General features: G+C 72.3%; 37 protein-coding genes (1 of these 37 cut by a window edge). 25 read left to right on the top strand and 12 right to left on the bottom strand.

Annotated features, from left to right (window positions below):
- Both FXF60_RS16640 and FXF60_RS01550 read left to right on the top strand, forming a co-directional pair.
- Nucleotides 1-900: tetratricopeptide repeat protein (locus FXF60_RS16640; protein ID WP_202879513.1), on the top strand; the 900-nt coding region annotated here is incomplete at its 5' end.
- A gap of 206 nt (nucleotides 901-1,106) precedes the next feature.
- Nucleotides 1,107-2,309, top strand: coding sequence for an HNH endonuclease signature motif containing protein (locus tag FXF60_RS01550; protein ID WP_238335634.1), 1,203 nt, complete (start codon nucleotides 1,107-1,109; stop codon nucleotides 2,307-2,309).
- A 69-nt stretch (nucleotides 2,310-2,378) separates the two neighbouring features.
- Here FXF60_RS01550 and FXF60_RS01545 read toward each other — a convergent pair whose 3' ends face one another.
- Complete coding sequence (locus tag FXF60_RS01545; RefSeq protein ID WP_151523475.1) at nucleotides 2,379-2,891, bottom strand: NUDIX hydrolase; 513 nt, start codon at nucleotides 2,889-2,891, stop codon at nucleotides 2,379-2,381.
- Between the two features lie 119 nt (nucleotides 2,892-3,010).
- Here FXF60_RS01545 and thrS point away from each other — a divergent pair, with 119 nt between their 5' ends.
- Genes thrS through FXF60_RS16635 form a run of 4 tightly spaced genes read left to right on the top strand, consistent with a single transcriptional unit; the run spans nucleotide 3,011 to nucleotide 9,505 of the window.
- Nucleotides 3,011-4,996, top strand: a complete 1,986-nt coding sequence (thrS, locus tag FXF60_RS01540; RefSeq protein WP_151523474.1) for a threonine--tRNA ligase — start codon at nucleotides 3,011-3,013, stop codon at nucleotides 4,994-4,996.
- Nucleotides 4,997-5,017: 21 nt separating this feature from the next.
- A complete protein-coding gene (locus FXF60_RS01535; RefSeq protein WP_151523473.1) occupies nucleotides 5,018-6,610 on the top strand; it encodes a phenylacetate--CoA ligase family protein in 1,593 nt (530 codons plus the stop codon).
- Complete coding sequence (locus tag FXF60_RS01530) at nucleotides 6,610-6,942, top strand: monooxygenase family protein (protein WP_151523472.1); 333 nt, start codon at nucleotides 6,610-6,612, stop codon at nucleotides 6,940-6,942. Before FXF60_RS01535 ends, FXF60_RS01530 begins: the two co-directional genes overlap by 1 nt.
- Nucleotides 6,929-9,505 carry a nitroreductase family protein gene (locus FXF60_RS16635; protein WP_202879512.1) on the top strand — a complete coding sequence of 859 codons (2,577 nt, stop codon included), beginning with the start codon at nucleotides 6,929-6,931 and terminating at the stop codon, nucleotides 9,503-9,505. The genes FXF60_RS01530 and FXF60_RS16635 overlap by 14 nt, the downstream gene beginning before the upstream one ends.
- Here FXF60_RS16635 and FXF60_RS01520 read toward each other — a convergent pair.
- Both FXF60_RS01520 and FXF60_RS01515 read right to left on the bottom strand, forming a co-directional pair.
- Entirely contained in the window at nucleotides 9,465-9,953 is a 489-nt protein-coding gene (locus FXF60_RS01520; protein WP_151523608.1) for a nitroreductase family deazaflavin-dependent oxidoreductase, read from the bottom strand. The genes FXF60_RS16635 and FXF60_RS01520 overlap by 41 nt on opposite strands.
- Nucleotides 9,954-9,999: 46 nt before the next feature.
- Entirely contained in the window at nucleotides 10,000-10,815 is an 816-nt protein-coding gene (locus FXF60_RS01515; protein ID WP_151523471.1) for an ATP-grasp domain-containing protein, read from the bottom strand.
- A 77-nt stretch (nucleotides 10,816-10,892) separates the two neighbouring features.
- Between FXF60_RS01515 and FXF60_RS01510 the strand changes: the two genes are divergently transcribed.
- The gene (locus tag FXF60_RS01510; protein WP_151523470.1) at nucleotides 10,893-11,441 is read left to right on the top strand and encodes an HIT family protein; all 549 of its coding nucleotides are present in this window, start codon (nucleotides 10,893-10,895) and stop codon (nucleotides 11,439-11,441) included.
- Nucleotides 11,442-11,447: 6 nt separating this feature from the next.
- On the opposite strand, the gene FXF60_RS01505 is transcribed toward FXF60_RS01510, so the two are convergent.
- Nucleotides 11,448-13,211: an ABC transporter ATP-binding protein gene (locus FXF60_RS01505; RefSeq protein ID WP_151523469.1), complete on the bottom strand. Its 1,764-nt coding sequence runs from the start codon at nucleotides 13,209-13,211 to the stop codon at nucleotides 11,448-11,450.
- Complete coding sequence (locus FXF60_RS01500; RefSeq protein WP_151523468.1) at nucleotides 13,208-14,890, bottom strand: ABC transporter transmembrane domain-containing protein; 1,683 nt, start codon at nucleotides 14,888-14,890, stop codon at nucleotides 13,208-13,210. The genes FXF60_RS01505 and FXF60_RS01500 overlap by 4 nt, the downstream gene beginning before the upstream one ends.
- Nucleotides 14,891-15,079: 189 nt before the next feature.
- Here FXF60_RS01500 and pdxS point away from each other — a divergent pair, with 189 nt between their 5' ends.
- A complete protein-coding gene (gene pdxS / locus FXF60_RS01495) occupies nucleotides 15,080-15,979 on the top strand; it encodes a pyridoxal 5'-phosphate synthase lyase subunit PdxS (RefSeq protein WP_151523467.1) in 900 nt (299 codons plus the stop codon).
- 12 nt (nucleotides 15,980-15,991) lie between these two features.
- Here the strand turns inward: pdxS and FXF60_RS01490 are convergent, their stop codons facing one another.
- Nucleotides 15,992-17,332: a hypothetical protein gene (locus FXF60_RS01490; RefSeq protein WP_151523466.1), complete on the bottom strand. Its 1,341-nt coding sequence runs from the start codon at nucleotides 17,330-17,332 to the stop codon at nucleotides 15,992-15,994.
- On the bottom strand, nucleotides 17,319-17,831 hold the full coding sequence (locus FXF60_RS01485; RefSeq protein WP_151523465.1) for an RNA polymerase sigma factor: 513 nt from the start codon (nucleotides 17,829-17,831) through the stop codon (nucleotides 17,319-17,321). The genes FXF60_RS01490 and FXF60_RS01485 overlap by 14 nt, the downstream gene beginning before the upstream one ends.
- Before the next feature lie 104 nt (nucleotides 17,832-17,935).
- On the opposite strand from FXF60_RS01485, the gene pdxT reads away from it, so the two are divergent.
- Nucleotides 17,936-18,526, top strand: a complete 591-nt coding sequence (gene pdxT / locus FXF60_RS01480) for a pyridoxal 5'-phosphate synthase glutaminase subunit PdxT (protein ID WP_151523607.1) — start codon at nucleotides 17,936-17,938, stop codon at nucleotides 18,524-18,526.
- Here the strand turns inward: pdxT and FXF60_RS01475 are convergent.
- The gene (locus tag FXF60_RS01475) at nucleotides 18,514-20,865 is read right to left on the bottom strand and encodes a cell wall-binding repeat-containing protein (protein WP_192796547.1); all 2,352 of its coding nucleotides are present in this window, start codon (nucleotides 20,863-20,865) and stop codon (nucleotides 18,514-18,516) included. The genes pdxT and FXF60_RS01475 overlap by 13 nt on opposite strands.
- Before the next feature lie 243 nt (nucleotides 20,866-21,108).
- Here FXF60_RS01475 and FXF60_RS01470 point away from each other — a divergent pair, with 243 nt between their 5' ends.
- From FXF60_RS01470 to FXF60_RS01430, 9 genes are all read left to right on the top strand, one after another.
- On the top strand, nucleotides 21,109-21,879 hold the full coding sequence (locus FXF60_RS01470; protein ID WP_151523463.1) for a YebC/PmpR family DNA-binding transcriptional regulator: 771 nt from the start codon (nucleotides 21,109-21,111) through the stop codon (nucleotides 21,877-21,879).
- Nucleotides 21,880-21,980: 101 nt separating this feature from the next.
- Nucleotides 21,981-22,637, top strand: a complete 657-nt coding sequence (ruvC, locus tag FXF60_RS01465) for a crossover junction endodeoxyribonuclease RuvC (protein WP_151523462.1) — start codon at nucleotides 21,981-21,983, stop codon at nucleotides 22,635-22,637.
- Nucleotides 22,634-23,239 carry a Holliday junction branch migration protein RuvA gene (gene ruvA / locus FXF60_RS01460; RefSeq protein WP_151523461.1) on the top strand — a complete coding sequence of 202 codons (606 nt, stop codon included), beginning with the start codon at nucleotides 22,634-22,636 and terminating at the stop codon, nucleotides 23,237-23,239. Before ruvC ends, ruvA begins: the two co-directional genes overlap by 4 nt.
- Nucleotides 23,240-23,304: 65 nt before the next feature.
- Nucleotides 23,305-24,384: a Holliday junction branch migration DNA helicase RuvB gene (ruvB, locus tag FXF60_RS01455; RefSeq protein ID WP_238335653.1), complete on the top strand. Its 1,080-nt coding sequence runs from the start codon at nucleotides 23,305-23,307 to the stop codon at nucleotides 24,382-24,384.
- A gap of 209 nt (nucleotides 24,385-24,593) precedes the next feature.
- Nucleotides 24,594-24,977, top strand: coding sequence for a preprotein translocase subunit YajC (locus FXF60_RS01450; RefSeq protein WP_151523459.1), 384 nt, complete (start codon nucleotides 24,594-24,596; stop codon nucleotides 24,975-24,977).
- Nucleotides 24,974-26,971, top strand: a complete 1,998-nt coding sequence (gene secD / locus FXF60_RS01445) for a protein translocase subunit SecD (protein WP_238335633.1) — start codon at nucleotides 24,974-24,976, stop codon at nucleotides 26,969-26,971. The genes FXF60_RS01450 and secD overlap by 4 nt, the downstream gene beginning before the upstream one ends.
- A complete protein-coding gene (secF, locus tag FXF60_RS01440) occupies nucleotides 26,971-28,194 on the top strand; it encodes a protein translocase subunit SecF (RefSeq protein WP_151523458.1) in 1,224 nt (407 codons plus the stop codon). The genes secD and secF overlap by 1 nt, the downstream gene beginning before the upstream one ends.
- A 16-nt stretch (nucleotides 28,195-28,210) precedes the next feature.
- Nucleotides 28,211-28,747: an adenine phosphoribosyltransferase gene (locus FXF60_RS01435; RefSeq protein ID WP_151523457.1), complete on the top strand. Its 537-nt coding sequence runs from the start codon at nucleotides 28,211-28,213 to the stop codon at nucleotides 28,745-28,747.
- 61 nt (nucleotides 28,748-28,808) lie between these two features.
- The gene (locus tag FXF60_RS01430; protein ID WP_151523456.1) at nucleotides 28,809-31,145 is read left to right on the top strand and encodes a RelA/SpoT family protein; all 2,337 of its coding nucleotides are present in this window, start codon (nucleotides 28,809-28,811) and stop codon (nucleotides 31,143-31,145) included.
- Nucleotides 31,146-31,364: 219 nt separating this feature from the next.
- Here FXF60_RS01430 and FXF60_RS01425 read toward each other — a convergent pair whose 3' ends face one another.
- Nucleotides 31,365-32,696 carry a M18 family aminopeptidase gene (locus FXF60_RS01425; protein ID WP_151523455.1) on the bottom strand — a complete coding sequence of 444 codons (1,332 nt, stop codon included), beginning with the start codon at nucleotides 32,694-32,696 and terminating at the stop codon, nucleotides 31,365-31,367.
- Complete coding sequence (locus tag FXF60_RS01420) at nucleotides 32,693-34,564, bottom strand: DUF349 domain-containing protein (protein ID WP_151523454.1); 1,872 nt, start codon at nucleotides 34,562-34,564, stop codon at nucleotides 32,693-32,695. Before FXF60_RS01420 ends, FXF60_RS01425 begins: the two co-directional genes overlap by 4 nt.
- A 100-nt stretch (nucleotides 34,565-34,664) precedes the next feature.
- Between FXF60_RS01420 and FXF60_RS01415 the strand changes: the two genes are divergently transcribed.
- A complete protein-coding gene (locus FXF60_RS01415) occupies nucleotides 34,665-35,363 on the top strand; it encodes an MBL fold metallo-hydrolase (RefSeq protein ID WP_151523453.1) in 699 nt (232 codons plus the stop codon).
- A 1-nt stretch (nucleotide 35,364) separates the two neighbouring features.
- On the opposite strand, the gene FXF60_RS01410 is transcribed toward FXF60_RS01415, so the two are convergent.
- Nucleotides 35,365-36,063 carry a GTP pyrophosphokinase gene (locus FXF60_RS01410; RefSeq protein WP_151523452.1) on the bottom strand — a complete coding sequence of 233 codons (699 nt, stop codon included), beginning with the start codon at nucleotides 36,061-36,063 and terminating at the stop codon, nucleotides 35,365-35,367.
- Nucleotides 36,064-36,136: 73 nt separating this feature from the next.
- Here FXF60_RS01410 and hisS point away from each other — a divergent pair, with 73 nt between their 5' ends.
- Nucleotides 36,137-37,537, top strand: a complete 1,401-nt coding sequence (hisS, locus tag FXF60_RS01405) for a histidine--tRNA ligase (protein ID WP_151523451.1) — start codon at nucleotides 36,137-36,139, stop codon at nucleotides 37,535-37,537.
- Between the two features lie 434 nt (nucleotides 37,538-37,971).
- Here the strand turns inward: hisS and FXF60_RS01400 are convergent, their stop codons facing one another.
- The gene (locus FXF60_RS01400) at nucleotides 37,972-38,652 is read right to left on the bottom strand and encodes a peptidylprolyl isomerase (protein ID WP_151523450.1); all 681 of its coding nucleotides are present in this window, start codon (nucleotides 38,650-38,652) and stop codon (nucleotides 37,972-37,974) included.
- A gap of 145 nt (nucleotides 38,653-38,797) precedes the next feature.
- On the opposite strand from FXF60_RS01400, the gene FXF60_RS01395 reads away from it, so the two are divergent.
- The 5 genes in view from FXF60_RS01395 to hisB are tightly spaced (at most 59 nt apart) and all read left to right on the top strand, a layout consistent with a single transcriptional unit that may run on beyond the window.
- Nucleotides 38,798-39,118 carry a YerC/YecD family TrpR-related protein gene (locus FXF60_RS01395; protein WP_151523449.1) on the top strand — a complete coding sequence of 107 codons (321 nt, stop codon included), beginning with the start codon at nucleotides 38,798-38,800 and terminating at the stop codon, nucleotides 39,116-39,118.
- A 59-nt stretch (nucleotides 39,119-39,177) separates the two neighbouring features.
- A complete protein-coding gene (gene hisG / locus FXF60_RS01390) occupies nucleotides 39,178-40,086 on the top strand; it encodes an ATP phosphoribosyltransferase (RefSeq protein ID WP_151523448.1) in 909 nt (302 codons plus the stop codon).
- Nucleotides 40,083-41,390, top strand: coding sequence for a histidinol dehydrogenase (gene hisD, locus FXF60_RS01385; protein WP_151523447.1), 1,308 nt, complete (start codon nucleotides 40,083-40,085; stop codon nucleotides 41,388-41,390). The genes hisG and hisD overlap by 4 nt, the downstream gene beginning before the upstream one ends.
- Nucleotides 41,387-42,514, top strand: a complete 1,128-nt coding sequence (gene hisC, locus FXF60_RS01380; RefSeq protein WP_151523446.1) for a histidinol-phosphate transaminase — start codon at nucleotides 41,387-41,389, stop codon at nucleotides 42,512-42,514. The genes hisD and hisC overlap by 4 nt, the downstream gene beginning before the upstream one ends.
- A protein-coding gene (hisB, locus tag FXF60_RS01375; RefSeq protein WP_151523445.1) for a bifunctional histidinol-phosphatase/imidazoleglycerol-phosphate dehydratase HisB crosses the window boundary here: on the top strand, nucleotides 42,511-42,895 show its 5' end (the start). 710 nt of this gene lie beyond the right edge of the window; only the first 385 of its 1,095 coding nucleotides appear in the window; it begins with the start codon at nucleotides 42,511-42,513; its stop codon lies off the right edge, out of view. The genes hisC and hisB overlap by 4 nt, the downstream gene beginning before the upstream one ends.

Genomic DNA, 42,895 nt, shown 5'->3' with positions numbered 1-42,895 from the left:
CAGGCGGGTCGGGTGGGAGAGGCGGTTGTGCAGTTCGAGCAGTTGCTGGTCGACCGCACTCGCGTCCTGGGTTCGGACCACCCGGACACGCTGACCACCCGGAACAATGTGGCGTATTGGCTTCAGCAGGCGGGTCGGGTGGGAGAGGCGGTTGTGCAGTTCGAGCAGTTGCTGGTCGACCGCACTCGCGTCCTGGGTTCGGACCACCCAGACACGCTGACTACGCGCAACAATCTGGCGTTCGGGCTCTCAGAGGCGGGTCGGGCAAGCGAGGCAGTCGCGGAGCTCGAGCAGTTGCTGATCGACCGCACTCGCTCCCTGGGCTCGGACCACCCGGACACACTCAATACCCGAAGCAACCTCGCGTCGGTGCTTGACGAGGCGGGTCGGGGGGGCGAGGCAATCACCCAGCTCGAGCAGCTGCTGAACCATGGTGCTCCGACCCTAGGTCCGGATCATCCCGGCATCCTGACGACGCGGAAGGACCTGGCGTCCGTGCTCGGTCGTGCTGGGCGGGTACGTGAGGCTGTTACCCAGTACGAGCAGCTACTTGTAGACCTCACCCGAATTCTGGGTCCGGACCATGCCGGGGTCTTGACCACCCGCCTGGAACTGGCGTCCTTGCTGGCGCGCGCGGGGTGCATGCAGGGGGCTGTCACCCAGTTCGAGCAGCTGCTCAACGACCAGGATCGGGTGCTGGGCGCGAGCCACCCGGACACCCTGACCACTCGGAGCAACCTTGCCTACTGCCTTGGTCGCGCCGGAAGGATGGAAAAGGCGATCACCCAGCTCGAGCAGCTGCTGAAGGACCAGACCCAGGTGCTAGGGGCGAACCACCCGGACACCCTGACCACCCGGAACAACCTCGCGTCGTGGCTCGGCGAGGTGGGTCAGACGTAGGAGGTGGATGACTCGCGTGACGACGCCGAAGGCAGGGTGTGTCAGAGGGCAGTCGTACATTTGTTCGCATGAAGGGGAGCGGGGGCACGGAGGCAGTCGGCGGCGGTGCCGAGAGCGCGGCGGCTGCGGTCGTCGGCGACTTGGCCCGTGCCCTGGAGCGTTCTGTGACGGCGCTTTCGTCGCCTGCGCTCCTCCAGGAGCCCGAGGTGAGCGCCGTGCTCGGGGCCCTGGACCAGGTGGCGGCTCGGACCCACGCGCTGCTCGTGGCCGTGGCTCGGGAGGGCCTGGCCCGAGGGTTGCACCAGGAGGCCGGCTTCTCCCACGTGGACTGGGTCCGCCTCGTCTGCCCGGGGCTGGCGTCGCGGACCGTGGTCGAGATCGCGATGGTGGCCCGCGCGGCTCAGCAGGGCGTGCATGAGCCGTTGGTGGACGCGGTGCAGTCCGGGTCGGTCCCCGTGCACCGTGCGGCCTCGGTGCTGCGGGCGCTCACGAGGATCCGACCGGCACTGGGGGAGAGCGAGTATGCCGAGGCGTCCCAGCTCCTCACCGCGGCGGCGTCGAACGAGAAGTTCGACGACAGAGACCTGGCCCGGATCACCGGCAAGCTGGTCGCGACGTGTCTGTCCGAGAAGGAGCAGAAGGACCGTGCCCGAGCGCGACACGAGCTCCGGGACGTGCACGAGTCGTCCCTGGCGGACGGGTCGGTGCGCCGCTTCGTGCTGACCGTGGGCAGTGACGCGGACTACGAGGCGATCCGGGCGGTGCTCAGGTCGCCGCTGGCGGCCCCCGCGCGGCGCGAGGACAGCACACCGGGAGAAAGCGCCCGGCAAGGTGGGAACGGGCACCCGGGCGAGGGCGGTCCGCAGACAGGTGCTCCGACCCTGGCGGAGCTGGACACGCGGACCGGGGGGCAGCGGTGCTACGACGCCTTCATGTCCGTCTTCCGGCGAGGTGTGGCTGGCACGCAGGGTCAGCCCACGACACCCAAGGCGCAGGTCATGGTGACCATCGGCCTGCAGGAGCTGCGTGACGCCGTGGGTGGTGTCGGGCACACCGTCCACGAGGGCGCCGTGCCGGCTCACGAGGTGCGACAGCTGGCCTGCGACGCGGACATCATCCCGGCGGTGCTGGGCGAGCGTGGGGAGATCCTGGACCTCGGCCGGGCCCGTCGCCTGGTCACCCCGGGTCAACGGCGGGCGTTGGCCCACCGGGATCGCGGATGCAGCTTCCCCGGGTGCAGTGTCCCCGCGACGTGGTGCGACGCCCACCACGTCGTGCACTGGGCGCACGGGGGCCACTCGGACCTGGGCAACTACGCCCTGCTGTGCGCCCGTCACCACACCTGGGTCCACCAGCACGATGCCATGGCCGACGTCGATGCCGCAGGTGTGCGATGGAAACTGCGATGACCCCGCCCCGCACCCGGCTCCCGGCGAGCCGGGCCGGTGGTCTGCGCCGCGTCGGCCGCTGCGTCTGCCTCAGGGTGCCGCGCGCAGCCGGTCGGGCACCGTGCGGAGCGCGAGGTCCACCCAGTCCCGCACCTCCTGGGTCACGGGGTGCGCGGCGACGCCGTCACGGTCCAGCCAGACCATGCCTTCCGCGGCGTTGACGGCAGGCATGCCGTCCGGGTCCGACGACCAGCCCGACGCGGGCACGGCGAAGTAGATGAGGTCGATGTGCTGGTGGCCGGCGGTGATGTCCTCCACCTGGACGCCCTCGGGGCGGAGCAGCTGGCGCGGTGAGCCGGGTGCGTCGTGCTCGATGCCGGGGGAGCCGACGAGGTATACCTCGAGCCCGGTCTCCTCCTGTGTCTCCCTGCGAGCGGCGTCGTCCGGCAGCTCGTGCGGCTCGATGTGGCCACCGGGCGGCAGCCAGAGACCGACCTTGGGGTGCGGGTGCAGCAGGACATGCCCCTCGTGGACGACGAAGACCGCCACAGTGAAGTGCTTGGTGATCCCGTCCGGCGGCTCCCGGTCCTGCACGACACCCATGACCCGACACCCTAGGACCCGGCCGAAAACCGGTGCAGCAGCGCCGCGACCGGCGGGTAGGCTTGCGGTGCGCGCGCGAGGCTCGCCGCGCATACCTCTCACCCGAAGGAGCACCCAGCGTGTCCAGCCCGATCACCGTGAACGTCGCAGGCAGCGAGCGAGCGGTCGATCAGGGCACGACCGCAGGCGACCTCTTCGCCGACGACAAGCAGGTGGTGGTCGCGCGGGTCGACGGGGAGCTCCGCGACCTGGCGCACGTGCTGGCGGACGGCGACGTCGTCGAGCCGGTACTGGTCAGCGAGTCGGACGGCCTCGACGTGCTGCGCCACTCGTGCGCCCACGTGCTGGCCCAGGCCGTGCAGCAGACCTTCCCGGAGGCCAGGCTCGGCATCGGCCCACCCGTGCGGGACGGCTTCTACTACGACTTCGACGTCGCCGAGCCGTTCACCCCGGACGACCTCAAGCGCCTCGAGAGGGCGATGCAGAAGATCATCAACACCGGGCAGACCTACGCCCGGCGCGAGGTGGCGGACGACGCCGCGCGCGAGGAGCTCGCCGACGAGCCCTACAAGCTCGAGCTCATCGGGTTGAAGGGCGGCTCGGCAGACGATGCCGCAGAGGGCGCGAGCGTCGAGGTGGGCGGCAACCAGCTCACCGTCTACGACAACCTCGACCGCACCGGCGAGGTCGTCTGGGGCGACCTGTGCCGCGGGCCGCACCTGCCCAGCACCAAGATCATCGGCAACGCCTTCAAGCTGATGCGCAGCGCCGCCGCCTATTGGCGCGGGAGCGAGAAGAACCCTCAGCTGCAGCGCATCTACGGCACCGCCTGGCCCAGCAAGGACGAGCTGAAGGCCTACCTCGACCGGCTCGCCGAGGCCGAGAAGCGCGACCACCGCAAGCTCGGGGCGGAGATGGACCTCTACTCCTTCCCGGAGGAGATCGGGGCCGGCCTGCCTGTCTTCCACCCCAAGGGGGCCATCCTGCGCCGCACCATGGAGGACTACGTCTGGCAGCGGCACGTCGACGCGGGCTTCTCCTACGTCACCACCCCGCACCTGGCCAAGGAGGGACTGTTCCACACCTCCGGGCACCTGCCGTACTACGCGGAGGGGATGATGCCCGAGCTCGACGACGACGGGCAGGCATACCGCATCAAGGCGATGAACTGCCCGATGCATAACCTGATCTACCGTTCCCAGCAGCGGTCCTACCGTGACCTGCCGCTGCGCTACTTCGAGTTCGGCACCGTCTACCGCAACGAGAAGTCCGGTGTGTTGCAGGGCCTGACCCGGGTCCGGATGATCACCCAGGACGACAGCCACTCCTACGTCACCCAGGAGCAGGCGCCGGGCGAGATCAAGCACCTCCTGGACTTCGTCCTCGGGCTGCTGCGCGACTTCGGCCTCGACGACTTCTACCTCGAGCTGTCGACCCCGGACTGGACCGGTGACAAGCGGGAGAAGTTCCAGGGCACCGACGAGCAGTGGGCGCAGGGGATCGCGGTGCTCGAGCAGGTGGCGACCGAGTCGGGGCTGGAGCTGGTGCCGGACCTCGGTGGGGCGGCGTTCTACGGCCCGAAGATCTCGGTCCAGGCGCGGGACGCGATCGGCCGCACCTGGCAGATGTCGACCATCCAGTACGACTTCAACCAGCCCGAGGGGTTCGAGCTTGAGTACCAGGCCGCCGACGGGTCGCGGGAGCGGCCGGTGATGATCCACTCGGCCAAGTTCGGGTCCATCGAAAGGTTCATCGGGGTGCTCGTGGAACACTACGCCGGCCAGTTCCCGCCGTGGCTCGCGCCGGTGCAGGTCGTCGGTGTGCCCGTGGCGGAGGACTTCTACGGCTACCTCGACGAGGTCGCCGGGAGGCTCCGGGAGCACGGCATCCGGGTCGAGGTCGACCACGGGGACGACCGCTTCCCCAAGAAGATCCGCAACGCCAGCAGGTCCAAGGCGCCGTTCATCCTCATCGCCGGCGGCGAGGACCGGGACGCCGGTGCCGTCTCCTTCCGCTTCCGCGACGGGTCGCAGGAGAATGCCGTGCCCGTCGACGAGGCGGTGCAGCGGATCGTCACCGCGGTGCGGGACCGGGTCCAGGTCTGAGGCTCCGGCTACAGTCCGACCATGGGTTGGCGGGACGCGGGTGAGAAGGTCTGGATGAGCGCGCCGCTCACCCTGGCGCGCCGGGGTGCGCTGCGGGCGGGCACGGCGGCGTTGACGCAGGTCTACAGCCTCTACAAGGTGCACCCGCGGACGTGGCAGCTCACCGCGACGCACTACCAGCCGTGGATGGGCGACTTCGCGCGGCGGCACGCCTGGATGACCTGCCAGCTCGCCTCGTTGAACGTGCCGGCATACCGGCAGCACCTCGCCGAGCACGGCTGGAGCTTCCGCTGGTGGGACCTGGAGAACTACCCGCCGACGGACAAGTCGTCCTACGTCACCCGCTACGACGAGGCCGCCCGCACCCGGACCGGCCGGCTCGAGCTGCGCGGCACCATCGTGGACGAGAGCTCGGGCAGCTCCGGCACCCCCTTCAACTGGGTGCGGGGGCGGGACGAGCTGGAGGACATCCACCGCAACGTCGCGGGCTTCACCTCGCTGATGATGCGCGACGAGGAGCGGCTCTTCGTCATCAACGCCTACTCGATGGGCGCCTGGGCCACCGGCACCAACACCGGCATCGCGATGGCCAAGATCGCCATGGTCAAGAACACCGGCCCTGACCTGGACAAGATCGTCGACACGCTGCGCCACTTCGGCCCGGGCTTCACCTACCTGGTCGCGGCATACCCTCCCTTCCTCAAGGACCTGCGCGACCGGCTGGACGCCGAGGGCTGGGACTGGCCCGCCTGGCGGATGCACGGGCTCGTCGGCGGCGAGGGGATGACCGAGGCGCTGCGGGACTACTGCGAGGAGCGATTCCTCACCCTGCGGTCCGGCTACGGCGCCTCCGACCTCACCATCGGGATCGGTGGCGAGACCGACCTCACGGTCTGGCTCCGGCGGGCGCTGCTCGAGGACCACGACCTGCGCGAGGCGGTGCTCGGGCCGGGGGAGACGCGGACGCCGATGATCTTCCAGTACAACCCGCTGGAGACCTACCTGGAGACGACCGAGGACGGCGAGCTGCTCTGCACCCTGACGTCCACCTCGGTGCTCTCGCCCAAGCTGCGCTACAACATCGGCGACGAGGCGCGGCTGATGGACTGGCACGACCTGGCCGCCGTGCTGCGCAGCCAGCCGGAGTGGCAGCGTCCGGCGCGGGAGGCCTTCGCCAAGCAGGGGATGAAGCTGCCGCTGCTCCTGCTCTTCGGCCGGGCCGACGCCACGATCTCGTTCATGGGCGCCAACATCTATCCCCAGGACGTTGAGAACGGTCTCTACACCGACGCCGGCCGTGCGGCTCAGATCGGCTCGTTCACCCTGACCCTGGAGGACCGTGACGGCGACGCGACGAGCCAGCAGCCCACCATCCACCTGGAGCTGCGCCAGGGGGTGTGCCTGGACGACGCGCAGCGTGCGGCTCTCTCGGCCGACGTCCGGGAGGGCGTCGTGGCCTACCTCGCGCGCACCAGCCGCGACTTCGCCCAGTCGCTGGAGGAGAGCGACCGCAGCGACGACATCGACGTCCGGGTGCACGACGCCGGGACCGGACCGTTCGAGGGGATGTCGGACAAGCTCAAGCGCGTCTACCTGCGGCACGAGGACGGCTGATGCAGGGCGCCGGGGCCGTCTTCGTCGGCGCGACGCGGTATGCCTCGCCCGCCGCGTGGGTGCGGCTCGGGCCGCGGTGGCGCCGCATGGTGGCCCAGATGCGACGGATGCCGGGCTATGTGCACCACCAGGTGTACTACGACCCCCCGTTCACCCTCGGGACGGTCGGCTACTTCGCCACCCGGGAGGACCTGATGCGCTTCGCCCGCAGCGGGGTCCACCGGGAGCTGATGCAGTGGGTGACCGACGGCACGGACAACGCGACCGGCGGCTACATCCGGGTGTACGAGCTGGGCGACCCCGCCGACGGGAGCGTGGATGCGCACGCGTGACTTCTCGGCCGCGCCCCCGCTCGCCCGTGCCTCGGTGATGCTCACGGTCCAGCCGCCGTCCGGTGCGGCATCGGATGACTGGTTGCGGTCGGTCGCCGCTGCCGTCGGTGGACCCGGCCTGGTGCGGCGCGAGTGGCTGCGGCAGGGAGCGCGTCGGTCCGGGGTGATCGGCTGGTATGCCTCCCGCGACGACGGCGACCGCGCCCTCACCGCGGTGCGCCGTGCCGTGGGCGCCGACAGGGTGGATTCGCAGGTCCACCACGCCCGCCCCGACGGCTACAGCAACGGCGTCTGGCGCGCCGAGGACGGGACGATGCGGCACATCGAGCGGTTCACAGCGGTGGGCAGGGAGGAGGTCGGACCGACCGTGGTGCGCGCCCGGCCGACGGGAGACCTGAGGGTCAAGCCGGTCCGGTCCCGGGCGGACCTGAGGACCTTCCTCGACCTCCCGCTGTGGGACCGCAGCACGCCGACCCACGGCGTCCCGCTCTGGCACAGCACGGTGCGGCGTTGGTTCACCGGCGACGGCCCGCACCGGGAGCACGGCCCCGTCGAGCTCTACCTCGTCCGGGACGCCCAGGGGGACGTCCGGGGGCGGACCACGCTGCACACGGATGCCCGCATGGACGACAAGCTCGGGGAGCCGACGCTGCTGATGGGAGCCACCGAGTTCGCCGACGCCGACGCGCTCTCCGCGCTCGTGGGGCACGCGGAGGAGCAGGCGCGCCAGCGCGGCCGGACCCGCCTGCTCGGCCCGGTCAGCCTGCTGCCGAACCAGGTCGGCGGCGTCGTCACCTCGGGCTTCGACGAGCCCGGCTTCCTCGACGGTCCGTGGAACCCGGAGCACTACCCGGCCGCCTGGGAGGCGGCCGGCTTCGACCGGCTCTGGAGCGGCGCGACCTGGCGCTGCGACGACCTCGCCGCACTGGACGTCGACGGCATCTTCGGTCCCGGTGACCTGCCGCTCGGTGTCGAGCTCAGGCACGCGGACCGGCGCCGGCTCGGCGAGCAGCTCCCGCTGCTGCGCCAGATGCTCAACGCCTCGTTCGCGGAGCTGGGTTACTACACCCCCATCACCGCCGACGAGCTCGCCGCCGCGACCGACGGGTTGTCGCACCTGCTGGACGAGCGGCTGCTGCTGTGGCTCGAGCAGCAGGGCCGGCCGGTGGCCTTCGTGCTGACCGTGCCCGACCTGACCGACTTCGTCCGCTCCACCGGCGGCCGGCCGGGGCCGGTGGAGATGGCCCGGCTGCTGCTGACCCGTGCTCGCTACCGCCAGGACGCCGTGCTCATCATCAAGGGCACCGTGCCCGGCGCCCGTGGTCAGGGTCTGATGCGCGTGCTCTCCCGTGAGCTGCTGCAGGGCTTGCAGGCCGGCGGCTACCGCAGCCTGCGGGTGACCTTCGTCGAGGACGACAACGCCGGCTCGCAGGCGCAGTTCGTCGCGATGGGCGGGCGGCCCCTGCACGGCACCTGCTTCTACACCAAGCCGGTCCACGGGGGAGCAGGCGGCGGCCGGGCCCGGACCGCCCACGCGGCTGCCGGCACTCCCTCGGCCGCGGTCCTCGCCCGCGCCGCCGACTGGGGCCGCGCCCCCAGCGCGCACAACACCCAGCCCTGGCAGCTGACGGCGGCCGACGGCACCACCCTGCGGCTGGGCTGGCACCCCGACCGCGAGCTCACCGAGAGCGACCCCACCCGCCGCGACCTGCTGCTGAGCCTGGGTGCGCTGACGCACGCGGTGCAGGTGGTGGCCGCCGACGAGGGCCTGAACGCCCAGGTCGACTGGGCCGTCGACACGAGCACCCATCAGGCTGCGCACATCACCCTCTCCGCGAGCGGGCCGACCCCAGACCCTGGCCGCCCCGACTGGACGGTCGCCGAGCTGCACCGGCGGCGGACGGTGCGAGCGGCATACCCCGAGTGCCCGGACATCGCCGAGGTCGCCGATCTGGCGCGAGCGGCGGACCTGCCGCAGGGCGCGGAGCTGGTGGTCCTGCCCGAGGAGCTCGTCGGCCGGCTCCTGCCACGCGCGACGGCGCACACGCTGACCGGGCCGGCGGCCGGCGAGCTGGCCACCTGGGTCCGCCCCACACGTCGCCACGCCCGGCACGACCTCGACGGCCTCAGCGCCAAGGCCCTCGGCCTGTCGGCGTGGGAGGCGCGCGCCATCGGTGCCCTGGCCCGCTCCGGCGCCGCGCGTGCGGCGCTGTCCCGCACCCGGCTCGACCGGCTGGTCGCGCGCCTGAGCGGGGTGCGCCCGCGCGGCACCGTCGTGGCGCTGTCAGCCGCGCCCGGGCACACGCTGGAGCAGGTCGGGGCGCTCGGGCAGGCGTTGCACGCAGCCTGGCTGGCGGGGGAGCGGCAGGGGTGGTCGGCCCACCCGCTCAGCGAGCTGCTCGACCACGAGGGGGCTGCCGGGCAGGTGCACGCCCACGTCGGCAAGGTGCTCGGCCGCCCGGCCCAGGCCTATGCCGTGTGGCGCTGGGGACGACCCGCGGCGAGCGAGGGCCGCGGACCGGTCAGCCCGCGGCTGGCTTCTCCAGCACGAAGACCGGGATGAGCCGGTCGGTCTTGGTCTGGTAGTCCGCGTAGGACGGGAAGGCCTCGACCGCGCGGTTCCACCAGGCGTCCCGCTCCTCCCCCTCCTCGAGCATCCGGGCACGCAACGGCTGCTGGCTGGTGCCGTCCTGCACCAGGACGTCCGGGTTCTTGACGATGTTGTGGAACCAGGCGGGGTTCTCCGGCGCGCCGCCCTTGCTCGCCACCGCGAGGTAGGCGCCGTCGTGCTCGACCCGCATCAGGGGGACCCGGCGCAGCATGCCGCTCCGCGCACCGCGCATGGTGATCACGACGACGCTCCTGTCCTGGATGCTGGCCGCCCTGGTGTCCCCGGCGGCGTCGATCGCCCTGAGCTGGTCGGCCACCCAGTCGCTCTTCTCCGGCAGGTATGCCGTGGGGTCGCCGATCGCGGCGTCGGCCAGGTCGTGCGCAGGCGTCTTGTCGTCCATGAACAGGCCAACCCCGATCACCGTCCGCCTGTTCCCGCCGGCGGCGTCACCGGACACCGACCCGCGCCGCCACGAGGTCCGCCACCGCCTCCGCCGCGCCCGGGACCCCGCGGTATCCGGGGAAGGCGTTGACGTCCACGAGGACCGGGCCGGTCGGACCGAGCACGGCGTCGACGCCCGCCAGGTCCAGCCGGCACGCCCGCCTCGCGGCCAGCGCCAGCTCGGCCAGCTGCGGCGTGACCGGGAGCGGTGCACCGGACTCGACGTGGCCGGCCCGCAGCGGCGAGGGCTTGAGCAGACCGAGCACGACGTCCCCGACGACGTAGAGCTTGCGGTCGAGCCCATCATTGGGGACGAACGGCTGGGTGACGTAGGGACCGGGGAAGGGCGCCGCCTCCGGCAGCTGGTCCGCCCGGCCGACGAGCACCTCCGCGCCGCGGCCGCGACCCCGGGAGCGCCGCTTCACCACCCGGGGCGTGGACCGGGCATCGGCCCGGACGCCTGCCCAGGTGTCGATGACCGTGGACGGCGGCACCGGCAGGCCGGCGGCAGCGAGCCGCTGCTCGAGGCGGTGGTGCCGCCGCAGCAGGCGCACCCCGGGCAAGGGGTTCAGGCAGGGTAGGCCCGTGCCGGCGAGGTCGGCGACCAGTCCCTCCGAGCCGGCGCGCAGACCGCGGTGCACCAGCAACCTCGCCCGCCCCGCTGCCCGAGGTGACTCACCGTCGTGCGGCAGGCATACCTCCACCTCGATCCCGCGACCGCGCAGCAAGGTGAAGACGGCCGGGAAGATGCTCGACCGGCCGGGTGGCTTGCCGAGCAGGAACAGCACCAGGGGGTGCGGGGTGGAGCGGCGGGTGCCCATGCGTCCTCCTCGACGGCTGGACGCCCAGCGTGCCGTGCGCAGGTGAGGGGTCGATGAGAGATCCCTAGACTGCGCGTATGACGCTCGAACCCCGGCCCGAGGACGCCGCCGCCTTCGCCGGGAGCCAGGACGGCTTCGAGCGTCTCTGGACGCCGCACCGGATGGCCTACGTCCGCGGCGAGCGGCCCGGTCCGGACGCGGGCGACGGGTGCCCGTTCTGCGCCGCCCCGGGCCAGGAAGACGCGGAGAGCCTGGTCGTGCACCGCGGCGAGCAGTGCTACGTCGTGCTCAACCTCTTCCCCTACAACCCCGGCCACCTGCTCATCTGCCCCTACCGGCACGTCTCGCTCTACGTCGACATGACGCCGGAGGAGACAGCTGAGTTCACCGAGCTGACCCGGCAGGCGATCGGGGCGATCACCGCCGCGAGCAACCCGGCGGGCTACAACATCGGGATGAACCAGGGCGAGGTCGCCGGAGCCGGGGTCGCCGCACACCTGCACCAGCACGTGGTGCCCCGGTGGATGGGTGACGCGAACTTCCTGCCCATCGTGGCGCAGACCAAGGCGGTGCCCCAGCTGCTGCAGGACGTGCGCGAGCAGCTGGTGGAACACTGGCCGCGCTGAGCGGTCTCAGCGGGCGGCGTTCCAGGCCCGCCACAGCGCGGCGTAGGGTCCGTCGCCGGCGGCGAGCTCCTGCGGGGTCCCCTCCTCGACGACCCGACCCTGCTCCAGCACCACCACCCGGTCGGCCGTGGCCGCGGTCGTCAGCCGGTGCGCCACGAGCAACGCGGTGCGTCCCGCCAGCACCCGCGTCATCGACCGCTCCAGCAGGCGGGCACCGGCGCTGCCCGCCTCGGCGGACGCCTCGTCCAGGATGGCCACCGCCGGGTCGCGCAGGGCCAGCCGGGCCAGGGCGACCTGCTGGGCCTGCACGGCCGTGACCTCGTGGCCGCCCTCGCCGACCACCGTCGACAGGCCGTCGGGGAGCTGGTCCACCCAGGGGAGTGCGCCGGCCAGGTCCAGGGCGGTCCGGAGCTCGGCGTCGGCCGCGTCCGGCCGGGCCAGCCGGAGGTCCTGGGCGAGGGTGCCGGCGAAGACGTGCACCTCCTGCGTGACGAGGGTGACGTGACGACGCAGCTCGTCGCGGTCCATCGAGACCACGGGGACGCCACCGATCCGCACCACTCCCTCGCGCGGATCGTGGATGCCCGCGGCCACGGCGGCCAGCGTCGTCTTCCCGGCCCCGCTCGAGCCGACCAGGGCGACCTGCTCCCCGGGGCGCAGCACCAGGCTCACGCCGTGGAGGACGTCGGGGCCGTCGGCATACCCGAACCGGAGACCCTCGATGGTGAGCTCGGTCGTCGCGGGGGCGGCCGTCCCGGCACGCGACTCGACCGGCACGTCCAGGATCCCGGCCAGGCGCCGCAGGGAGGCCGTGGCGCTCTGTGCCTCGTCGAGCAGGTTGACCAGGGCGCCGATGGGGTCGTAGAGCCGGATGAAGTAGAGGGCAGCGGCCGTCGCCTCGCCCAGCGACGCCGACCCCTCACCGACGAGCAGAGCACCTACCAGCAGGACGGCCCCGGTGCCGGAGAGCTCGCCGAGGTGGATGCGGCTGAAGAACCAGGCGGTCGTGTCGGCCGTGCGGATGCGGGTGCGTCGGGCCACCTCGGACGCCCGGTCGGTCCGTCGCAGGTGCCGGGGGCCGAGCGTCAGCGCCTGGATGGTGCGCACGCCGCCGAGGCTCTCCACCAGCGACTGGGAGCGCGTCCCCTCGGCCTGCCGTTCGGTGGCGTAGAGGGGTGGGGCCACCACCGTGTAGCCACGCGCCGCCCACAGGTAGAAGGGCATGGAGACCAGCCCGGCCAGGGCGAACCGCCAGTCCAGCGCGGCCAGCCCGACCAGCGTGAGCACCACGGTGAAGCTCGCCCACAGCAGCTGCGGCACCGCCTCCCGCAGCGCCTCGCTCACCTGGTCGACGTCGTTGCTGACGCGCGAGACGAGGTCTCCCGTGCCGGACCTCTCCACGTCCGCCTGCGGCAGCCGGAGCGCCCTGGTGAGGACCCGCTCGCGGAGCGCGGCGAGGACCTTCTCTCCCACGCGGATGACGAGATACCAGCCGCCGCTGCCGGCGATGCCCTGGACCACGGTCGCCGTGGTCACGACCACCAACGGTCCGACCAGGTCCGCGGGAGTGCCCCCCTGCTCGGCGACGTCGACGATGCGTCCCAGCGCCGGGGGGATGAACAGCCCGGCACTCACGGTGAGGATGAGCACGAGGAAGGCCAGGGCCACTCCGGTCCGCTCCGGTCGGAGGGCACGCCACAGGATGCGCCGCGCCTCCCGCGGGCTCGCGACGGGGAGGGTCCGGTGCTCCGGCGCCGGGGGAGGGGTCACGTCAGTACCGCCGCGGCATACCTGTCGTCGGCGCAGCACTCGACGTGCGTGCCGCGCAGCACGACCCGACCCTCCCGGATCAGCACCACCTGGTCCGCGACGGACAGGAGGGTGGGACTCGCTGTCAGCAGCACCGTGCTCCCACGACCCGACCTCAGCCGGCGCAGGCCCGTGGCGACCGCCGTCTCGGTGACCGGGTCCAGCGCACTGGTGGGGTCGTCGAGGACCAGCACCGGCGGGTCGGCCGCCAGCGCGCGGGCGAGGCAGAGCCGCTGCCGCTGACCGCCGGACAGGTTCTGACCACCGTGCAGCAACCCGTCGTCCGCGACCCGCCCGGCGACCGGCCCGGCCTGGGCCGCCGCCAGGGCGGCCTCCCCGTCCGTGCCCACCAGATCGGTGAGCGACTCGGTGAACAGGGATGCCTCGTGCGGCGGCACGACCAGGTGCGCCATGAGCTCGGCCAGCGAGAGCTCGCCGGCCGGCCGACCACCCACGACGAGCTGGCCGGCGCCGGGCACCCGCCGACGGGCCAGGACGTCGAGCAGCTCGGTGCGGGCACCCAGGTCCTCCACCACGACGCCCACCAGCTGACCCGGACCCACCTGGAGATCCAGGCCGTCCAGGTGCTCGCCGCGCAGGTCGACCGCCTCCACGGTGGCCGGCAGCCGGTGGGGGCGGCTCCCGTCCGCGTGGACGGTGTCGGTGACGGCGAACGGCGTGTTGAGCACCTCGGCGATGCGCCCGGCGGATGCCCGGACGGAGGCGATCAGCGCGCCGGTGGCGGCGAGCCGCTGCACCGGCCCGACCAGGAACTGCGCCAGCCCCACCCCTGCCACCAGCTGGCCAGGGGTGAGCTCGCCGCGCAGCGCGAGCAGGGCGCCCACCGCCGCGACGGCGACGAGCAGGAAGCCGCCGATGGTGCGGGTGATCCCGTCGAAGACCGACTCCGCGGCGCCCGCGCGCACCCGGGCGCGGCGGGAGGCCTGGCTGACCTCGCGGTAGCGATCGGCCGCGTGACCCTGCGCACCCAGACCGCCGAGGACGCGCAGACCGGACACCATGTCGACGGCCACCGCGGCGGACCGGGCGGCCGCCTCCTGCTGGAGGGCGCTGCGGGCCTGCAGCGGCCGGGCCAGCAGAGGTGCGAGGAAGACGACGACGGCCACGGACGCCACGGCCACCAGGCCCAGGGTGGGCGAGGTGAGGAAGAGTGCCGCGGTGGCCACGACGAGGGCCACGGCACCGCTCGTCCCCACCGCGAGGGTGTCCACCGCTCGGCCCACCTGCGCGGCGTCCGAGCTGGCGATGCTGAGCCGCTCGCCGGTCGACCGGTGGTGACGTGCCCCGCGGGGATCCAGGACCCGCGCGACGACCGCCTGGCGCACGTCGTGCTCGGCCCGGGTCGCGGCACGCACCCCGACCGGCCCGGCGCCGTTGCCGCAGAGCGAGAGCACGACATAGACCCCCGCGAGGAGAGCCAGCCAGGCCCACGTCCGTGAGACCGAGCCTGCGGCGACGGCATCGTCCAGCGCCAGCCCCACGATGACCGGTGTGCTGGCCTCGCAGATCTGGTGCACGCTGACCAGCACGGCGGTGAGGATCGCGCCCCGGCGGGACCGCGAGAACGCCAGCCGGACCACCGACCCGGCCGTGTGCGGAGAGGCCGGGGTGCGCGGCATGACCTGGACATCCTTCCGTGACCGGGGTGGGGCGCCGGTGCCCGTGGACGGACGCCAGCCCACGGATTTTAGGCATACTTGTGTTCTTTAAAAAAGTGGGCCGTAGACTTTGCCGCAGCCGACGGCGCACCGACCCTGAGACCGCGCCGGGCCCTGCACACCGCGAGCACCACGAGAGGCACCACAGGCATGTCCGAGCCCACCCAGCACACCACCGGCACCACCCGCGTCAAGCGCGGCATGGCCGACATGCTCAAGGGCGGCGTCATCATGGACGTCGTCACCGCGGAGCAGGCCAAGATCGCCGAGGACGCCGGGGCCGTGGCGGTGATGGCCCTGGAGCGCGTGCCCGCCGACATCCGCGCCCAGGGCGGGGTGTCCCGGATGAGCGACCCGGACATGATCGACGGCATCATCGAGGCGGTCTCCATCCCGGTCATGGCCAAGGCGCGGATCGGGCACTTCGTCGAGGCGCAGGTGCTGCAGAGCCTCGGGGTGGACTACGTCGACGAGTCCGAGGTGCTGACCCCGGCCGACTACACCAACCACATCGACAAGTGGGCCTTCACCGTCCCGTTCGTGTGCGGTGCGACCAACCTGGGGGAGGCGCTGCGACGCATCACCGAGGGCGCCGCGATGATCCGCTCCAAGGGCGAGGCCGGCACCGGTGACGTGTCCAACGCCACCACCCACATGCGGTCCATCCGCGCCGAGATCAACCGGTTGACGTCCATGTCGACCGACGAGCTCTACGTCGCCGCCAAGGAGCTGCAGGCGCCCTACGACCTGGTCCGGGAGGTGGCGCAGGCGGGCCGGCTGCCGGTCGTGCTCTTCACCGCCGGTGGCATCGCCACCCCCGCCGACGCGGCGATGATGATGCAGCTCGGCGCCGAGGGCGTCTTCGTCGGGTCCGGCATCTTCAAGTCCGGCAACCCCGGGCAGCGGGCGGCGGCGATCGTCAAGGCCACCACCTTCCACGACGACCCGGACACCATCGCCGAGGTCTCCCGGGGCCTGGGCGAGGCCATGGTGGGCATCAACGTCGACGACATCCCGCAGCCGCACCGGCTCGCCGAGCGCGGCTGGTGACGGGCGGCGAGGTCACCGATCTCGCCGAAGCCGTGCTGCCACCAGCCTGAGGCCGAGCACCAGGCAGACGGCCAGCGCGAGGACCATCCCGATCCGGAGCAGCACCAGGTCTGATCCACGGTCGGATCGTCCGACGTCCGCCACCTCGGCGCCGACCAGCCGGTCGGCGGCGACCGAGATGTCGAAGATCCCCGCTCCCGTCCAGCCCGGCTGGGCCACGAGGAGCTCCTCCGCCTCTCCGGTGACGGGCAGGGCGAAGAGGTGAAGGCGGGAGGCACTGGTGGCGTCGTCGTAGGCCGCGACGAGCAGCCGGTCGTCGCCGAGCCACCCGAGCACCTCCGGGGCGCTGCCGAGGTCGCTCAGGTCGTGCGACCGGTCGGTCCCGGCCACACCGTCGTCCAGATCGACCACGGCGAAGCGGCCCGATCGTCCTGGCGACTCGACGACGGCTCGTCTCCCGTCCGGACTCACCGAAGTGGCCTGAAGACCGGGCGGCACCCCGGTGTCCTCCCTCAGCAGCCGTGTCGCGTCCGCGTTGTGGAGCTCGGTATGCCCGTCGCGGGCGACGAGCAGCCCCGCGGCGTCGGGGAGTGCGGCGACGGCGTCGGCGCCGGCCAGGGCGGGTAGGTCGCGCGTGGCGGCCTCCGGCGGTGCGTCCAGGTCGACGAGCGAGACGTCGTAGTCCGGTCGCGGCGGAGTTCCGGACAACGAGGCATACCGGTCGATCTGGCCGGTGACGGTGCCGACGTAGAGCAGGCGGCTGTCCGTCGACCAGGCCAACGGGACCGTGGAGCGGCCCTCGCCCAGCGCGACCTCGCTTCGCAGTCCGCTGCGGAGGTCCACGGTCGTGAGCGTGCCCGTCCCGCCTCGGGACCCCACCGCCACGGTCAGACCGTCGGGGGAGACCAGAGTGGGGCCGGGGTCGCCCTGATCGACGCGTGCGCCGGCACGGTCGGCGGTCCGCAGACTGCGGTAGGTCGCTCCGTCGGCGCCGAGCGCCACGGCCTTCGGGCTGTCGAGGAGCTCGGTCCCGGATCCATGGGTGAAGACCATCATCGCCGCCCCGGCGGGATCGTCCTCGACCGTGCTGGCCAGGTGGGAGTAGGCAGGGAAGGGGTCGGGGAGCACCCCGGGCTCCTCACCGCCCGCGGGTGAGGGGTCGGCGACCTGACCGACCGTCTGGAGCAGGATCAGGAGCAGGGTGACGACCGCCGCCACGAGCAACGCACCCGTCGAGCGACGACGGGTCTGCTCGAGCCGAGGTTCGGGCGCGAGCGGCACCGTCGGAAGGTCGGTGAGCAGGTCGCGCAACGCACGGACCGCCCGGTCCTCGCGGGGGTCAGTCGTCTGCATCGACGGCCTCCTTCATCCGGGCCAGTCCACGGTGCAGCCGCGACTTGACCGTGCCCTCCGCGACCCCGAGCGTCGAGGCGATCTGCGGGACGCTCAGGTCGTCGTAGAAGCGGAGGACGAGCACCGCACGGTGCTGTGCGGACAGACGCGACAAGGCCTCCCTGACCGCCAGCTGGTCGGCCAGGTCGGCGCCACCGAGCTGGTCCGCCCGCTCCAGCCGCCACCGTTCCCACCGAGACAGGTAGCTGCGGTGCCGGGACTGCCGCCGCACCCACGAGCGCGCCTGGTTCACGACCACCCGACGCAGCCACGCCTCGGGGTCCCGCACGTCGTCACGCCGCGCGAGAGCGAGGTAGGCCTCCTGTGCCAGGTCGCGGCCGGTCTCCAGGTCGCCCGTCACCGCGGCGCCGAGGCGCACCAGTGAGGGACGGAGCGCCTCCGCCTGCGCGGCAGGATCCTCCGGGGCGTCCGTCACGTGGATCTGGCTCGGTCGGTCCACACCACACAGTCGCCGGAGGTCCGGCGATCGTTCCTTCCGATCGGGACACCAGTATGTCGTCAGGCCGGCGACGCGTGGTCCTAGACTGCGGGGCCGTGACCGCGATGACGATCGGCGTGCTCGCCGTGCAGGGCGACGTGCGCGAGCACGTCGCGGCGCTCCAGCGCTCCGGCGCCGCCGCCCGGCTGGTGCGGCGTCCGGCCGAGCTGGACGGGTTGGACGGGCTGGTCGTCCCGGGCGGCGAGTCGACGACGATCGACCGGCTGTGCCGCATCTTCGGCCTGCACGACCCGATCCGTGCCCTCATCGCCGACGGTCTGCCGGTCTACGGCTCCTGCGCCGGCATGATCCAGCTGGCCGAGGAGATCCTCGACGGCCACCGGGAGCAGCAGAGCTTCGGGGGCATCGACATGACCGTGCGGCGCAACGCCTTCGGCCGCCAGGTCGACAGCTTCGAGGTCGCCCTGGACATCGCCGGGCTGGCCACGCCCGACCGCCCCTTCCCGGCGGTCTTCATCCGTGCCCCGTGGGTGGAGCGGCTGGGTGAGGACGTCGAGGTCCTCGCCGAGGCCGACGGTCACCCGGTGGCCGTGCGCCAGGGCTCGCTGCTGGCGACCAGCTTCCACCCCGAGGTGACCGGCGACCACCGGGTGCACGAGCTCTTCGTGCAGCTGGTCGGCGCTCAGCGCAGGTAGCGACCCAGCCTGGTCACGTTCGGGTTGGTCACCACGCCGTCCCCGCCGAGGACATACATCGACTCGGGCCGCAGGTGGGTCAACGCCCGGTCGGTGCCACTGGCGATCCAGTCCTTCGGCGTGAGCACGAGGGGCGTGCCCTCCCGTCCGGCCAGGGCCGCCGCGACCAGGGCGTCGGGGAAATCCGCGCCGAGGGCGACGAAGGCGGGGTCGGTGCCGCGGGGGAAGGTCTCTGCAATCCGTGCCGCGGTGCCGTAGCGGTCGGAGCCGGACCAGCGCACCGTGCCCTCGGAGGCATACTGTCGCGCCTGACGACGCACGGTCTCGGTGATCGCGGCGTCACCGCCGAGGATGACGATCTGCCGGGGCCGGAGCCGGGTCAGCGCGTCCCGCGTGCTCTGCGGGAGCTCACCCGGACGGGTCAGCAGCAGCGGTGCCTCCTGACCGTTGGCGACGGCCGCTCCGGCCAGGGCGTCCGGGAAGGTCTCGCCGCTGGCGAGCATCACCCGGTCGACCCCGGCGGGGTAGTAGCCGGCCAGCGCCGCTGCGGTGCCGTAGCGGTTCGTCCCGGAGACGCGCTCGACGCGTCCGGTCCGCGCATACGGCTCGAGCCGGCGGAGCACGGTGTTGCTGACCGCCTCCGTGCCGCCGATGACGACCAGTCGCGCCGGGCGCAGACGCGTCAGCGCCTGCGCCGTCTCGGGCGGGATCGACCCCTTCTTGGTCAGCAGCAGGGGGGCGTCGTAGACCCCGGCACGCGCGGATGCCGCCAGCGCGTCGGGGTAGTCCTGCCCGGAGACGATGTAGGTGACGCTGACACCGGGGCTCCAGTGGTCGGCGACCGCGGCGGCGGTGCCGTAGCGGTTCTCCCCGCTCACCCGGACCGGACCGGTGGGCGTGGGTCCGGGGTTGTTGAAGGTGAAGTAGTCCGTGGACAGGCCGTCGGACCAGGTGGGCCAGTAGCGGGCCAGCATCAGCCCGTTGCCGGTGGCGTGCGCGTAGGTGTAGTTGCCGGAGGACGTGAAGCCCTCGACCCGCGCGGTGAGGATGCGCCCGCCCCACGAGCCCACGCCGTCGCGGGTGAGCACCTGCACCCGCGCCACCTCGTGGATGCCGTAGCGCTGCTCCAGGGAGCTGCCGGGAAGCGAGGCGTTCCACCGGTGCCTCGGGTTGGCCGGCGTCGCGTCGTAGGGGTCCGGCTGCGCCGTCAGGTAGTCGTGGCCGTTGCCCGCGGCGATCGTCTGCCCGCCGGTCGAGGCGGAGTACATCGTGGTCGCCAGGCGCCGACCGTTCGGGAAGGCGAAGGTCAGCACCTCTCCCGCCGTGGCGTTCACCGCCTCGTTGTTGGCGGTGAACTCGTAGGTGCTGATGGACCCGTCGCCGCGGCGCTCGCCCCGTCCGCGGTAGGCCTGGCAGTAGGTCGTGTCGCAGATGTCGTAGTAGTCCGTGCTCGCGCTGCGGCGGGCGTAGGTGCGCGCGGCGACCGACTGCGCCCGCAGCGCCTGCGGGTGGAAGGACGGGCCCATCTCGGCCGCCACCACCGACCGGAGGTAGTGCTGCTCGGGCAGGTGGTTGACCGTGGCCAGTGCGGCACCGCCGTGGTGGGTCGCGGTCAGGGCACCGCGATAGATCCGCAGGCTCCCGTTCGGGAGGTAGAGGTCCACCGTGCCCTCGGAGGGGGAGGAGAAGGTCACCGGGCAGCGGCGGCTCATGCCGGACGGCCACCAGGACGTCCAGGAGGAGCCGTTGTAGCCCTCGAGGACGCAGGACGTCGCCGACGAGCCGGTCGCGCGCACCCGCCACTGGGAGCGTCCCCCGGGCAGTGCCCAGGTGGTGCCGCCCGGGGCGGCGCCGACGCGCATACCGCTGCGGTGTGCCACCCGGGTCACGCCGTCGTTGTCGATGGTGATGCCGACGGCGATGTCGGTCGCGGCCCAGGTCTCCAGCCGGGTGCCGGGGTAGTAGAAGTCGACGATCTCCTCGTGCGAGAGCCCCTGCAGCCCCGCGCCGTGGGCGCCCCACTGGGACATCCCGATGCGGTGACCGAAGCCGCCGCCGGTGATGTCGTAGGTGCCGTCCGCGGGCAGGGGGTAGACCTCGGCTCCCGGCACGGGTGCCGGGAGCACGTCGTCGGTGGTGACCACGGTGGTCTCCCCGAGCTCGTCGGGGCTCTCGGGCGGGGTGACGGCCTCCGCCTGCTGGGAGTAGGGGCGGCCCGAGTCCGGTGCCGGGTCCACCGGATCGGCATCGGGGGCGGAAGGGCTTGCGGCGGAGGACAGGCTCGTCGTCAGGGACACTACGAGGGCGAGCGTGAGCCCCACGATGGACGGTCGTCGCACGTTGACTCCAGTCGAGTGGGTTGGCCTGAGCAGGGACATTGCTCCGACCGTGCCCACTATGGTGCACGAGGTATGCCTGGGGCAAGGGTGGGCGATGGTGCGCGTGGTGCCGTTCTGCCTGGCCATGGCACCTCCCGGCGTGGGGGCAGGAGCTGCCACGGCAGGTAGCCTGGGCGGTCGATCCTGCGAGCGCCCTGCGCCGCAGCGGACCCGGGCACCGAGACGAAGGACGAGGACACGTCGATGAGTGGTCACTCCAAGTGGGCGACGACCAAGCACAAGAAGGCGGCGATCGACGCCAAGCGCGGCAAGCTCTTCGCCAAGCTGATCAAGAACATCGAGGTCGCGGCGCGCATGGGCGGGGGAGACCCCGCGGGCAACCCGACGCTCTACGACGCCATCCAGAAGGCGAAGAAGAGCTCGGTGCCCAACGACAACATCGACCGCGCGGTCAAGCGCGGATCGGGCGCGGAGGCGGGTGGCGCGAGCTACGAGGCGCTGGTCTACGAGGGGTATGCCCCCGGCGGCGTGGCGCTCTACATCGAGTGCCTCACCGACAACAAGAACCGCGCCGTGATGGAGGTCCGCACCGCGCTCACCCGCAACGGCGGGTCGATGGCGGACAGCGGGTCGGTGGCCTACCTCTTCGACCGCAAGGGTCAGGTCGTCGTCCCGAAGGAGCAGGAGAGCGGCGACACGGACGAGGACTCGCTGCTGGAGATCGTGCTCGAGGCCGGCGCCGAGGAGGTCGAGGATGTCGGGGAGTCCTTCGAGGTGATCTCCGAGGCCAGCGACGTGGTCGCCGTGCGGACCGCGCTGCAGGACGCCGGTCTGGACTACGACTCGGCCGAGGTGACCTTCGTGCCGAGCATGGAGGTGCCGCTGGACGTCGACGGGGCGAAGAAGGTCATCCGGGTGGTCGACGCCCTGGAGGACTGCGACGACGTGCAGAACGTCTACTCCAACGCGGACATCTCGGACGAGGTGCTGGCCGAGCTCGACGCCGACGACTGACCGGCGGCACTGCGCTGCACGCGTGTCGCGCGAGGGCAGGGTCGGTCCGGGCTTGTAGCGTGGAGTGCGAACATCTGTCCACACCACCGAACGGGAGCGGTATGCGCGTGCTCGGCGTCGACCCCGGCCTGACCCGCTGCGGTCTGGGGGTGGTCGAGGGGCTGCCGGGACGGCGGCTGCGGCTGGTGGAGGTCGGTGTGGTGCGCACCCCGCCGTCGGACGACCCGGCCGAGCGACTGCTGTCCCTGCAGACCGAGCTGGACGAGTGGATCGCCCGGACCCGTCCGGGGGCGGTGGCGGTGGAGCGGGTCTTCGCCAGCACCCGCAACAGCAGCATCATGGGCGTGGCCCAGGCCTCGGCGGTGCCGATGCTGGCCGCCGCCCGGCTGGGGCTCCCGCTGGCGCTGCACACGCCGTCGGAGGTGAAGGCCGCCGTCACGGGCAACGGCCGCGCGGACAAGGCCCAGGTGGGCCACATGGTCACCCGCATCCTGTCGCTGGAGAGCAGGCCGCGTCCCGCCGACGCGGCCGACGCCCTGGCCCTGGCGATCTGTCACCTGTGGCGGGGCGCGGTGCCGCACCGCCCGGAGGCGACCTCCACCCGGTTCGAGGAGGCCGAGCGCCAGGCGGCGCAGGCCCCAGCCAACCGGCTCGCCCAGCTGCACGCGGAGCACCGCACCGCCGCGCGCTCCGCGGCGGCGCGCGCGTCCGCGCGGGCGGGCAGCCCCACCACCACGACCCGGAGGAGGACCCGGTGATCGCCTCGGTCCACGGTGCCGTCCGACACGTCGGCCTCGACCACCTGGTCGTGGAGGTGGGCGGTGTCGGCCTGCTGGTGCACACCACCCCGGACACCGCGGCGGGGGCGGCCACGGGTCGGGAGATCACGCTGGAGACGACCCTGGTGGTGCGCGAGGAGTCGCTCACACTCTTCGGCTTCGACACGGCGGACGCGAAGGCGATCTTCGAGCAGGTCCAGACGGTCAGCGGCGTCGGGCCCCGGCTGGCCCTGGCGATGCTGTCGGTGCACTCGCCCGACGACGTGCGCTCCGCCCTCGCGCAGGGCGACCTGGTCGCGCTCACCAAGGTGCCGGGGATCGGCAGGAAGTCGGCCGAGCGGCTGGTGCTGGAGCTCAAGGACAAGATCCTGGCCGTCGGGGTCGGGTCGGGGTCGACCTCGCCCGCGGCGACCAGCGGTGCCGAGGACGCGGTGCACGGCCAGGTGCGGGAGGCGCTGCAGGGTCTGGGGTGGAGCGCCAAGCAGGCAGACACCGCCATGTCCGCGGCGACCTCGGGTGAGGCGCCGCCCGCCGACGTGGCCGCGCTGCTGCGGGCGGCGCTGCGGGAGCTGGGCCGGTGACCGGCGCGCCCGAACCGCACGACGACGGTTCCTACGAGGTGGAGGTGGGGGAGGACCTGGCCGGCATGGAGCGCGTCGTCGACCCCGCCGGGAGCGACGAGGAGCGGCGCATCGAGGCGGCGCTGCGTCCCCGCCGGCTCGCCGACTTCCCCGGGCAGCAGCGGGTGCGGGACCAGCTCGGGCTGGTCCTCGAGGCCGCCCGGCGCCGGGGGAGCCCGCCCGACCACGTCCTGCTCTCCGGCCCGCCCGGCCTGGGCAAGACCACGCTGGCGATGATCATCGCCGGCGAGCTGGAGCAGCCGATCCGGATCACCAGCGGCCCGGCCATCCAGCACGCCGGCGACCTGGCGGCGGTGCTCTCCTCCCTGGTCGAGGGCGAGGTGCTCTTCCTGGACGAGATCCACCGGATGTCGCGCCCCGCCGAGGAGATGCTCTACCTCGCCATGGAGGACTTCCGGGTGGACGTCATCGTGGGCAAGGGGCCGGGCGCCACCGCCATCCCGCTGGAGCTGCCGCCGTTCACCGTGGTGGGTGCCACCACCCGGGCCGGGTTGCTGCCCGCGCCGCTGCGCGACCGGTTCGGCTTCACCGGGCACCTGGACTACTACGCCACCGAGGACCTGGTGGAGATCCTGCACCGCAACGCCGCGCTGCTGGAGATCGAGGCCGACGACGCGGGGATCGCCCAGATCGCCTCCCGGTCCCGGGGCACCCCGCGGATCGCCAACCGGCTGCTGCGCCGGGTGCGGGACTGGGCGCAGGTGCACGGTCAGGACGTCGTGGACGAGCCGGCCGCGCAGCAGGCGCTGGCCCTCTTCGACGTGGACGAGCTGGGTCTGGACCGGCTGGACCGTGCCGTGCTGGACGCGCTGTGCCTCCGCTTCGGCGGTGGCCCGGTCGGCCTGTCCACCCTCGCCGTGGCCGTGGGCGAGGAGCCGGACACGGTGGAGACGGTCGCCGAGCCCTACCTGGTGCGGGAGGGCTTCATGCTGCGTACCCCTCGTGGCCGGGCGGCCAGCCCCACCGCGTGGCAGCATCTCGGTCTGACGCCGCCACCGGAGGCTGGTGGCGCGGTGCCCGGCGCGGCCGGTGGCCGGTTCGGCCGCGACGGCGAGGAGCCGGCGACCCTGCCGCTGGGCGAGTGAGACCGCCGAGGGGGACGAGCCGCCCGCCCGGGGCGGCCTCGACCTCACGCCGCACGCGACGGGGACGGACACGGCACACCCACCTCTTTGGTGGCCCCAGCCCTCTCACCTAGACTGCCCCGGGTGCCCGCCGCGCTCGACAGGAGCGCGCGTCGGGACGACGGCGTCGCAACTGGCGCCTCACGAGACACGCTTCGAAGGGTCACTCCATGACACTGGCGACCGGCGCCGCTGCGGGCGCGGGGGGCAGCGGCATCACGCTCCTCATCCTGGCACTGCCGATCCTCTTCCTGCTCTTCCTGATGTTCAGCCAGCGCCGGCGGGCGCGGGCCGTGACGAGTGCTCAGAGCGAGCTGCAGCCGGGCCAGGAGGTGATGACGACCTCCGGGATGTATGGCGTCATCCGCGCCGTCGAGGCCGACGTCGTGCACCTGGAGGCCGGTGGCGTGGTGCTGCTCTTCCAGCGACGGGCCATCCTGCCGCTGTCGATGACCGGCGGCACCGGTGCTGTCGGGACCACCCGCGACGACACGGCCGATGACCAGGGCGAGGATGCGGACGGCGCCGACGGCGCCGACGGGCAGCCCCGATGACGACCTCCACCCCGGCGCCCCGTCGTGACGAGGACCTGCCCGGGGCCGGCGAGGGCAGCGGGCGCAGACAGCGTCGGTCGGGGGGCCGGCGTGGTCCTGGGGGCCAGCGCAGCGCCCGGATGCGGGGCCCGTTGCGCACGCTGCTCAGCCTGCTCGTGGTCACCGTGCTGCTCTTCGGTGGCATCGGTGTGGCGCGGCTGTGGGCCGAGCCCGCGGCATCCCTGACCCCGCAGCTCGGCCTGGACCTGGCGGGCGGGCGGCAGATCGTCATGGCGCCCCTCACCGAGGAGGGCGACGCGGCGTCCGCCGACCAGCTGGAGCAGGCGATCGACATCATCCGTCGCCGGGTCGACGGCGGCGGGGTCGCCGAGGCGGAGGTCACCCGGATGGGGCAGAACGTCTCGGTCGCCATCCCGGGCAACCCCACGGCCGACCAGGTGGAGGCCCTGAGCCGGTCCTCGCAGCTCAGCTTCCGTCCCGTCCTGGTGGCCCAGCCGACCGGGCCGCAGGCGGAGCTGCCCGAGCAGCGGACCCTGCCGCTGCCGCCCAGCCTCATCCAGGAGCAGCTCGAGGAGCTCGAGCAGCAGCAGGAGGGGTCGGGGACGGGTGACGAGACCGGCGACTCCGTCGAGGAGGGCACGACCGACGACGGCACGACCGACGAGGCCGAGCAGACCGAGGAGAACCGCGGTGGCACCCGGCTCCCGATGACCGAGGACGGCACCGAGGCCACCCAGGCCCCCGGTGTGCCCGCCGACGACGACAGCAGCACCGCCCCTCCCGCCGAGGAGGAGACGGCCCCGCCGGCCGACCCCTCGAGCCTGGCGCAGATCACCCCCGAGCTGCAGGAGGAGTTCACCGCGCTCGACTGCGCCGCCGACGGCGTCGCGACCGAGGTCGCGAGCGCACCCTCCGCCGAGCCGACGGTGGCCTGCAGCGTCGAGGCCGACGAGAAGTTCATCCTCGGCCCGGTGGAGCTGACCGGCAGCAGCGTCACCGACGCCAACGCCGGCCCGGAGACGGTGCAGGGTGGCACGGTGACCGGGCGCTGGCAGGTCAACCTCACCTTCGACGGTGAGGGCGGTCAGACCTTCGCCGAGATCACCTCCCGTCTCTACGGCTACCAGCAGGGCGAGGCGCAGAACCGCTTCGCCACGGTGCTGGACGGCGAGGTCATCACCGCCCCGACGGTCAACGGCGTGATCTCCGGCGGGACCGCGACCATCAGCGGTGACTTCACCCCGGAGGAGTCGCAGAACCTGGCCAACCAGCTCAAGTTCGGTGCCCTGCCGCTCAGCTTCGAGGTCCAGACCTCCGAGCAGATCAGCCCGACGCTGGGCGGTGAGCAGCTGCGCTACGGCGTGATCGCCGGGATCATCGGCCTGCTGCTCGTCTTCGCCTACATGCTGGTGCAGTACCACGCCCTCGGGCTGGTCGCCATCGGCTCCCTGGTCGTCGCGGCGCTGCTCGCCTACGGGTCGGTCACCCTGCTCGGCTGGGCCAACAACTTCCGGCTCACCATGGCCGGGGTCACCGGACTCATCGTGGCGATCGGCATCACCGCCGACAGCTTCATCGTCTACTTCGAGCGGATCCGGGACGAGGTGCGAGCCGGCAGACCGCTGCGGTATGCCGTGGACACCGGGTGGGAGCGGGCGCGCCGGACGCTGATCATCTCCGACGTGGTCAACCTCATCGCCGCCTCCGTGCTCTACCTGCTCTCCGAGTCGGGGGTCAAGGCGTTCGCCTTCGCGCTGGGTCTGACCACCGTCATCGACCTCCTCGTGGTCTTCATGTTCACCCACCCGCTGGTGAGCATCCTGGCCAACACCCGCTACTTCGGCGAGGGCAAGAAGTGGTCCGGGATGGAGCCGGAGCGTCTCGGCGCCAAGCGCTCGGCCTACCTGGGCCGGGGCCGGGTGCGCGAACCGGACGTGATCGCGCCCGGACGGAGACGGCATACCCGCGAGGAACTGGAAGGCGGTGTGGTCTGATGTCGCGCTTCTCCCGCCTCGGCAACGACCTCTACTCGGGCGCGCGGTCCTACAACATCGTCGGCCGCCGCACGTTCTGGTACCTCCTCTCCGCGGTGCTGATCGCCGTCTCGCTCGTCGGCCTGTTCGGCCGCGGGCTCAACTTCGGGATCGAGTTCAGCGGTGGCTCCGAGCTGCGCGTCAGCCAGGTGAGCGCCACCCAGATGGAGGACTACGAGCAGCGCGCCGGCGACGTCATCGAGGCGGTGAACCCGGAGGGCACCACGACCATCACCCAGATCGGTGACGACACCGTCCGGGTGCAGACCGGGCAGCTGCCGAACGCGGACGCCGAGGCGGCCCGAGCCGACCTGGCGGACGAGTTCGGCGTCGACACCGAGGACGTGACCAGCTCCTTCGTCGGTCCGTCCTGGGGGGAGACGGTCACCCAGCGCGCGCTGATCGCCCTCGCGGTCTTCCTCGCCCTCGTGACCCTGGTGCTGACGTTCTACTTCCACACCTGGAAGATGGCCGTCGCCGCCCTGGTCGCCCTCATCCACGACGTGCTCTTCACGGTCGGGATCTACGCCCTCCTCGGCATCGAGGTCTCCCCGGCGTCGGTCATCGGCTTCCTGACGATCCTGGGCTACTCGATCTACGACACCATCGTCGTCTTCGACAAGGTGCGGGAGAACACCGAGCACGCCTTCGACACCAAGCGGCAGACCTACGGCGAGGCGGCCAACCAGGCGGTCAACCAGACGTTCGTCCGGTCCGTCAACACCTCGGTCGTGGCACTGCTGCCGGTCGCGGTGATCCTGGTCGTGGGCATCTCGCTCATCGGCCCCGGGACCCTGGTGGACCTGGCGTGGGCGCTCTTCATCGGCATCGCGGTCGGGACCTTCTCCTCGATCTTCATCGCGACCCCGCTGCTGGTCCACCTGCGTGAGCGCGAGCTCTTCATCCGCAAGCACGACGCCCAGGTCACCAGGCGCCGGGCCCGGCACGACGCGCGCGAGGCGGCCCGTGACCAGGAGGCGGACGCCGACGGTATGCCCGGCGACGGCGAGGACGAGCTGGTCGGCGTGGGCGCGGGGCAGGACGGCGAGACCTCCGGTGGCGCCGGTGCGACGGCGGACACCGGCGGCGGCCTGCGCGGCGGGCAGACGCAGGGGCGCCAGCTGCACCCCTACGCGCAGCGCGGCCCGCGCAACCAGCCCAAGCGCAAGAAGCGCGGCCGCTGAGCCCTAGGATCAGGCCATGGCAACCCCTGATGCCCAGCTCGCCGCCGACGTGCTCGCCGGGATGCGTGACATCCCGGACTTCCCGGAGGAGGGCGTGGTCTTCAAGGACTTCACGCCGGTCCTGCTCGACCGGGAGCTGCGCGACCGGATCGTCGCCGACACGGTGCAGCGGCGCCGCGGGACGGTGGACGTCGTCGCCGGCATCGAGGCCCGCGGCTTCATCCTCGGGGCGATGATCGCGCACGAGCTCGGGGTGGGCTTCGTCCCGGTGCGCAAGGCGGGCAAGCTGCCGGCCGCCGTGCACAGCACCTCCTACACGCTGGAGTACGGCACGGCGACCCTGGAGATCCACCAGGACGCCGTCTCGCACCGCGAGCGGGTCCTGGTCGTGGACGACGTGCTGGCCACCGGCGGGACCCTCGCCGCGACCTGCGACCTGATCGAGCGGTGCGGCGCCAGCGTCGCGGCGATCGAGCTGGTCCTGGAGATCGGGGAGCTGGCCGGCCGGGACAAGCTCACCGGCTACGACCTGCACTGCCTGACCAGCGTCTGAGGGCCCGCGACGCCCGTCACCGGCGTGCGGAGGCGTCCCCCCGACGACCTATGATCTGTGCATGAGCGAGCCGGCCGCGACGACACCCCCCGCGAGGGTGGGTGGCGGTCTGCGGCCACGCTGGGCGCGGCTCGGCGGCACGAGGACCTCGACCAACCCGGCGCTGGAGCCGCTCCTCCGCTCGGTCCGGGCCACCCACCCCAAGGCCGACCTCGGCCTGATCGAGCGGGCATACTCCGTCGCCGACGAGATGCACAAGGGTCAGCTGCGCAAGTCCGGCGACGCCTACATCACCCACCCCCTCGCGGTGGCGACGATCCTCGCCGAGCTCGGCATGACCCCCTCCACCATCGCGGCGGCGCTGCTGCACGACACGGTGGAGGACACGCCATACTCCCTCCGGCAGCTGCGCTCCGACTTCGGCGACGAGATCGCGATGATGGTCGACGGCGTCACCAAGCTGGACAAGGTGACCTACGGCGACGCCGCCCAGGCGGAGACCGTGCGCAAGATGGTCGTGGCCATGGCCCGCGACATCCGGGTGCTGGTCATCAAGCTCGCCGACCGCCTGCACAACGCCCGCACCTGGCGCTACGTGTCGGCGGAGAGCGCGGCGCGCAAGGCGGGGGAGACGCTGGAGATCTACGCCCCGCTGGCCCACCGGCTGGGGATGAACACCATCAAGTGGGAGCTGGAGGACCTCTCCTTCGCCCAGCTCTACCCCAAGGTCTACGACGAGATCGTGCGGATGGTGGCCGACCGGGCACCGGCGCGCGAGGAGATGCTCTCCCGGATCCGGACCGAGATCGGCGACGAGCTGCGCGCCGCGAAGATCCGGGCGACGGTGACCGGACGACCCAAGCACTACTACTCGGTCTACCAGAAGATGATCGTGCGGGGGCACGACTTCGACAAGATCTACGACCTGGTCGGCGTGCGCGTGCTGGTCGACTCGATCCAGGACTGCTACGCGGTGCTCGGCGCCCTGCACAACCGGTGGAACCCGGTGCCGGGGCGGTTCAAGGACTACATCGCGATGCCCAAGTTCAACATGTACCAGTCGCTGCACACGACGGTGATGGGGCCGAGCGGGAAGCCGGTCGAGATCCAGATCCGGACCAACCAGATGCACCGGCGCGCGGAGTACGGCGTGGCCGCCCACTGGAAGTACAAGGAGCACGGCCCCGACGGCACCAAGGCGGTCGCCGGTCCCGACGGCGCCCCGGGCGCGCTGGAGGGTATGCAGTGGCTCCGGCAGCTCATCGACTGGCAGCAGGAGACGTCGGACCCGGGGGAGTTCCTGGACTCGCTGCGGTTCGAGATGGGCGCCGCCGAGGTCTACGTCTTCACCCCCGACGGCGACGTGATGGCGTTGCCCGCGGGCGCCACCCCCGTGGACTTCGCCTACGCCGTGCACACCGAGGTCGGCCACCGGTGCGTCGGCGGACGGGTCAACGGCAAGCTGGCGCCGCTGGACTCCGAGCTCAGCAACGGCGACGTCTGCGAGATCATCACGAGCAAGGCGCAGGACGCAGGACCCAGCCGGGACTGGCTCAGCTTCGTCAAGAGCCCGCGGGCGCGCAACAAGATCCGGCAGTGGTTCACCCGGGAGCGGCGCGAGGAGATGGTCGAGTCCGGCAAGGACGAGATCGCCAAGGTGCTGCGCAAGCAGAACGCCCCGCTGCAGCGGCTGATGCGCCACGACACCCTCACCGCCGTGGCCCAGGGGCTCAACTACAAGGACATCGACGGCCTGTTCGCGGCCGTGGGGGAGGGGCACGTCTCCGCCCAGCACGTCGTCAAGCAGCTGCAGGCCACCCTCGGCGGCGAGGACGGCACCGAGGAGGACCTCGCCGAGGCGGTGCGGCCCCGCCGAGGGCGTGTGGCGCACAGCGACCCCGGCGTCACCGTCGTCGGGGCCGACGACATCTGGGTCAAGCTCGCCCGGTGCTGCACCCCCGTGCCCGGCGACCCGATCCTCGGCTTCGTCACGCACGGCAAGGGCGTGTCGGTGCACCGCACCGACTGCACCAACGCGGTCGAGCTGCAGGGCAAGTCGCCCGAGCGGATCCTCCGGGTGGCGTGGGCCCCGACCGAGCGCAGCCTCTTCTTGGTGAACATGCAGGTGGAGGCGCTGGACAGGTCCGCCCTGCTGTCCGACATCACGCGCGTCCTCTCCGAGCAGCACGTCAACATCCTGTCCGCGTCGGTGCAGACCAGCCGTGACCGGGTCGCGCTGTCCAAGTTCACCTTCGAGATGGCCGACCCCTCGCACCTGGAGTCGGTGCTGCGGGCGGTCCGGCGGATCCCCGCGGTCCTCGACGCCTACCGGGTCACCGGCACGACCAGCACCGACCCGCACCGCCGGGAGGCGGCCCAGCCCTCCGACGCCTCCTGACCCGGTCCGGCACGGGCCGCCCTGCGAGGCCGCTCCCCAGCGACGCTGCTACCCCGGCGCGGCTGTCACCCCGGCGCGGCGGACTGCCGGAATTCGACTGTGCTTCTGCTTGCCATGGCGACGTTTCGAGTAGTCGAATTCCGGCGATCAGGGAGCCGACCGGATTTCGACTGTGCTTCTGCTCGCCATGGCGACGTTTCGAGTAGTCGAATTCGGGGGTCAGGCGGGGGCGAGGAAGGCGGCCAGCGCCGCGGCATACCCCGCCTGGTCCACCGTCCCGCAGATCTCCCGGGTCGAATGCATCGACAGCACCGGGGCCCCGAAGTCCACCGTCGTGGCACCGGTCAGGGCCGAGGTCACCGGCCCGACGGTGGAGCCGCAGGGCAGGTCGGAGCGCGTGACGAAGGTCTGCATGGGCACGCCCGCCTGCTCGCAGGCGAGCGCGAAGGTCGCCGCCCCGAGGGAGTCGGTGGCGTAGCGCAGGTTGGTGTTCACCTTGAGCACCGGACCACCGTTCATGACGATCGGGTGCCCCGGCTCGTGCCGCTCCGCGTAGTTCGGGTGGGTCGCGTGCGCCATGTCGCCGGAGGCGATGACGGTCCCCGCGAGCGAGCGCCAGTAGTCCTCCCGCCCGCCGCCGGCCGCGAGCACGATCCGCTCCAGCCAGGACGGCAGGAAGGTCGACTGCGCTCCCCGCTCGGAGGTGCTGCCCACCTCCTCGTGGTCGAAGAGGACGATCAGCGGCATCGACGCCGCCTCGCCGGGCGTCGCCACCGCCTGCAGCAGGGCGCGGACGGCGGCATACGACGTGGCGAGGTTGTCCAGCCGTGCCGACGCGATCAGCTCGCCCTCCCCACCGGTGCGCCGGGCGGGGCTGAGGTCGTGGGTCATGGCGTCGAAGCCGAGCAGGTCGTCCGGGGAGACGTCCACCTGCCCCGCCAGCCAGTCGCGGAAGCGAGCCGGCTCCGCTCCGGTGCTCCAGTGCGGCGCGAGGTGCTCCTGGTCGTTCAGGCGCAGGCCCTCGGAGCGGACCGTGCGGTCCAGGTGGATCGCGAGCTGGGAGACGCGCAGCAGCGGGTCGTCGCAGCGCCACAGCAGCTGGCTGACGCCGTCCGGCGCGGTGGTGTCGCGGACGGCCACCCGGCCGGAGAGGCCCAGGTCGCGGTCCAGCCAGGAGTTGGTCAGGGCGCCGCCGTAGACCTCGACGCCGAGCATCTGCCACCCGGCCCGGGACCAGTCGGGCTGCGGCTTGATCCGCAGGTTGGGTGAGTCGGTGTGCGCCCCGACCACCCGGTATGCCGTGTGCGCCGGCCGGTCGGCCGGCAGGTGCGCCGTCGACCAGGCGATGAGCGAGCCACCCCGCCGGACCACGTAGCTGCCGGGCGCGGACGGCGTGGGCTCTGTCTCGGAGACCTCGGTGAATCCGGCCCCGGTGAGCAGCTCCTGTGCGGCGTGCACGGCGTGGAAGGGTGACGGGGAGGCGTCCAGGTAGGCGCAGAGGCCGTCGGCGACCTCGCCGACCTGGGTCGCGAGACGAGCGATGCTGCTCACCGGCCGAGGCCTCCTCGGGCCGACTGCAACCAGGTCTTCTTGGTGGACAGCTCGGCCTCCAGGTCCTGGGCCTTCTTCTCGTCGCCTGCGGCCTGGGCGGCGGACAGGTCAGCCTCCAGGCCCTGGACCGCCCGCTCCAGCTGGTCGACCATGGACTGGGCCCGGGCGTTCAGCTCCGGATCGGTGCGCTTCCACTGCGAGTCCTCGATGTCGCGCACCTTCTGCTCGACCGAGCGCAGCCGGTTCTCGACCCGCTTGATGTCCGCACGCGGGACCTTGCCGGCGGCGTCCCACCTGTCCTGGATCTTGCGCAGCTCGGCCTTGGCCTGGTCCAGGTGACCCTCGTCGACGGTGATCGCCTCGGCCTCGACGAGCAGCCCCTGCTTCACCTTGAGGTTCTCGGCGAACTCCGCCTCCTCGGCAGCGACGACCTCGTCCTTGGCGTCGAAGAAGGAGTCCTGCGCGGCCTTGAACCTGGCCCACAGGGCGTCGTCGTCGGCGCGGGAGGCCCGGCCGGCGCGCTTCCACTCCTGCATGAGCCGCTTGAAGGAGCCGGCCGTCGCGCCCCAGTCCTTGCTGGTGGACAGCGCCTCGGCCTCGCGGACCAGCCGCTCCTTGACGGACTTCGCCGTCGCGTGCTCCTCGTCGAGCTGGGCGAACCAGGACTTGCGCATCTTGTCGAAGCCGCTGCGGGCGTGGCTGAACCGCTGCCAGAGCGAGTTCTCCAGCTCCTTGTCCAGCCTGGGGCCGGAGCGCTGGTGCGCCTTCCACTCCTCCAGCAGCTCCCGGACCCGGGTGCTGCTCTGCTTCCACTGCACCTTGGACGGCTCCGTCGCGGCGAGCTTCTCCGCCTCGACGACGAGCTTCTCCCGCTCCTGCGCGGCCTCGGCCTTGGCCCTGACCCGCTGCTCCTGCTCGGTGCGGGAGCGGGTCCTGACCTCCTCCTCGAGGTGCGTGACGACGGTGGTGAGGGCGGCCAGGTCGCCGACGACGTGGGCCTCGCCGATCTGCTCCTTGAGGTGGGCCAGCGACTGGCGCGCGTCGTGCGCCGACACCTCGGTCCCGGCGAGCCGGGCCTTGAGCAGGTCGGCGGAGGCGAGCATCTCGTCGTACTTGCGGGCGAAGTAGGCCAGGGCCTCCTCCGGTGATGCACCGGGGTAGGAGCCGACCTCGCGCTCGGAGCCGTCGGCGGCGATGACGTAGACGGTGCCGTCCTCGCCGACGCGGCCGTGCTTCATCGACTCGCTCGGGTCCGGGTGCGGCTCCGGTGTCGCGCCGGCGCCGGCAGGAGCGGGGCGCGGGGCGGCCGGCTTGCGCGTCGCGAACATGGACGGGGAGGGCGCGGCCGGTCGCGGGGTCGGTTTGGGCGCGGCCGGGGTCGGCGCAGGCGCTGCCTCGGCGGGTGCGTCCGCGGCCGGCGCCTCCGCGGTCGGCTCGGCCGGAGGCTCGGCGGTGACCTCCGCGGCCGTCTCGTCGGTGGCAGGCTCGACGGGAGCCGCGGCCGTCTCCTCCGCAGGTTCGCTCGGGAGGTCGGCCGGCGTCTCGGGTGCCTGGTCGGCCTCCTCAGCGGGGGCGTCGACGGCGTCCGTGGCCGGCTCGACGGGAGCCTCGGCGGTCTCCTCCGCAGGTTCGCTCGGGACGTCGGTGGGCGCCTCGGCAACCTCCTCGGCCGGCGTCTCGGCGACCTCCTCGGCCGGAGCGTCCGCGGCCTCCTCCGCCGGCTCCGTGGTCCCGCCGACCGGCGTCGGCTCGGCGTCCTGGGTGGCAGCCACCTGCGGTTCGGCGGCCGGCTCCTCTGGCTGGGACGGGGACGGCGTCTGCTCGGACACGGTGGTGGCCTCTCCTGCGGGGACCGCGAGCGCGACCATCGGGGTCGCCTCGACATGGCGTGGACGCCCCCGACCATACCCAACCGTGCAGGCCCGGGGCCTGGTGAGGTCCGGCCGGCTGCGTGCGTAGGGTCAGGTCATGTTCGTCCGCAGCATCGTCGCCGACGCCTTCGCCACCAACTGCTACGTCCTCGCCCCGGCCGAGGGCGAGGAGTGCCTCATCGTGGACCCCGGCATCGGCGTCGAGCAGCGCGTCCAGGACGTCCTCGCCGAGCACCGCCTGCGGCCTGCCGCCGTGCTCCTCACGCACGGTCACCTCGACCATGTGTATGCCGTGACCCCGGTCTGCGGAGGGACGACCGCGGTGAGTCCGTTCATCCACACCGACGACCGCTATAGGTTGCGGGACCCGCTCTCCTCGCTCGGTCCGGAGCTCGTGCTGGCGCTCGAGCAGCAGTTCGGCCGGTCGGCGACCTGGACCGAGCCGGAGGACGTCGTGGAGATCGCCGACGCCCAGGAGATCGAGCTGGCCGGGATGCGGATCGGGGTGGCCCACGCTCCCGGCCACACCGAGGGATCGGTGCTGTTCACCACCACAGGGGTGCCCGAGGGCATACCGTCCGACGAGCTGGACCGGACGGTCATCTCCGGCGACGTGCTCTTCGCCGGGTCGATCGGCCGGACCGACCTGCCGGGTGGTGACGCTGCCGCGATGCAGCGCAGTCTGCGTGACGTGGTGCTGCCGCTGGCCGACACCTCGCTCGTGCTGCCGGGGCACGGCCCCGCGACCACGATGGTCCGGGAGCGCCGCACCAACCCCTACCTGAGCGGGCTCTGAGTCACCTCTCGGTGCTCGACCCCCCACCGTGCAGCTCGCGGTGCAGCCGGTGCATCCGGGCGTCCAGCTCGGCCGCGCTGTCGGCGGCGGTCTTGAGCTCGGCGAGCAGGCTGCTCGGCACGTTGCCGTCGTACTTGTAGTGGATCTTGTGCTCGGTGCTCGCCCAGAAGTCCATGGCGATGGTGCGCAGCTGCACCTCCACCGGCACCTCCACCGTGCCGGTGGACAGGAAGACAGGGATCTCGATGATGGCGTGCAGGCTCTGGTAGCCGTTGGGCTTGGGGTCGGCGATGTAGTCCGAGACCCGGCGGATGGTGATGTCGTCCTGCTGGGTCAGCAGGTCGAAGATGCGGTAGGCGTCGGTGACGAAGCTGCAGGTCACGCGGATGCCGGCGATGTCGGTGATCTCGCGGCGGATGGTGGGCAGATCCATCGCCAGCCCTCGACGGAGCACCTTCTCCCGCAGGCTGTCCGGTGACTTGACCCTGCTCGAGACGTGCTCGATGGGGTTGTAGTCGTGCATGTGGGAGAACTCGTCGCGCAGGATCTCGATCTTGGTCTCGACCTCGCGCAGGCCGAACTCGTACTCCAGCAGGAAGCGCTGCAGCTGCTCGCCGACCTCCCGCAGCTGCGCCGGGGTGATCGCCTCCCTCGAGGAGAAGTCGAGGGACGGGGTCTGGGCAGCTCCGGCGGTGCTCATGCACACCACTATGCCCCGACATCGTGGGCACGGCCTGGGAGGGGCACGGCATACCCCTCGATAGAATCGTCCGGTGATCTCCCCCCGCACGCCGTCCGGTGTCCTCGAGCTGCTGCCGCCGGAGCAGGTCGCCTTCCAGCGGATGCTGGACTCGATCCGTTCCGGCTACGAGCGCTTCGGCTTCCTGCCGATCGAGACACCGGTGTTCGAGCGCTCCGACGTGCTGCTCACCAAGACCGGCGGGGAGACCGAGCGCCAGGTCTACTTCGTGCAGTCGACCGGGGCGCTGGAGAAGTCACGGACCCAGGACGCCGAGGACGAGGCCCTGCCCGAGCTCGCGCTGCGCTTCGACCTCACCGTGCCGCTGGCGCGCTACGTCGCCGAGCACCAGCACCAGCTGACCTTCCCGTTCCGGCGCTACCAGATGCAGCGGGTCTACCGCGGGGAGCGGCCCCAGCGAGGCCGGTTCCGCGAGTTCTACCAGTGCGACGTGGACATCATCGGCTCCGGCGAGCTGTCGGTGCGGCACGACGCGGAGGCGCCGGCCATCATCAACGCCATCTTCACCGACCTGGCGATCGGCGCCTTCACCATCCAGATCAACAACCGCAAGCTGCTGCGCGGCTTCTACGAGGACCTCGGGATCGTCGACCCCGAGACCCAGGCCGCGGTGCTGCGGGAGGTGGACAAGCTCGACAAGCGTGGACCGGACTACCTGCGGTCCTCGTTGACCGGGGAGCACTTCGGGCTGTCCACCGAGGTCGTCGAGCAGATCCTCGACTTCGTGCAGACCCGGTCGACGGGGCATACGGACGCGCTGAGTCGGCTGGACGCCGTGGCCGCGGCCTCCAAGGGCAGCACTGCCCTGGCCGAGGGTGTCGCAGAGCTGCGGGAGGTCCTGTCCCTGGTCCGGGCGCTGGGCGTGCCGGAGGACAGCTACTGCCTCAACTTCTCCATCGCGCGCGGCCTCGACTACTACACCGGCACCGTCTACGAGACCACGCTGGACGAGCACCCGGAGCTGGGGTCCATCTGCTCTGGCGGCCGGTACGACGACCTCGCGGGGCAGTACACGAGCTCGCGCCTGCCCGGCGTCGGCATCTCCATCGGGCTGTCCCGGCTCTTCTGGCAGCTGCGCGAGGCCGGGCTCATCGACGCCTCGGCGGGGGAGTCGACGGTGCAGGTCCTGGTGCCGCAGGTGGACGCCGACCTGCTGGACGACCAGCTCGCGCTGGCCTCCCAGCTGCGGCACGGCGGGATCAACACCGAGGCGGTGCTCGACGGCGGCAAGCTGGGCAAGCAGCTGCGGTATGCCGACCGGGCCGGCATCCGCTTCGTCGCCATCCTGGGTCGGCAGGAGATGGCCGACGGCACGGTGACGCTCAAGGACCTGCGCCGTCAGGACCAGTTCACCGTGCCCCGCGACGAGGTCGTCTCGGCGCTCAAGGTGGAGCTGGCCCAGCCCCTCGTCTGAGCTCTGCGGCCCATCACTCGTCATGCGTAGAGCACCGGCAGGGCGAGCGCGGGTCATTCCCAGGCTGGTCGCGTGTGCCTTCGTCGTGGGAGGGGCGACAGCGTGTCTGGGGGATCCTCCCGCCGACCCCGAGACTGCCCCGTTGGAAGTGGTTCTCGACGGGTGTGCCCTGAACCGCACCGAGGTGGCCGAGGGAGAACATGACGTGGCGCTCGTGGGAGAGGGGAGTCTGGTGGTGACCGACGAGGGTGGTCGGGAGGTTCTCACCTTGCCTGGTGGTTCCAGGACATTGGTCACCACGGTGCAGACCTACACCTTCACCTGCTCGGTCGGGGACGAGCAGACATCCTCGACCCTGACATCACGATCCACGTCACAGGAGTGAGAAGTGGGGGTCCCCGACCGCCCGTACAACGTCGGCCGTGGTCGACGACTCAGTCGTCGATGGTGACCGAGAGGATGCTGATCGGCTGAGCCGGGGTGCTGCCACCGGAGGTGCCCTGGGCCGCGATCGACTCCACCATGTCCAGACCGCTGGTCACCTGCCCGAAGATGCTGTAACCACCTCCGTCGACCGGCAGCTGGGTGTCGTCGTAGACGATGAAGAACTGACCGCCGTTGCTGTCCGGGTCCTGCGTGCGCGCCATCGCGACCGTCCCGGGCGGATAGGCCCCGTCCGCCGGGGCGTTCTCGATGCCGAAGCCGTAGCCGGGGTTGCCACGACCGGTGCCGGTCGGGTCGCCGCACTGCAGCACGAAGATGCCGCTGGTCACCAGGCGGTGACAGGGGCTGTCCTCCCAGTAGCCCTCCTGCGCGAGGAACTCGAAGGAGGCCACGGTCTGCGGCGCGTCCGCGGCATACAGCTCCAGCTCGATGTCGCCGCAGTTCGTCTCCACCGTGGCGTCCACCACCTCCGGGCCTCCGGACTCCGGCTCGGGCAGGTCGTCCTGGGCGTAGGTCTGCGGCTGGTCCGGCGCGGCGGGCGGGTCCTCGCAGGCAGGGGCTGGTCCAGCCGTGTCCTCCGCCCCGGAGAACGTGGCCTCGCCCCCGCACGCGGTCAGGACGAGGAGCAGGGCGGCGGCGCAGGCGAGCGAGGGTCGGGTCACGACGCGCATCCTGTCACGTGCCCGGGCAACCACGAGCGACGCCCGGTGGGGCCGGGGGCAACCATGCGCGGCGCCCGGTGGATGTGGGAGGAGCGGATGCGTCGTGTTAGCGTAATAGCGCATTGGTACACACCCCGTGACGAGGAAGGCCACGATGAAGCAGCGGGAGGACGCCGCACGCGCCGAGACGGCGCGCGCCGACCTCGCCCACGTGCTCGCGCGCCTGGGCGATGCCGCGGCCGTCGACGCCTTCCTCGAGGACCTGTGCACACCGGCCGAGATCGAGGCTCTGGCGGACCGGTGGTCCGTGGTGCCGTTGCTCGCCGACGGTATGCCCTACCGCCAGATCCACGACGTCACCGGGGTGAGCGTGACCACCGTGGGGCGGATCGCCCGGTGCCTCGACGCCGGCGCCGGAGGCTACCGCGCCGCGCTGGAGCATCGTCGCGAGCATCCCGAAGGGCTGGCGGGCTGATCGCCCGACCCTGCCCGACCCCTCAGCCGACAGACCACCTCCCGTCCCGGAAGGCCCCGATGACCCCGCCTGCCCAGCCACGCGACCGCCTGCGTGTGGCGATCCAGAAGTCCGGCCGCCTCGGCGAGCCCGCCCGAGAGCTGCTCGCCTCGTGCGGCCTGACCTGGCGGGAGAGCCGTGACCGGCTCTTCTGCTACGGCGAGAGCCTGCCGGTCGACCTCCTGCTGGTCCGCGACGACGACATCCCGGGACTCATCGCCGACGGCGTGTGCGACCTCGGGATCGTCGGTCGCAACGTGCTCGTCGAGCACTACCTGGCGCGCCAGGCGCAGGGCAGGGGAGCCCACCTGACCGAGTGGCGCCAGCTCGGCTGGGGGACCTGCCGCCTGGACATCGCCATCGACGAGGAGCGGGAGTGGTCCGGCCCGGAGCAGCTGGCCGGCCTACGGATCGCCACGTCCTATCCGCACACGCTCGGGCGCTGGCTGACCGAGCACCAGGTCGACGCGGAGCCGGTCGTGCTCAACGGGTCGGTCGAGATCGCGCCCCGGCTGGGCCAGGCGGACGTCGTCTGCGACCTGGTCTCCACCGGCGGCACCCTCCGGGCCAACCAGCTCAAGCCGGTCACCACCATCCTGCACAGCGAGGCGGTGATCGCCGGACCGGGTGGACAGCTCGACGACGGGCGTCAGGAGATCGCCGACCTGCTGCTGCGCCGGCTGGACGGCGCGGTGCAGCTCAAGGAGTCACGACTGCTCATGCTGCGGGTGGAGCGGCCGTTGCTCGAGACCGTGCTGCCGCTGCTGCCCGGGGGCCACGAGCCCACGGTCATGGCGGTCGACGGCCGGGACGAGGTCGCGCTCCAGATGCTGGTGCACGGGTCGGTCTCGTGGGCGCGGCTGGAGGACCTCAAGCGCGCCGGCGCGCACAACCTCATGGTCCTTCCGGTGGAGGGGATGCTGGCATGAAGGTCCTGACCTGGGACGACCTGGACCGGACGAGCCGGAGCGAGGCGCTACGCCGGGGGACCGCCGCCGCCGGCCCGGAGGTCACCGCCGGGGTGGCCGCGATCGTGGAGCGGGTGCGGGCCGGGGGCGACCGCGCCCTGCGCGAGCTCACCGCACGTCTTGACGGCGCGCAGCTGGACTCGCTCACCGTCTCGCGCGAGCAGCGGGACGCCGCGGTGGCCGGCCTCGACCCGTCGCTGCGCGCCGCCATCGCCGAGGCGGCGGGCCGGATCCGCGCCTTCCACGAGGCCGGCATGCAGCAGGGGTATGCCGTGGAGACGGCTCCAGGGGTGATCTGCCGGCGGGTGGTCCGTCCGATCCGCAGGGTCGGGCTCTACGTCCCCGCGGGATCTGCGCCGCTGCCCTCCACGGCCCTCATGCTGGGCGTGCCGGCCCAGCTCGCCGGGTGCCCGGAGGTCGTGCTCGCCACCCCGCCGCGGCCGGACGGCACGGCCGACCCGACGGTGCTGGCGGCGGCCGCGGAGTGCGGCATCGAGCAGATCGTCCTGGTCGGTGGCGCCCAGGCGGTGGCGGCGCTCGCCCACGGCACGGAGAGCGTCCCCGCGTGCGACAAGATCTTCGGCCCGGGCAACGCCTGGGTCACCGAGGCCAAGCGCCAGGTGAGCACCGCCGAGGGTGGTCCGGGCATCGACCTGCCGGCCGGCCCCTCCGAGGTCGTGGTCATCGCCGACTCGGGCGCTGACGCCGAGTTCGTGGCGGCGGACCTGCTGTCGCAGGCTGAGCACGGTCCCGACAGCCAGGTCCTGCTCCTCACCGACTCCGCCGAGCTCGCGGAGCAGGTCGCCGAGCAGGTGGCCGCCCAGGTCGAGACGCTGCCCCGCGCCGACATCGCCCGCAAGGCACTGGCCTCCTCTCGGCTCATCGTCACCGCTGACCTGGACACCGCCGTGGCGGTGTCGAACGACTACGCCCCGGAGCACCTCATCCTGGCCCTGCGGGACGCGGAGGAGTGGGTCCCGCGGATCGACCGCGCCGGGTCGGTGTTCATGGGCGACCACACCCCGGAGACCCTCGGGGACTACTGCTCCGGCACCAACCACGTTCTGCCGACCGCCGGCGCGGCCCGCTTCACCGGAGGGGTCAACGTCGCCGCCTTCCAGATCGCGATGACCGTGCAGCGGGCCACGCCGGCGGGACTGGCCGCGGTGGGCCCCTGCGCCGTGGCGCTCTCCGAGGCGGAGTCGCTGCACGCCCACCAGCGGGCGGTCACCCGCCGGCTGGCCCGGCTGCAGGAGGTGCCATGACGCCGCCCCAGGACGACGTGGGCTTCCCCCTGCACCTGGTGCGGGAGGACCTGCGCGACTTCGCGGGATACTCCTCGGCGCGGACCAGCGCGCCGACCGGCATACCGAGCCGGATCTGGCTCAACGCGAACGAGTCCGGCGTGGCCAGCAGCGCCGACGCCGACGGCAGCGCACGCCGCTACCCGGACCCGCAGCCCGCGGCGCTCGTCGAGGCCTTCGCCGACCTCTGGGCGACCACCCCGGACCGGGTGGTCGTCGGGCGCGGCAGCGACGAGGCGATCGAGCTGCTCGTCCGCAGCCTGTGCCGACCGGGCGGGGACGCCGTGGTGGTCACCTCGCCCACCTTCGGGATGTATGCCGTCTCCGCCCGGTTGCACGGGGTGCCGGTGATCGAGGTGCCGCAGGTCGACGACGAGCTGCGCTGGCGGGTCGACACGGCCGGCGTCGCAGCGGCGGCGCGGGAGAGCGGCGCACGCGTGGTCTTCCTCGCCTCACCCGGGAACCCCACCGGGTCCGTCGTGCCGCTGCGGGAGGTCGCCGCCCTCGCCGACGAGCTGGCCGACCAAGCGGTGGTGGTCGTGGACGAGGCCTACGGCGAGTTCGCCGCCCAACGGTCCGCGGTGACGCTGCTCGAGGAGCACCCGACGCTCGTCGTGCTCCGCACCCTCTCCAAGGCGCACGCCCTCGCCGGGGCACGCGTCGGCATCGCGCTGGCGCACCCCGACCTGGTGTCGGTCCTGCGCCGCGTCCAGGCCCCCTACCCGCTGCCCACCCCGGTGACCGAGCTCGCGCTCCGCGCGCTCGGCGAGTCCGGGCTGGAGGCCACCGGGAGCCACGTCGGCGACGTGCTCCGGCTGCGTGACCAGGTGGGGCGGTGGCTGCGCGACCTGGACGGCATCCGCACCGTCTACGCGAGCGAGGCCAACTTCTTCCTGGTCCGCTGCGACGACCCGGACGCGCTGCTGCATACCCTGGGCGCCGCAGGCATCGTCGTGCGCGACATGCGCCACCTGCCCCGGCTGCAGGACGCGCTGCGCATCACCATCGGCACCGGGCCGGAGATGGAGGCCCTGCGCGCCGCCCTGAGCACCCCGCCGACCACCACCGAGGAGAACCCCGCATGAGCCCCCGCCCGATCTGCTTCGTCGACCGCGACGGGACCATCATCGTCGAGCCGGAGGACCGCCAGATCGACGCGCTGGACAAGGTGGCCTTCGTCGACGGCGTCATCCCGGCGCTGCTGCGCATCCAGGCGGCCGGCTTCGACCTGGTCATGGTCAGCAACCAGGACGGGCTCGGCACCGAGTCCTTCCCGCAGCCGGACTTCGAGGGCCCGCACCAGCTGGTGATGCAGGTGCTGACCAGCCAGGGCGTGACCTTCAAGGACGTCTTCGTCGACCCCCACGTGGGTGGACCCGAGGCGCCGTGGACCCGCAAGCCCGGCATCGGGATGGTGGCGCACCTGCTCAAGGACCGTAGCGTCGACTGGGACCGCAGCGTCATGG

Source organism: Serinicoccus kebangsaanensis (assembly GCF_008919445.1).
Taxonomy (GTDB): Bacteria; Actinomycetota; Actinomycetes; order Actinomycetales; family Dermatophilaceae; genus Ornithinicoccus; species Ornithinicoccus kebangsaanensis.
Note: the sequence above shows the minus strand (reverse complement) of the source record. Positions and strands in the feature narration are given on the sequence as shown.

Coding starts and splice junctions, on each gene's coding strand:
- FXF60_RS01545 (WP_151523475.1), bottom strand. CDS start 2,891: ATGGGTGTCGTGCAGGACCGGGAGCCGCCGGACGGGATCACCAAGCAC.
- FXF60_RS01535 (WP_151523473.1), top strand. CDS start 5,018: ATGGGTTGGCGGGACGCGGGTGAGAAGGTCTGGATGAGCGCGCCGCTC.
- FXF60_RS01530 (WP_151523472.1), top strand. CDS start 6,610: ATGCAGGGCGCCGGGGCCGTCTTCGTCGGCGCGACGCGGTATGCCTCG.
- FXF60_RS16635 (WP_202879512.1), top strand. CDS start 6,929: ATGCGCACGCGTGACTTCTCGGCCGCGCCCCCGCTCGCCCGTGCCTCG.
- FXF60_RS01520 (WP_151523608.1), bottom strand. CDS start 9,953: ATGGACGACAAGACGCCTGCGCACGACCTGGCCGACGCCGCGATCGGC.
- FXF60_RS01515 (WP_151523471.1), bottom strand. CDS start 10,815: ATGGGCACCCGCCGCTCCACCCCGCACCCCCTGGTGCTGTTCCTGCTC.
- FXF60_RS01510 (WP_151523470.1), top strand. CDS start 10,893: ATGACGCTCGAACCCCGGCCCGAGGACGCCGCCGCCTTCGCCGGGAGC.
- FXF60_RS01500 (WP_151523468.1), bottom strand. CDS start 14,890: ATGCCGCGCACCCCGGCCTCTCCGCACACGGCCGGGTCGGTGGTCCGG.
- pdxS (WP_151523467.1), top strand. CDS start 15,080: ATGTCCGAGCCCACCCAGCACACCACCGGCACCACCCGCGTCAAGCGC.
- FXF60_RS01490 (WP_151523466.1), bottom strand. CDS start 17,332: ATGCAGACGACTGACCCCCGCGAGGACCGGGCGGTCCGTGCGTTGCGC.
- pdxT (WP_151523607.1), top strand. CDS start 17,936: ATGACGATCGGCGTGCTCGCCGTGCAGGGCGACGTGCGCGAGCACGTC.
- FXF60_RS01470 (WP_151523463.1), top strand. CDS start 21,109: ATGAGTGGTCACTCCAAGTGGGCGACGACCAAGCACAAGAAGGCGGCG.
- ruvC (WP_151523462.1), top strand. CDS start 21,981: ATGCGCGTGCTCGGCGTCGACCCCGGCCTGACCCGCTGCGGTCTGGGG.
- ruvB (WP_238335653.1), top strand. CDS start 23,305: ATGGAGCGCGTCGTCGACCCCGCCGGGAGCGACGAGGAGCGGCGCATC.
- FXF60_RS01450 (WP_151523459.1), top strand. CDS start 24,594: ATGACACTGGCGACCGGCGCCGCTGCGGGCGCGGGGGGCAGCGGCATC.
- secD (WP_238335633.1), top strand. CDS start 24,974: ATGACGACCTCCACCCCGGCGCCCCGTCGTGACGAGGACCTGCCCGGG.
- secF (WP_151523458.1), top strand. CDS start 26,971: ATGTCGCGCTTCTCCCGCCTCGGCAACGACCTCTACTCGGGCGCGCGG.
- FXF60_RS01435 (WP_151523457.1), top strand. CDS start 28,211: ATGGCAACCCCTGATGCCCAGCTCGCCGCCGACGTGCTCGCCGGGATG.
- FXF60_RS01430 (WP_151523456.1), top strand. CDS start 28,809: ATGAGCGAGCCGGCCGCGACGACACCCCCCGCGAGGGTGGGTGGCGGT.
- FXF60_RS01420 (WP_151523454.1), bottom strand. CDS start 34,564: ATGGTCGCGCTCGCGGTCCCCGCAGGAGAGGCCACCACCGTGTCCGAG.
- FXF60_RS01415 (WP_151523453.1), top strand. CDS start 34,665: ATGTTCGTCCGCAGCATCGTCGCCGACGCCTTCGCCACCAACTGCTAC.
- FXF60_RS01410 (WP_151523452.1), bottom strand. CDS start 36,063: ATGAGCACCGCCGGAGCTGCCCAGACCCCGTCCCTCGACTTCTCCTCG.
- FXF60_RS01400 (WP_151523450.1), bottom strand. CDS start 38,652: ATGCGCGTCGTGACCCGACCCTCGCTCGCCTGCGCCGCCGCCCTGCTC.
- FXF60_RS01395 (WP_151523449.1), top strand. CDS start 38,798: ATGAAGCAGCGGGAGGACGCCGCACGCGCCGAGACGGCGCGCGCCGAC.
- hisG (WP_151523448.1), top strand. CDS start 39,178: ATGACCCCGCCTGCCCAGCCACGCGACCGCCTGCGTGTGGCGATCCAG.
- hisD (WP_151523447.1), top strand. CDS start 40,083: ATGAAGGTCCTGACCTGGGACGACCTGGACCGGACGAGCCGGAGCGAG.
- hisC (WP_151523446.1), top strand. CDS start 41,387: ATGACGCCGCCCCAGGACGACGTGGGCTTCCCCCTGCACCTGGTGCGG.